Origin of the sequence: Flavobacterium sp. GT3P67 (genome assembly GCF_004349155.1) — a bacterium.
Lineage (GTDB): Bacteria > Bacteroidota > Bacteroidia > Flavobacteriales > Flavobacteriaceae > Flavobacterium > Flavobacterium ranwuense.
On record NZ_SMLF01000010.1, the window covers coordinates 1 to 57,671 of the forward strand.

Annotated in this window: 49 protein-coding genes (1 of these 49 running past the window's edge); 33 read left to right on the plus strand and 16 right to left on the minus strand. The window is 34.2% G+C overall.

The genetic code is table 11. The features are described from left to right. A partial coding sequence (locus tag E0H99_RS14665; RefSeq protein ID WP_131997172.1) for a T9SS type A sorting domain-containing protein occupies positions 1-1,549 on the plus strand: 1,549 nt, incomplete at its 5' end. A gap of 950 nt (positions 1,550-2,499) precedes the next feature. Beyond that, positions 2,500-3,963 carry a glycoside hydrolase family 130 protein gene (locus E0H99_RS14670; protein ID WP_131997175.1) on the plus strand — a complete coding sequence of 488 codons (1,464 nt, stop codon included), beginning with the start codon at positions 2,500-2,502 and terminating at the stop codon, positions 3,961-3,963. A gap of 227 nt (positions 3,964-4,190) precedes the next feature. Here E0H99_RS14670 and E0H99_RS14675 read toward each other — a convergent pair whose 3' ends face one another. From E0H99_RS14675 to E0H99_RS14685, 3 genes are all read right to left on the minus strand, one after another. Then, positions 4,191-6,389 (minus strand): TonB-dependent receptor plug domain-containing protein, encoded by a 2,199-nt coding sequence (locus tag E0H99_RS14675; protein ID WP_131997178.1) that lies wholly within the window; start codon positions 6,387-6,389, stop codon positions 4,191-4,193. Positions 6,390-6,572: 183 nt separating this feature from the next. Continuing rightward, on the minus strand, positions 6,573-7,895 hold the full coding sequence (locus tag E0H99_RS14680; RefSeq protein ID WP_131997181.1) for a hypothetical protein: 1,323 nt from the start codon (positions 7,893-7,895) through the stop codon (positions 6,573-6,575). 93 nt (positions 7,896-7,988) lie between these two features. Further along, positions 7,989-12,056 carry a LamG-like jellyroll fold domain-containing protein gene (locus E0H99_RS14685; protein ID WP_131997184.1) on the minus strand — a complete coding sequence of 1,356 codons (4,068 nt, stop codon included), beginning with the start codon at positions 12,054-12,056 and terminating at the stop codon, positions 7,989-7,991. Between the two features lie 897 nt (positions 12,057-12,953). Between E0H99_RS14685 and E0H99_RS14690 the strand changes: the two genes are divergently transcribed. After that, on the plus strand, positions 12,954-13,523 hold the full coding sequence (locus E0H99_RS14690; RefSeq protein ID WP_131997187.1) for a pentapeptide repeat-containing protein: 570 nt from the start codon (positions 12,954-12,956) through the stop codon (positions 13,521-13,523). Between the two features lie 131 nt (positions 13,524-13,654). After that, on the plus strand, positions 13,655-14,176 hold the full coding sequence (locus tag E0H99_RS14695) for a GNAT family N-acetyltransferase (protein ID WP_240723497.1): 522 nt from the start codon (positions 13,655-13,657) through the stop codon (positions 14,174-14,176). 9 nt (positions 14,177-14,185) lie between these two features. Here the strand turns inward: E0H99_RS14695 and E0H99_RS14700 are convergent, their stop codons facing one another. The 6 genes from E0H99_RS14700 to glyA form a co-directional block, all read right to left on the minus strand. Beyond that, complete coding sequence (locus E0H99_RS14700; protein ID WP_131997193.1) at positions 14,186-14,683, minus strand: GNAT family N-acetyltransferase; 498 nt, start codon at positions 14,681-14,683, stop codon at positions 14,186-14,188. A 27-nt stretch (positions 14,684-14,710) separates the two neighbouring features. Then, positions 14,711-16,507: a sensor histidine kinase gene (locus E0H99_RS14705; protein ID WP_131997196.1), complete on the minus strand. Its 1,797-nt coding sequence runs from the start codon at positions 16,505-16,507 to the stop codon at positions 14,711-14,713. An 11-nt stretch (positions 16,508-16,518) separates the two neighbouring features. Beyond that, positions 16,519-16,971, minus strand: coding sequence for a response regulator (locus E0H99_RS14710; protein ID WP_235832138.1), 453 nt, complete (start codon positions 16,969-16,971; stop codon positions 16,519-16,521). Positions 16,972-17,000: 29 nt separating this feature from the next. Beyond that, positions 17,001-17,561 carry a helix-turn-helix domain-containing protein gene (locus E0H99_RS14715; protein WP_131997199.1) on the minus strand — a complete coding sequence of 187 codons (561 nt, stop codon included), beginning with the start codon at positions 17,559-17,561 and terminating at the stop codon, positions 17,001-17,003. 196 nt (positions 17,562-17,757) lie between these two features. Continuing rightward, entirely contained in the window at positions 17,758-18,351 is a 594-nt protein-coding gene (locus E0H99_RS14720) for a tRNA-(ms[2]io[6]A)-hydroxylase (protein ID WP_131997202.1), read from the minus strand. Positions 18,352-18,487: 136 nt separating this feature from the next. Further along, the gene (glyA, locus tag E0H99_RS14725) at positions 18,488-19,762 is read right to left on the minus strand and encodes a serine hydroxymethyltransferase (RefSeq protein WP_131997205.1); all 1,275 of its coding nucleotides are present in this window, start codon (positions 19,760-19,762) and stop codon (positions 18,488-18,490) included. A 107-nt stretch (positions 19,763-19,869) separates the two neighbouring features. Here glyA and fahA point away from each other — a divergent pair, with 107 nt between their 5' ends. The 12 genes from fahA (at position 19,870) to argH (ending at position 33,313) form a co-directional block, all read left to right on the plus strand. Continuing rightward, positions 19,870-21,153, plus strand: a complete 1,284-nt coding sequence (gene fahA / locus E0H99_RS14730; protein ID WP_131997208.1) for a fumarylacetoacetase — start codon at positions 19,870-19,872, stop codon at positions 21,151-21,153. Positions 21,154-21,309: 156 nt separating this feature from the next. Next, positions 21,310-22,494, plus strand: a complete 1,185-nt coding sequence (locus E0H99_RS14735; protein WP_131997211.1) for a hypothetical protein — start codon at positions 21,310-21,312, stop codon at positions 22,492-22,494. Positions 22,495-22,968: 474 nt separating this feature from the next. After that, entirely contained in the window at positions 22,969-23,586 is a 618-nt protein-coding gene (locus E0H99_RS14740) for a GNAT family N-acetyltransferase (RefSeq protein ID WP_039110646.1), read from the plus strand. A 4-nt stretch (positions 23,587-23,590) separates the two neighbouring features. Next, positions 23,591-24,784 carry an argininosuccinate synthase gene (locus E0H99_RS14745; RefSeq protein ID WP_131997214.1) on the plus strand — a complete coding sequence of 398 codons (1,194 nt, stop codon included), beginning with the start codon at positions 23,591-23,593 and terminating at the stop codon, positions 24,782-24,784. After that, the gene (argC, locus tag E0H99_RS14750) at positions 24,777-25,754 is read left to right on the plus strand and encodes an N-acetyl-gamma-glutamyl-phosphate reductase (RefSeq protein WP_131997217.1); all 978 of its coding nucleotides are present in this window, start codon (positions 24,777-24,779) and stop codon (positions 25,752-25,754) included. The genes E0H99_RS14745 and argC overlap by 8 nt, the downstream gene beginning before the upstream one ends. 124 nt (positions 25,755-25,878) lie before the next feature. After that, positions 25,879-27,015 carry an aspartate aminotransferase family protein gene (locus E0H99_RS14755; RefSeq protein WP_131997220.1) on the plus strand — a complete coding sequence of 379 codons (1,137 nt, stop codon included), beginning with the start codon at positions 25,879-25,881 and terminating at the stop codon, positions 27,013-27,015. Between the two features lie 85 nt (positions 27,016-27,100). Next, on the plus strand, positions 27,101-28,297 hold the full coding sequence (locus E0H99_RS14760; RefSeq protein WP_131997223.1) for a glutamate-5-semialdehyde dehydrogenase: 1,197 nt from the start codon (positions 27,101-27,103) through the stop codon (positions 28,295-28,297). Next, positions 28,281-29,051 (plus strand): glutamate 5-kinase, encoded by a 771-nt coding sequence (gene proB, locus E0H99_RS14765; protein ID WP_131997226.1) that lies wholly within the window; start codon positions 28,281-28,283, stop codon positions 29,049-29,051. Before E0H99_RS14760 ends, proB begins: the two co-directional genes overlap by 17 nt. Before the next feature lie 71 nt (positions 29,052-29,122). After that, positions 29,123-30,070, plus strand: a complete 948-nt coding sequence (locus E0H99_RS14770) for an N-acetylornithine carbamoyltransferase (protein ID WP_131997229.1) — start codon at positions 29,123-29,125, stop codon at positions 30,068-30,070. Continuing rightward, positions 30,060-30,845 carry an acetylglutamate kinase gene (gene argB / locus E0H99_RS14775; protein ID WP_131997232.1) on the plus strand — a complete coding sequence of 262 codons (786 nt, stop codon included), beginning with the start codon at positions 30,060-30,062 and terminating at the stop codon, positions 30,843-30,845. Before E0H99_RS14770 ends, argB begins: the two co-directional genes overlap by 11 nt. Beyond that, positions 30,842-31,912: a M20 family metallo-hydrolase gene (locus tag E0H99_RS14780; protein ID WP_131997235.1), complete on the plus strand. Its 1,071-nt coding sequence runs from the start codon at positions 30,842-30,844 to the stop codon at positions 31,910-31,912. Before argB ends, E0H99_RS14780 begins: the two co-directional genes overlap by 4 nt. A 120-nt stretch (positions 31,913-32,032) precedes the next feature. Beyond that, positions 32,033-33,313: an argininosuccinate lyase gene (gene argH / locus E0H99_RS14785; protein WP_131997238.1), complete on the plus strand. Its 1,281-nt coding sequence runs from the start codon at positions 32,033-32,035 to the stop codon at positions 33,311-33,313. A gap of 86 nt (positions 33,314-33,399) precedes the next feature. Here argH and ytxJ read toward each other — a convergent pair whose 3' ends face one another. Continuing rightward, entirely contained in the window at positions 33,400-33,789 is a 390-nt protein-coding gene (gene ytxJ, locus E0H99_RS14790; protein WP_131997241.1) for a bacillithiol system redox-active protein YtxJ, read from the minus strand. 143 nt (positions 33,790-33,932) lie between these two features. On the opposite strand from ytxJ, the gene clpB reads away from it, so the two are divergent. Next, positions 33,933-36,536 (plus strand): ATP-dependent chaperone ClpB, encoded by a 2,604-nt coding sequence (gene clpB, locus E0H99_RS14795; RefSeq protein WP_131997244.1) that lies wholly within the window; start codon positions 33,933-33,935, stop codon positions 36,534-36,536. A 402-nt stretch (positions 36,537-36,938) separates the two neighbouring features. Further along, a complete protein-coding gene (locus E0H99_RS14800) occupies positions 36,939-37,352 on the plus strand; it encodes a hypothetical protein (protein ID WP_131997247.1) in 414 nt (137 codons plus the stop codon). 147 nt (positions 37,353-37,499) lie between these two features. On the opposite strand, the gene E0H99_RS14805 is transcribed toward E0H99_RS14800, so the two are convergent. After that, positions 37,500-37,967 (minus strand): OsmC family protein, encoded by a 468-nt coding sequence (locus E0H99_RS14805; RefSeq protein ID WP_131997250.1) that lies wholly within the window; start codon positions 37,965-37,967, stop codon positions 37,500-37,502. A gap of 203 nt (positions 37,968-38,170) precedes the next feature. Here E0H99_RS14805 and E0H99_RS14810 point away from each other — a divergent pair, with 203 nt between their 5' ends. The 3 genes from E0H99_RS14810 to E0H99_RS14820 all read left to right on the plus strand — a co-directional run bounded on the left by E0H99_RS14810 (position 38,171) and on the right by E0H99_RS14820 (position 41,236). Next, on the plus strand, positions 38,171-39,040 hold the full coding sequence (locus tag E0H99_RS14810) for a DUF808 domain-containing protein (RefSeq protein WP_131997253.1): 870 nt from the start codon (positions 38,171-38,173) through the stop codon (positions 39,038-39,040). A gap of 460 nt (positions 39,041-39,500) precedes the next feature. Next, positions 39,501-40,694: a hypothetical protein gene (locus E0H99_RS14815; protein WP_131997256.1), complete on the plus strand. Its 1,194-nt coding sequence runs from the start codon at positions 39,501-39,503 to the stop codon at positions 40,692-40,694. 137 nt (positions 40,695-40,831) lie between these two features. Then, positions 40,832-41,236, plus strand: a complete 405-nt coding sequence (locus E0H99_RS14820) for a putative quinol monooxygenase (RefSeq protein WP_205728698.1) — start codon at positions 40,832-40,834, stop codon at positions 41,234-41,236. A 74-nt stretch (positions 41,237-41,310) separates the two neighbouring features. Here the strand turns inward: E0H99_RS14820 and E0H99_RS14825 are convergent, their stop codons facing one another. Then, complete coding sequence (locus E0H99_RS14825) at positions 41,311-41,592, minus strand: hypothetical protein (RefSeq protein ID WP_131997259.1); 282 nt, start codon at positions 41,590-41,592, stop codon at positions 41,311-41,313. 323 nt (positions 41,593-41,915) lie between these two features. On the opposite strand from E0H99_RS14825, the gene E0H99_RS14830 reads away from it, so the two are divergent. Continuing rightward, positions 41,916-42,803, plus strand: coding sequence for a carbon-nitrogen hydrolase (locus E0H99_RS14830; RefSeq protein WP_131997262.1), 888 nt, complete (start codon positions 41,916-41,918; stop codon positions 42,801-42,803). Between the two features lie 80 nt (positions 42,804-42,883). On the opposite strand, the gene E0H99_RS14835 is transcribed toward E0H99_RS14830, so the two are convergent. Continuing rightward, positions 42,884-44,410 (minus strand): choice-of-anchor I family protein, encoded by a 1,527-nt coding sequence (locus E0H99_RS14835; protein ID WP_131997265.1) that lies wholly within the window; start codon positions 44,408-44,410, stop codon positions 42,884-42,886. 185 nt (positions 44,411-44,595) lie between these two features. Between E0H99_RS14835 and E0H99_RS14840 the strand changes: the two genes are divergently transcribed. Beyond that, positions 44,596-45,636 (plus strand): agmatine/peptidylarginine deiminase, encoded by a 1,041-nt coding sequence (locus E0H99_RS14840; protein ID WP_131997268.1) that lies wholly within the window; start codon positions 44,596-44,598, stop codon positions 45,634-45,636. Between the two features lie 84 nt (positions 45,637-45,720). Here E0H99_RS14840 and E0H99_RS14845 read toward each other — a convergent pair whose 3' ends face one another. After that, positions 45,721-47,988, minus strand: a complete 2,268-nt coding sequence (locus E0H99_RS14845; RefSeq protein ID WP_131997271.1) for a M1 family metallopeptidase — start codon at positions 47,986-47,988, stop codon at positions 45,721-45,723. Between the two features lie 172 nt (positions 47,989-48,160). On the opposite strand from E0H99_RS14845, the gene E0H99_RS14850 reads away from it, so the two are divergent. The 4 genes from E0H99_RS14850 (at position 48,161) to E0H99_RS14865 (ending at position 51,261) form a co-directional block, all read left to right on the plus strand. Continuing rightward, positions 48,161-49,018 carry an aldose 1-epimerase family protein gene (locus E0H99_RS14850; RefSeq protein ID WP_131997274.1) on the plus strand — a complete coding sequence of 286 codons (858 nt, stop codon included), beginning with the start codon at positions 48,161-48,163 and terminating at the stop codon, positions 49,016-49,018. 55 nt (positions 49,019-49,073) lie between these two features. Continuing rightward, complete coding sequence (locus E0H99_RS14855) at positions 49,074-50,012, plus strand: alpha/beta fold hydrolase (RefSeq protein WP_131997277.1); 939 nt, start codon at positions 49,074-49,076, stop codon at positions 50,010-50,012. A 2-nt stretch (positions 50,013-50,014) separates the two neighbouring features. Further along, positions 50,015-50,563 carry a GNAT family N-acetyltransferase gene (locus E0H99_RS14860; protein WP_131997280.1) on the plus strand — a complete coding sequence of 183 codons (549 nt, stop codon included), beginning with the start codon at positions 50,015-50,017 and terminating at the stop codon, positions 50,561-50,563. A 146-nt stretch (positions 50,564-50,709) separates the two neighbouring features. Next, positions 50,710-51,261, plus strand: a complete 552-nt coding sequence (locus tag E0H99_RS14865) for a DUF3575 domain-containing protein (RefSeq protein ID WP_131997283.1) — start codon at positions 50,710-50,712, stop codon at positions 51,259-51,261. A 3-nt stretch (positions 51,262-51,264) separates the two neighbouring features. Here E0H99_RS14865 and E0H99_RS14870 read toward each other — a convergent pair whose 3' ends face one another. Next, positions 51,265-51,495 carry a VF530 family DNA-binding protein gene (locus tag E0H99_RS14870; RefSeq protein ID WP_131997286.1) on the minus strand — a complete coding sequence of 77 codons (231 nt, stop codon included), beginning with the start codon at positions 51,493-51,495 and terminating at the stop codon, positions 51,265-51,267. A 49-nt stretch (positions 51,496-51,544) separates the two neighbouring features. Here E0H99_RS14870 and E0H99_RS14875 point away from each other — a divergent pair, with 49 nt between their 5' ends. The 3 genes from E0H99_RS14875 (at position 51,545) to E0H99_RS14885 (ending at position 53,654) form a co-directional block, all read left to right on the plus strand. Then, complete coding sequence (locus E0H99_RS14875; protein WP_131997289.1) at positions 51,545-52,030, plus strand: phosphoglycerate mutase family protein; 486 nt, start codon at positions 51,545-51,547, stop codon at positions 52,028-52,030. Positions 52,031-52,070: 40 nt separating this feature from the next. Further along, entirely contained in the window at positions 52,071-52,523 is a 453-nt protein-coding gene (gene smpB / locus E0H99_RS14880) for an SsrA-binding protein SmpB (protein WP_131997292.1), read from the plus strand. Positions 52,524-52,604: 81 nt separating this feature from the next. Next, positions 52,605-53,654 carry a Fic family protein gene (locus tag E0H99_RS14885; protein ID WP_131997295.1) on the plus strand — a complete coding sequence of 350 codons (1,050 nt, stop codon included), beginning with the start codon at positions 52,605-52,607 and terminating at the stop codon, positions 53,652-53,654. A gap of 28 nt (positions 53,655-53,682) precedes the next feature. Here E0H99_RS14885 and E0H99_RS14890 read toward each other — a convergent pair whose 3' ends face one another. After that, a complete protein-coding gene (locus E0H99_RS14890) occupies positions 53,683-54,324 on the minus strand; it encodes a protein-L-isoaspartate(D-aspartate) O-methyltransferase (protein WP_131997298.1) in 642 nt (213 codons plus the stop codon). 144 nt (positions 54,325-54,468) lie between these two features. Between E0H99_RS14890 and E0H99_RS14895 the strand changes: the two genes are divergently transcribed. The 3 genes from E0H99_RS14895 to E0H99_RS14905 all read left to right on the plus strand — a co-directional run. Further along, positions 54,469-55,434, plus strand: coding sequence for a Gfo/Idh/MocA family protein (locus E0H99_RS14895; RefSeq protein ID WP_131997301.1), 966 nt, complete (start codon positions 54,469-54,471; stop codon positions 55,432-55,434). Between the two features lie 82 nt (positions 55,435-55,516). Continuing rightward, entirely contained in the window at positions 55,517-56,404 is an 888-nt protein-coding gene (locus E0H99_RS14900) for a 3-hydroxyacyl-CoA dehydrogenase family protein (RefSeq protein WP_131997304.1), read from the plus strand. Positions 56,405-56,491: 87 nt separating this feature from the next. Continuing rightward, positions 56,492-57,671, plus strand: the 5' portion of a protein-coding gene (locus E0H99_RS14905) for a DUF1015 domain-containing protein (protein WP_131997307.1). Its footprint extends 41 nt past the window's final position; only the first 1,180 of its 1,221 coding nucleotides appear in the window; the start codon lies at positions 56,492-56,494; its stop codon lies beyond the right edge, outside the window.

The following is a 57,671-nucleotide window of genomic DNA, read 5'->3' on the forward strand; positions in this document are numbered from 1 at the left end:
AGGTACCTATACTTGGAGAGTGAAAGATGCCAACAATTGTATCAAAACTGGAACAGTGACCATCACTATCCCTACAGCGATTGTAGCTTCAGCAACACCAGCAAATCCTAGATGTTGTAATGAACCAGATGGTTCAATTACGCTAACATTTAGCGGTGGAACAAGCCCATATATGGTGAATTTCAATGGCGGCGGCTTTGTAGCACAAACCTCTCCAAAAGTGTATACAGGTCTCATAGCCGGTACGTACACTTGGGTGGTAAAAGATGCGAATGGTTGTATCTTTACAGGCGGCACGGTTACTTTAACCAATCCACCATTGTTAGTGGCATCAGCAGTCCTAGTAAATCCTATATGTAATGGTGGAACCGATGGTTCAATCACCATTAATGCTTCAGGAGGAACTGGTACACTAATGTACTCTATCAATCAAGGAGTGACTTACCAAGCATCCAATGTATTTACAGGGCTTGCTGCAGGAGAATACAAATGGAGAGTGAAAGATGCCAATGATTGTTTATTGAAAGGCACATTTATCTTAACCACTCCGCCAGCTGTAATCGTATCAGCAACTCTTGTGAACCCTAAATGTAACGGTGGGGCCGATGGTTCAATCACGGTGAACGCTACAGGAGGCACAGCTCCATTGATGTACTCTATAAATGATGGAGTTTCTTACCAAACATCTAATGTATTTAATGCACTGGCTGCGGGACAATACAAATGGGCGGTAAAAGAGGCCAATGGCTGTATTTCGAAAGGAATGGTTAATTTAATCAATCCACCAATGATAGTTGCATCAGCAACACCAGTAAATCCTAAATGTAATGGAGGAACCGATGGATCTTTCAGTATCACAGCATCTGGAGGAACAGGTATACTGATGTACTCTAAAGATGACGGATTGACTTACCAAACATCTAATTTATTTAGCGGTCTAGCCGCTGGAGATTACAAATGGGCGGTAAAAGATGCCAATAACTGTATCTTGAAAGGAACTGTTACTTTAGTAAGTCCGACATTAATAGCGGTATCTATAGCAGCAGTAAATCCTTCCTGTTGTGATGCTAATGGTTCAATCACGGTGAACGCCACGGGAGGAACCGGTACCTTGATGTACTCTAAAGATGACGGATTGACTTACCAAACATCCAATTTCTTTGGCGGACTAGCTATAGGAGAATACAAATGGGCGGTAAAAGATGCCAATAATTGTATCTTGAAAGGAACTGTTACTTTACGTGACAAAAATGATCCAAATGCAAGATCAATAGTTACGAAAACTCCGACAGCTGATTTTACAGCTTATCCTGTTCCTTTCAAAGATGTTCTTACAATCAGATACGACTTTGATTATGAATCAGATGTGAAAATTGAAGTATTTACTGTACAAGGAATTTTGGTGCTTTCAAAAACTGAGACAAATAGTTATTTGAACAAAGAAATCATGCTACATCTTCATACATACAAAGGACAAGAGCAGGTTTACATTGTGAAACTGACTACTGATAGAGGAAGTAGTATGAAAAAAGTAATGTCTTCTAAATAACTTTTAATAATTAAATAGTCCTATAAAATATTGAGAAGGATTATAGTATACATTAAACCTCGAGAGTTTTACTTTCGAGGTTTTTTTTTGTTTAAATTGTCCCGCACTGAAATAGTGATACACAAAAAAAATGTTATGGAATAAGCCATTAATCATATATTCATAGTAATAGATTACATTATTATTTTTCCTAAATAAATTAAACTAAGAATAAAATCGTGACCCTATTTTAAAAATAGTTTACAGAACACTGCAAAAACTGACATATTGTAAGAGAAACAAATCTCTCTTTCTCTGCAAAAGAAAACCCAGAACTTATGTTTTGGGTTTTCTATTTTCAAATACGTTCCTATTTTATACTTTTTTACAACTTATACTATTGATTCTAAATGCTGGGTAATCTTTATAAGAGAAATTAAAAGCCTTCACCTTACTTGTGAGACGACTTTATTCTTTTAAAGTTTGAAGGATAGAGCTAATCGAAATCAATATTTAAAATTCGATTCCCATCAATCATCAGGTCTTAAAAAAAGCATTCACATTGTAAACCAAATATTAACACTTATTTTATTATTATTTTTTGTAATTTTGAATTAATCACTTAATTGAAGTTTGAGCTTCCAAAATCCCCAACTTCTTAAAGTGATTCATCCTGAAATAGGTTGAGACTTAAAAACGTCAACAAATAACTTCAGAAAAAAAAATAATTTTTTTTGCGTTAGCATTTCAATAATTTGATCTTCTTCATCAACCACTTGACTTGTGTATCAACATTCTTTGAACAAGTTTAGAAATAGAAGTAATTCGGGGCGAGAATGGATACGTTTCAAACAAATACCCTTGTAGGTTCATATAAAACATGAACGAGTTGCGAGGTAACATACTTAAACGACTTTTTATCACTACATAAAAAAGCGCACTTAATTTTATTATAATTTAAAAATAAAGCTATGCGAGTTCCAGTAATCCGAAAAAATATAATATTCACTCCTGATTCCAAGAGGGTTGTTGCCCGGTATTTTATGAATGGTGATCAACGGACTCAACAGATGGTGAGCCGCATAATGATATTGGATGAAAAACAAGTCATAGAAACACTAGAACATACACTTCGTGAATTTGCCAGACGCCATCGAAATATTTCAAGTATATTTTTTAAGCATTGCGAAAAAATTAGGGGAATAATTGAAGGGATGCAAATCGATTATGACGGTCTGTCCCAGGAACGAAAAATGCTCATCGGTTCCTACTGTACAATGGAGTATGCTATAGAATCTGCCGCCATTTTCAACCCTTCCATTGTGGAAGATTTCGATCAGTCGGATCTAGAAGAAGGAGAGAAACGTGTCATCATTTCTTTCCGTGCTACCGGGGAAGGTCATATCTCATCCATTGTCTTTAGAAGGGGAATCTTGGATAAAAATAACAATCTCCGAGTGATGAAAATTGGTAATAACATTGATAAAGCAGAGATTGTACACAAAACCTTATACAACAAAGAACGATTTCTGATGAAATTGGTAGAAATGCATACTTCGGACAAATACTCAACCCGTATCATGCAGGACCTGCCGGGCGAATTTGAGTATGCCGTATTAAAAAGTGTGGTAAATAAAGCATTAAGCGACCCAATGATCCGCCAAGAGAGGAGAACGGCACTCGAAGAAGTAATGTGGTTGGCGGATTCATTTTATGATTTGCAATTCAAACACGATTCTGATATCACCGAGCGTGTTATATTTCCGATATCTGATTCTGAAAGCCGTGGTATTGAAGATGCTCGTTTTGTGCGCTTTGTGGATGATGATAAATCAGATAAAGTAATGGCAACTTATACGGCTTATAATGGTCATGTTATCCTACCAAAACTTATTTCTACTGAAGATTTTTATACATTCCGTGTAATGCCCTTATATGGAATCGGTGCTCAAAATAAAAACCTAGCATTATTCCCTAGAAAAATCAAGGGTAAGTATGCTATGCTGTCCAGAATTGATGGTGTTAACAATTACCTTATGTATTCCGAAAGACCTACGCAATGGAATGATCCAGTTATCCTCCAAGAGCCACGTTATACATGGGAGTTTACACAAATTGGAAATTGTGGATCGCCACTTTGGACCGAAGAAGGCTGGTTGGTTATTACTCATGGCGTAGGTGCCATGAGACGATATTGCATAGGTGCTTCGCTGTTTGATCTTGATGATCCTTCGAAGGAAATTGGAAGACTTAAAGAGCCCTTGCTTTCACCTCAGGAAGATGAACGGGAAGGTTATGTACCTAATGTAGTGTATTCTTGCGGTTCGATTATTCACAACAACAGCCTTATACTCCCTTATGCTGTATCAGACTATTCATCTACTTATGGTGTAGTCGATTTAGTAGAATTAATCGAGGCTTTGAAGAAAAGTTAATGATGACTTAAGGCATTAATGTCTTTACTGATTTCATTGACGAAATCAAATGCTTTGTAGAAAGTGATGTTAAAAAAAGAAGCTTCGAATCCTTATTTTACAATTAACAAAAAAGGAGAATGTAAAAATAGAATCGAAAATAGAAGTTTGTAAATCAGGCTTATAAGTATATCCATATATAGCATATTGTAAAAATCGGTCAAATTGACCGATTTTTACAATATGCTCTAAAAATTGTATTTCCCGCCAAGATAAATATTTCTTCCACCAGCATTAATTCCAGAGGCAAAAGTTCTGTATTGTGTGTCTAAAATATTCTCAATACCCGAGTAAAGAGTGAACTGTTCCAATAATGACAATGATCCTTTCAAATTATAGGTTTCCCAAGACGGCATTCCATTTTTTGGAGCATATTGCAAATTGTCTTCTCCACTAGGCGAGTAATTGCTCAACTCTTTTTTTCCATTATACAACATATATAAATCCAGATTTACTCGTTTACTTTCATATTTAAAACCTGTTTTCCCATAGAATGGTGCAATATGATCTAAAGGAAACTCACCTTTCGAATTTTGGGCTCTGCCGTTAGTAAAGTTGAAAGTTCCATAAAACAAGAACGATTTTGTGATATAACTTCTTAAGGTCGAGGAAATTCCGACAATACTTCCTTTTCCTTGATTTTGATTGGCATATATCGGACTGTTTGCGCCTGCATAACTAATAGAAGATTGACCGTTAAGCATAAAAGGAGCTGTAACAATTGCATCATAAAGTCTCGTGTAATAAAAAACATTTTCAAACTGAAAACGCTTTCCTTCCCAAAAAGTAATGCTTAAATCTGCTGTTACCGACTTCTCAGGCTTCAGATCTTTGTTAGGCACAATCAAAGTTCCTGCTGCCGATTCGAATATTTTTGCTAAATCATCAATGTTTGGAACTCTAAATGCAGAAGCTAAATTAAAAGCAATTTTTGTATTCTCGCTGGCATTATTTACAATTCCAACGGCACCACTATAGGTGAAGTTTTTTTGCGATACGTTAGTATAAGGTAAATTCAAAAAATTGGTAGAAATTTCGCTGTTTAAAGCGGTGTAACCCGCTCTGACACTAGCATTGTACGAGGCCGTTTTATTAATATCATTACTGTAAGACGCAAAGCCTTCGGCCCTAAAAGTATTGTTTTTTCCATCCGGATAACGCGAATCGGCGATGCCTTCAGCATTAGTTAAAATATTTTTTTTAATTCCCGAAGAATTCAAATCATCATAATATACATCGGCCCCATAAATAAAATCACCGTTTCCTATTTTTGTTTTAAAATCAGAATTGATGGCAAATATCGAAACTTTTTCAATCCTGGAACTTTGTGTTGGATTACCAAAATTACGGGTAATTCTACTTTCTTCGATGTTTTGATAACTGGCAACTAAATTCATATCACTGTTCAAGAACACCTTCTTTTTGTCTAATTTATAAGCCGAAAGCAATCTTTTTTGTGGGCCATAATTCCAAACTGCAGATTTAAATTTTCCATTTGAACCCAAATCAGTTAACCTGTCATATCTCGGAATGTCGGATGTGGTAGAATATTGTAAATTTAAACTATGTCGCGTCCTGTTATTTTGCTGAAAAATAATTTTCTGCATAAAATCATATTGTTTGTATCCAGAAAATTTTTGCACATATTTGTCGTCATTGGCTACTTTAGTGTCAACACCATCATTGGTTACCACATAAAAGGGTCTTTCTCCGAAAAAGTCATTGGAACCATTTTTATGTTTTCCCATTTTTAAATCCCCATAATCATTATAAGAGAATGAAGTTAAGGAACCCCATTTCTGACCCGCGAAGTTAAAATCTAAATGACCTGATTTTCCTTGGTTTACTGAATTATAACTTGTTAATACCGTTCCGCTAAATTTTTTGTTATCAGTATCAGAAAGCAATTTTGCGTTTTTAGTTTGTAAATAAATGGCTCCGCCAAGCGCATCACTTCCGTGAATAGTAGACGATGGTCCAAAAAGCACATCTACATTCTCGATCATATTTTTATCAACAGTAACTATGTTTTGCAAATGTCCAGCTCTGTAAATTAAGTTATTCATTCGGATTCCATCAACGAGTAATAAAATTCTACTGGACTCAAAGCCTCTAATAATGGGACTTCCGCCGCCTTGTTGTGATTTTTGAACTGCTAAAGTCCCCGAATTTCCTAACACATCGGCACTGGACTGGAAGTTATTAAAGTCGATTTCTTTTTTAGAAATACTTTCAATTTGTTGTGTGATTTTTCTTTTTGGTTTTGCAAATCGTTGCGTACTTACAACCACCTCATCTAATCCTATTGAGTTTATGGTGTCTTTTTTTGTCTGGGAAAATCCCGCCAAAGAACAAATACAAACCATAAGAATTATAGTTTTTTTCATGCTTATATAATCAATTAGTTTAAAAATTTAAAATCCTTACGCACAACCTCTTTTAAGGGCACACGAATATACCGTTTAGAATTAAAAATAGTTCATTTTTTTTTGGTTTTGGTTGAAAAAAATGTGGCACATTCAAATTACTTTCTTAGCGAGAAGCACCTGTTAGCTAAATAGCCTCTCACTTTATTTCCCTTTGAAAGGAACTTTTACAATAACAGTTTCCCCTTTTCCTTTTATATTGGCCATACTTTGTATGGTCCATAAATCAAGGAGGTTGTCGCCATCAATAATACTACCGCTATAATCTCCCCACGCCACTCCATCAGTAGCTCCTTTGCCTTCTCCTGCACTCACGATTTCCCTTATTGTCCCTAAAGTATCTTTCCCCTTTCTATAAGCAAATCGCGGACTGATAAATGAATTTTCATTTACTTCCTGAAAACCAATCAACACATCATTTTTTTTATTTACGGCAATCGTTGTCTGTATGTAATTAGTGGTGTCACTTTTAATCAATCCTGTTTGTATTATTTTCCCTGTAACAGCATTTATCTGATGCCACTGTACGGCTGAACGTCCTTCACAATTAACAGCTTGCGAAAACCAAATACTTCCATTTTGATACACCACGTTTTTGGGATTTCGATCACCGCTGGAGACTTTTTGTTCCGTACCCTTTTGTGGAGATTGGGGAGGATAATCGATGTATTTTAAACCGTGTGGTTTTTGGGATACAACCAGACAATATGGGTGCCCATTTGCATCTTCTGATACTTTTCGGATTACAAACTGATCGTCTTCAATAGCAAAAAAATACAAATCATCAATCGCATCCTGCACAAAAACGGGATGTCCTAAACTTCCTTTAAAATGATAAATGGTAGCTGGTTTTCCTGCTTTGGCATCAGCCATGCGTAAAACAAAAGTATTTTCTTCTCCTCCGGGATAAGAATAACCGATCCATTTTTTACTGTAGCCAATGCCACCGCCATCGACTTCCTCAGTTCTTGAAACGGGATAAATATTCCATGCACCAGTTGGATTGCTCGTTTCCGAAACGGAAATATTTACCGGTTTTGTCTTGGCTGCATCGTAATACCACCACAAATCAAAAACAAATACCTTGTTGTGGATATCAAAAAACATTTTGGGATCTATCCCATTGTTAAAACATTTTTGGGAAACACCTTGAACAAATTCCCCTTTTTTATTATAAATCATCAGTCCGCTGTTAGTTCCTTCCAACACATAGCCACCGCCCACAGCCACTTGCGGATCTACCTGCCGGTTGCCATCCATGGAGCCATTAAAAACCTGATACCCGTTTACCATTTGTGGGTTCCCTCCTTGTTTGCGTTCAGGACATTGATTCCCGTTGTTGAAATCTACTTTGTGTATTGGGTTCACCACTTCGGTTTTTGAAGGGCGTATTGTATCGATACTAGTTTGGGCATTAACCTGCACAAATAGCATTAATGATAAATAAGTTAAGCATGAATTTTTCATTATATAATTATATTTTTTAATTATTAGAGTTTTATAAAAAACCCTCAATCCCAAAAAATCAAGATTGAGGAAATTTTAAACTAACAGACTGTATTATTTCACAAGGAGTTTTGCACTAAAATTATCATTTTGGTTGACAATTTTTAAACAGTAAACGCCAGTAGGCACATTAAGTAACATCTCGTTTACACCTTCTTTTAATGTAGCATTTACCATTAACCTTCCTAGACTATCAAATACAAACACTGTCGAATTTTTCCATTCTGCGGGTACCGATATCTTTAGGGGAGTATTACTTTTTAAAGGATTTGGATATACGATCGGCATTTCGTTAGCTTTAATTTGATTTTGTTTTACCGAAAGTGTAGCATCTTGTCTTAAAGCTGAAGCATTTTGACTCAATGTCATCTGTCCCAGAGAAGTCAAAGTAAGTCCTGTTGAAAATGTTATTGCGGCACTCGTTCCGGTTCCGGTTCTGGAATCGCCAGTATCCAAAGCCGTTCCCCAAGTTGCACCGAAATCATTGATACTTCTTTTATATAATTTATACGTACTTGCTACTGATGACGAAGTATTCAACGCATTATCAGTAAATTTCAATGCTGATAATTTGGTAAATAATTGGTTGACACCGTAATTATCTACGGCCCAATAGGTATTGAAATTTAATAACGCATCTGGTAATGCATCTGGGTTGACAGTCGATTTAGAAACCCAAACATCCCCATTGGGCACTTTGGGATTTGCGAACGTCATGGACAATCCTGTCGTAGAGAAATTTTTCACTCCGCTAGACGTAACGCTTATTTTCTCACTCACTCCTCCAAATACTGGAGCGGTAGAAATATCATGGCTAAAGGTAGACCCCCTATATGATAAATAACCACTTCCTGCCTTGTTCATCGATATTGAGCCTAACTCTTCATTAAGCTGATAATACGCAACTAATCCTGTTAGGATTGGATCTCCGGCATTGCTTTTTGTTAAGTGCCTCCATTTTCTTATCTCATCTGTTGATAAAGCCCTGTTCCAAAAGCAAACCTCGTCTATTTGAAAATTAGCAACGCGGTTATTGTACCCTTTACCATAAGTTCCCAAGAATAGGTTTGTTATAGTTTCTGTTGGAATCGTTCCAGCTACACTGCTCGCGACACCATTGACGTAAATCGTTACATTTGTCCCGTTGCTTACCAATGCAACATGGGACCACTGGTTTGCAGGAGCAATTAACCCCGAACTCCAACTCCAATTGGGATGAAACCCAACCGTATTATTTCCGCCCAAAAAATTCATACCGAAGGCATTTGGAGAATCTTGAGCCATAAAAACAGCGCTATAATCGGTTTGAATTCCGTTTGGTTTTATCCAACAAGAAAAAGTCAAAGCATTATTACTAAGGCTTAGATTTGAAACGTCCAGATAATCCTGCCCTGCTGCCCCTTTTAGATTTGCAGCCTTTCCGGGAACGGTTTCTACTGCCGAGGTTCCGCATTGATTCAACACCTCAACAATTTCATTTATGGTTTGGGTATCCGTTCCATAAGCATCTGTTACCGTAAGTGTGGCATTATATTTACCATTAGGTGCATTGGCATAGGAAACTTCAGGGTTTTCAAGCGTTGATGTTGCCGGTGTTCCGCCAGGGAAACTCCATGACCAAGTGGCACTTGCATTACGAACGGTTGAATAATCTTTGAACTGCACTTTCTCAACCTGAGAACAGGTTACTTTACTTTTACTTGCAGAAATTTGAGCTTTAGGCGGAGAAATTTCATATAAATTATTCTCAAAAGCACCTCTTGATGTCCCAATTTTTAGCTTGTTTTCATTATAATTGATAAACATAAATCGAACATCTGTTTGTGGCAATCCGTTCCCCAGCATAACCCAATTAGGCATGGTATTATTTCTGTAATAAATACCGCTTTTATTCCCTACATATACCCCGCCACTTGAGCCTCTTTGAAAAACAATTTTCGTATTTGGATTCGTTGTCAAAACAGACTGGGTAAGATTAGTCCAGGAAGGAGTCCCTGCCAAAGCATTACTAGTTTTTAACACCTTGCATACCGATTGTACACCACTGTAAGTAATCCAGACTTGGTTCGGGTCAACATCGCTAACAGCGATATCAGACATATTGGTCATATTACTACTAGCCGCAAGAGATGGTGTTATGTTTGTCCAAGTTGCACCTCCATCTGAAGTTCTCCAAAGCTTGTTGTTACTCAATCCTTCGATAACATACATATATTTCGGGTCGGTCATGCATATTTTTTCCCTAAAAACCTGACTGGCAAATGTTTTAACTATGGCAATGCTATTCCCGTTGTCCTCGGTTTTTATAAGCGAATTTTTCCAAGTGGCAAGATTTGCATTTCCTGTTGGATACTGCCCCGCATGGTGCGTAATCATGGAGTAATAATAATTCGGATGGAATTCAATTGAATTAAAATAAGAATAAATACCTCCTAAATCCAGAAAATTAGACTCGTTTATCAAAGTATGGACTCCTGTTCTAAAATATCTGTAATTGCTATATCCTTGACTGTAAACATATCTGTCGTCCAGCGGATTTACATCAGTATTGCCTTGATCGGCTCCAGTTCCATTATACCATTCAAATCCATTGCCCGCTTCTTTAATCATTACCGGTCCATGATTGGCTCCTCCAGCTACAAGATTGGTTTTAAAAGCCGAACCGAAACCCCATAATTCATGATTACTGATACTATTTGTTATCGTTGTATTCGTATTTCCCCCGTCTAAAGACAGGACTGACTCTCCGTCTGTTCCTATCATCACTCTGTTATTGACCATATCCATGGATCGAAGGTCTGAATGTATTGGGGTGGTGGCTTCTGTAAATGAAGCTCCATTATTTATCGAAAACCAATTTTTCTGGTGGCTGTATGACCCAAATACTAACTTATTTTCATTGGTTCTGTCCATTGAAACATCACCATGATGCACCTCGTTTGGAAAAGTTCCTGAAATCATATTAACCCGTTTCAGTTCTTGTACACCCGTAGTAGCGTTTAATTTATACAATTGTACCGCGTGGTGACCATAGGAATCTGACCCAGTACCAATTGCAACGTAAATGGAAGTTGCATTATTTGAAGGAAGTAATAATTTGGCCCAGCCTATTACCTGACCATTTGCGGTAGGATCTAAAGTTATGGTTGACAAAATATTAAAAGTTAGTCCTGAATCAGTGGAACGGTAAATAGTCGATACATTATTGTTTGTAGTACTGATAAAATAAACAGTAGTCGCATTTGTTGTGCTCCAATCTAACATTTCGCTATTTGCAGAACAATCTCCAACAACATAATAATTAGGCAAACCAGTAACTATACTAGTCCAAATTGTTCCTCCATCAATAGTTCTGTATATTTTATCACCCCATCTTGCAACAACCGTATTTGGGTCTGTTGGAGATACCGCAATATCATAGGCTGTACCTGTATAGGTTGTGCTCGTTAATGTTGTAGAAGTCCAGTTCAATCCTCCGTCTGTAGATTTTAGGAGTTGTTTACTACTCAAAGCATATACCGTATTTGGGCTGCCTGTACAAACATCAATATCCCTATATGCTTCATCAGGAAAATTAGAATCCGTTATTGTCCAACTCGTACCCCCATCTGCTGTCATCCATAATCCTCCAGTCACAAATGAAGCAAACATTTTTTGGGGATTGGTAGGATCTATCCTGTTGAGATATACATAGCCTCCATGATTTCCTCTTCCGGAGTAGGTTGTAGTGGCACTATTCACAGGTCCAATCAAACTCCAACTACCAATAGCGTTAGTTGTTGTTCCGGAAAACACGTTATTGGTTCCAATATTCGATCTCGACGCATCAAATGGCGGTCGCGATTGCACCAAGCCCTCTTTATCCAAATAGAAAATATTTTCTTTTATCCAAGATTCCCCTATCTCCCGTGATTTACTCTCCTCCCATCTGTGATTTCCAAAATAGGCATCAAATTTTTCCTTGATTTTAAAATAATTAGCTCCTGGTTTCATTCCTGTAAACCAAGCTTGGCTTTTGTGCTTTAATTCGTATTTTATATCCTCCTCTTTTTCTTCTTCTCCTTTTTGAGAATAGGACAAATTCATTACTAAAAGTAAAGAAATCAGTAGTGTTTTTTTCATAATTTAAAATTTTAAGGTTAAGTAATGCTGAGATTCAAAGTCAATTATTGAGGGATTGTTTTAATGGCTGGATTCCATTTTTAAAGAAATAAATTACTATTTAAACTCTTTTTCAACCCAGTAAACAGGACAAAACAAACACTAAATGACCTAACAAATTGTTTAACAATTTTTTAACAGAAATCAAAACTATAAATAAAAATTTAATCAAACAAGAAAAAGTGTAAAAAATGTGCTCGAACACACAGTAATTCTATTTAGAAGTGCTTTAAAAAAATATTAAATGCTATTTTATTGTTAAAACATTACGTTTTAAAAAAAATCTAATGATGCAAATACTGATTGCTTCGCTAAATCTTCAAAAATTGAAAATGAAACAGGAAAGTTCTTAAGAAATTTACTGCGTTCTTAATGAGATCGATAGAGCAAATAAGGAGATAAACTAGTTAGTTCCTATTGTTTCGCTTCTTTAACAAATGAATCAGGTAGATTACGCAACTTATATTATTCCACTTCACATGTCTACTTCGTCTCCGGCTATTTTCAGAACAAAAAAAACTCTATCATAAGTAAATACGATGGAGTTTTCAACTCACAAATCTATATTATTTCATAAGAAATTATGTCATAAACACCTTATATTGTTTATCTTACCAAAAAAAGACACCTACAAATTAAATAATTTCTCAACTTATTTTCTATTGAAAGAAACTTTACAATAACGGTTTCGTTTTTTTCTTTTATATAAACATCAATACTATTTTTTACCAACTATTACAATTTCGGATACGAACATCTGTCCTCTGTACAATAATTATTCTCTTTTCTGAATTTTATAGATTTAGAATTTTGTTTCTTTGTTGGGTAGAATCGTTTTCTGAAATTTAAAAACCATAAATGCCTGAATATTTCCTTGATATTGAATACGAAAATAGCATCTATGATGAAGAAGAGGTCAATTTTAAAGAATTTGAATGCTGTACCTTTACTAATTGCAATTTTTCGCAGTGTGTATTTGTAGCTGTTACTTTTATAGACTGTATCTTTAATGATTGTATTTTTAACAACGCCAAAATAAATTATGTAGCTTTTAGAACCGTAGTATTTAATCGGTGTGAAATTAAAGGAGTTAATTTTGCCATGTGTGACAAATTAATTTTCGAGATTGCTTTTAACAATTGCATTTTGGATTTCTCTAAATTTTATACTTTAAAGATAAAAGGAACTTCATTCACTAATTGTAGCATCATTGCAGTTGATTTTATGAGTACTGATTTGACCGAAGTCATTTTTGATAATTGCGATTTATACCGTTCTGAATTTGCTAAAGCAATTGCTAATAAATCAAATTTCAAAACAAGCTACAACTATACAATTGATCCGAAAATAACAAAATTAAAAAAAGCAGTCTTTGCTTTAGAAGGATTAAAGGGTTTGCTTTATAAACATGAAATTCTAGTGCAATAATAGTACTTTATACCGCTGAGAATAACTATTTTTAACTGTCAAATTAAGTTCAACTGTTAAATAGTTGGTTTTAATTGTAAAAATAGTAAAGATAAATAGTCAGACATATTACTAATTTCACCAATAAAATTATGACCAAGGAATACACGATACGAAATGCAAAACTAAGTGAATTCAAGGAAATTGGAAAATTAATGGTTGCCGTTTATTCCCAATTGGAGGGATTCCCAACAGCATCAGAACAACCAAATTATTATAAAATGCTTGCCAACATTGGAGAGCTTACCCAAAAACCTGATACCGAACTTTTAATAGCGGTTTCTGCTGATGATCACATAATGGGAGGTATTGTTTATTTTAGTGATATGCAATATTATGGCTCAGAAGGAATAGCTACTCAAGAAAAAAACACTTCCGGATTTAGACTACTGGCAGTCAACCCTTCGACCAGAGGAAAAGGAATCGGCAAACTTTTGATACAGGAATGCATCGCAAAAGCTAAAGCTAAAAAACATTGCCAAATAGTTATACATACTACAATGGCTATGCAGATTGCTTGGAAAATGTATGAGAATTTGGGCTTTAAAAGATCCGAAGATTTAGATTTTATGCAAGGAAGTCTTTCTGTTTTTGGATTTAGATTATTGCTTTAACCAAAGTAATTATAGCTTCTTTTCCATTTTGTAATCTTCCATTTTGTAGCCGTGATCCAATAGAATCTCTTCTTCAGAAATGACTTCAAATCCTATTTTTTTATAAAAAGAAATGGCTTTATTGAATTTATTTACATTTAATGAAATTACAACTGATTGGTTTTCCTTTGCTATGTTTTCAATGGCTTCAATCAATAATTTACCCGCTCCTTTTCCTTGTGCTTCAGGTAGTAAATAGATTTTGTGCAGGCGAGTACAATTTTCGTTTAAATAATTATGTTCATATGAAGCAAAACCAAGACAAAGTTCACCCTCATTTACCAATAAAAAACGATGTCCTTCTTCGTTTAATTTTTGAAGTAAGGTTTTCTCAGAATAAAACAAATCGAGCATATAATCAATTTGCTCTTTCGACAAAATAGAACCATAAGTACTTGGCCAGGATTTATAGGCAATTTCTCGAATTATTTTAAAGTCCTCTATTGCAGCTTCAGTTAGTAGTAACATTGTAATTTATTGGTCAAATTATTAAAATTAAAGCAAATCTCCTTTTGGAATAAAAACATAGAATTTGGCTCCAAAATTTGGTTTACTTTTTACTTTTATGAATCCTTTGTGATTCTCTACAATTCTACTACAAATAGCCAAACCAAGTCCAGTTCCTGAATATTTAGGATCCGTTTCTAAACGCTTGAATAATAGAAATATTTTATCCGAATATTCTTGTTTGAAACCAATTCCGTTATCTGCAATGACAATTTTATGATAATCCTTTTTATTGGCTATTTTATAATCGTGCATTTCTTTTTCTGTAATTTTTTTAGACGTAATACTGATTTCTGGAGTACTATTTTCTTTACTGTATTTAAGAGAATTTGAAATTAAATTTATAAAAAGCTGTTTAACCTGAAAAGGTATCGCCTTTATTGTAGGTAAATTTCCAATTGTAATAATGGCTTTTTTATCTTCAATATTAGTGGCTAAATCTTGAAGTATTTCTTCAATAATTTTATTAAAATTCGTTTCAACAAAAACTTTATCGCCTTTTATTGTTCTGGAATAGTTCACTAAATCAATTAATAGTGTCTGCATCCTATTAGCCGTTACACGAATTTTTGAAAAATATTCTTTTCCTTGAGATGAAAGCAAATCTGATTCTTTTCCTTCTAATCTGGAGATAAACATTTGAATCTTACGAAGCGGTTCCTGCAAATCGTGACTTACAATATTATTAAAAGCCTCGAGTTCCGTATTAATATATTTAAGTTCTTTATTGTTTCCTTCTAATTCAAGGTTTTTTTTGTATTGACTTGTAATGTCATAGTTCACCCCTATTTTTATCAAATCACCACTTCCATTCTTAGTAAAACTACCAACGCCCATAATGTATTTAACATCCCCATTTGGAGTCAAAAATCGAAATATCATAGAAGTAGACTGATGACTTACTAACGAATCCGTATGTACTTTAGCCACATATTCTAAATCATCCGGATGAATATATGGAATTACATTCTCTATATTTGGTTCAAATGCATTGGGTTCAACTCCCATTAACCGAAAAAGATTGTCCGAAAAAGTGTATTTATTAGTCCCTACATTGACCATCCAATGTCCAAAACCTGCTGTCATTTCAGCAGTATTATAGGACTCATTTACTAATTTTAATTGGTCATTTGCCTTTTTGAGTTCATCAATGTCAACATTCATTTTTTGGAACGAAAGCAATAATATTAGAAGAGAAAGAATCACTAATAAAAAAGCTGTAATGATTGAATCTTGTAATTCAAATTGATGATTATTATTTTCAAACTCCGTTTTTGTACTTTCAGAAAATATTATTTTAGTGACAAAGGATTTCATCATTTCGGTAACATGGCTGCTCTCCAGTAACATCTCATTTAATGCTAAAGGGCCAGAATTTTTACTTTTAGCCAGAAGTAATGTTTTCCTGAATAGTTTGAATCTAAGATCAATAAGTTTTTTTAATCGGCCTATATCGTTATTTCTTGCGGTGTCATTTACAGTTAACAGCTTTAGCTTTGTTATGCTTTCTTCAATTTTGCCTCTGCTCAAAAACCGGTCTTCAATATAGGTTTCATCTTTTGTGATGATATAACTTCGTAAGCTGGTTTCGTAATTACTGATTACGGATAAAAGTTTTTCTAATTCAAGTTGTGTATCATTTGACTTTGCAATTAATTCAACCGTTGAATCAAGCTTTTTCATTTGGGAATAAAACATCGAGGCTATATAACAAACAACTACAATTGCAATAGCTAAAGCTATTTTAAACACTTGAGAGTTTTTATATAGTCCTAAAATTTTCATTTATTCCTATGTTATATACTAAAGAAAAAAGTTTCAATATTTAAACCTGAGGTATGAAATTGCCAGTTCATATTTACAACCTCTTTGATTACTTCTTTTAATTTAGAAAAATCATTGGGTTTTTTGATGTAAATATTTGCACCTTCTACAAAAGTATCTTCAATATCTTTTTCTGATGAAGAAGTAGAATATATGGCAATCGAAACATCTTTAAAACGAGTGTTCGATCTAATTTCTTTCAGACAATCTATCCCTGTTTTTCCGGGCATATTCAAATCTAGAAATAAAACATGAGGCAACTTAATTTCGGGATGCACTAAATAATCCATTAGATCATTACCATCTTTAAATAGAGTCAACTTATTATTCATCCTAAGCTCTTGTATAGCTTCACTAAAAAAATTGCGATCATCTTCGTCATCGTCAGCTAAAAGAATATGCATTGAATCTTGGTGTGTAATCATAAAATATTGGGGTGTTTTTATAATTTTATTTAATCGTTATTAGATAACTCTCTCTTTTTACCTACAATTCTTTTAAACATTGAGGGTGTTAATCCTGTTACTTTTTTAAATTGAGTTGATAAGTAAGCAACACTACTATAGTTTAATTCATGAGAAATTTCGGTTAAGGTAAGTTTCTCTTCAATTATTAGTTTTTTGGCTCTTTCAATCTTTTGAATAATAATAAAATTCTCAATAGATGTAAATGTATATTCCGAAAAAACATTAGTAATATAACCGTATCTAAAGTTCAGTTTATCTGACAAATATTGAGATATCGTTATGTTTGGAAATTTATCTTTTTCGTAGACAATTTCAATTATTGCATCTTTAATTTTTTGAATTAATTGCCCTTTTGGATTATCGATAATCTGAATCCCATACTTCGATAAACTGACCTGAAGTTCTTTCAAAACATCTTCAGAAACATCATCGCCGATTTCAATTTGTCCTAAATCCAATAGTTGATATTTAATATCGAATTTTTCTAATTGCTCTTGCAATATTGCCTTACAAGCAATATTTCCATCATAATTAAAATTGAGCTTCATATCAATACACCAGTGTTAAAGTTAAAATTTAGTCATAAAAGTAAATCAAAAAATATTAATCTGTAACAAATAATTTATTTAAAATATAAAACATTGTTCTCTTTAGAACGCAATAAATATAAATAACTGATTATTAACACTCTTAAATAATCCGTTATTTACTTATAATCACAAGCAAACTTGTTAATATAAAAAATTACCCGTGAATTGTTTCGTTTTTACCGTAATTTGTTATAATATTTTCTTCAAATTCAAGCCATTCTCTCCAACGCTTTTCAACGTCTATTCCTATACCATATTTTCTCGCATAGGTAATAAAAGTGGTATAATGTCCCGCTTCGCTCTCCATCAAATCCCTATAAAAAACAGATAATTCTTCATCCTTTATATTTTCCGAAAGCACTTTGAAACGTTCACAACTTCTGGCTTCAATCATTGCTGAAAACAATAATCGTTCCACTAAACTGGAAACTCTGCTTCCATCACTGCTTTTTTTCATGTACAAATACAATTCGTTCACATAATCATCTTTGCGTTCCCGACCCAACTTCAAGCCACGCTTAATAATGATATTGTGAACTTGCTCAAAATGATCGATTTCTTCTTTGGCCAAAGCCAATAAATCTTTCACTAAATCTTGATGTTCTGAATTATTGGTAATAATTGTAATGGCATTTGTGGCTGCTTTTTGTTCACACCAAGCGTGATCAGTCAAGATTTCCTCAATGTTCTTTTCTACAATATTGACCCATCTGGGATCGGTTGGTAATTTTAATCTTAGTACAGACATTTTTTAGTCTTAAAGTTAGAAAGTAGAAAGTCATAAAGCTAAAAGAAAAGTCATAAAATCAATAATCAAAAAAGATAGAATTTATAATTCCACTTCAAGACATTCGACTTTATGACTTTAAAACTTTAAAACTTATTTAATATACGAAAATAGCTCTTTCGCTCATCATTTCGTTTACTTCATTTGCTACAGCTTCGATAACATCTTCGTTAGTGTGGTCTACTAATACTCTGTCAATTAAAGCAACAATAGTTTCCATATCTTCTTCAACCAGGCCACGAGTGGTAATAGCTGCAGTTCCTACACGAATTCCTGAAGTTACAAATGGTGATTTATCATCAAATGGAACCATGTTTTTATTTACGGTAATTTCTGCTTTTACTAATGCATTTTCAGCCTCTTTTCCAGAAATCCCTTTGTTTCTAAGGTCAATCAACATCATATGATTGTCTGTTCCTCCAGAAATAATGTGGTATCCTCTTTTTACAAAAGCATCAGCCATTGCGTTTGCATTTTTTTGCAATTGTAAAGCGTACGTAAAAAATTCATCTTTCAATGCTTCACCAAATGCTACTGCTTTTGCAGCAATAATGTGCATTAATGGACCACCTTGATTCCCAGGAAAAACAGCAAGATCTAATAATGTAGACATCATTCTGATTTCTCCTTTTGGAGTGGTTAATCCCCAAGGATTTTCGAAATCTTTACCCATCATGATCAAGCCTCCACGAGGTCCACGTAATGTTTTGTGTGTTGTAGTAGTTACAATATGACAATGAGGAATTGGATCATTCATCAAACCTTTGGCGATAAGCCCAGCAGGATGAGAAATATCGGCCATTAAAATAGCTCCTACGCTATCAGCAATTACTCTGAAACGTTCAAAATCCATATCACGAGAATAAGCCGAAGCTCCTGCGATAATTAATTTTGGTTGCTCTTTAGTCGCAATTTCCTGAATTTTATCATAGTTCAAACGTCCAGTTTCTTGATCTACACCATAAAAAACAGGGCTGTACAAACGGCCAGAAAAGTTTACTGGTGAACCGTGAGTCAAGTGCCCACCGTGTGACAAATCGAATCCCAAAATTTTATCACCTGGTTTCAAACAAGCAAAAAACACAGCTGTATTGGCTTGTGAACCTGAGTGAGGCTGTACGTTTGCATACGCAGCACCAAATAATTCTTTGGCTCTGTCAATAGCAATTTGTTCCACAACATCAACTACTTCACAACCGCCGTAGTATCTTTTGCCAGGATATCCCTCAGCATATTTGTTAGTTAAAACAGAACCGGCTGCTTCCATTACTTCGTCACTTACGAAGTTTTCAGAAGCAATAAGTTCTAATCCGTGAATTTGTCTTTCTTGTTCTTCTAGAATAAGGTCAAAAATTTGTTCGTCGCGTTGCATTTCTTTGATTTTCGTTAATATGATGCAAAAATACAAAAAAACGTTTGGTTAATAGTTAGATTATAATATATTTGATGAGTAATTTTCAACAAAACAATTAACATATCATGCCTATAACAGCCAACATTACAAACAGAAAATCATGGCTGGAAGTCCCAGAAAACAGTGACTTTCCCATACAAAATATTCCTTTCGGGGTTTTCCTCACCAAGGAAAATGTGGTGACGGTAGGAACTCGAATTGGTGATTTTGCAATCGACTTGGGTGCTTTACAGCAATTAAACTACTTTGAAGGTATTGAATTAACTGATGATATGTTCATGCAGGATACTTTGAATGATTTTATTTCGGATGGAAAAAAAACATGGCGATTGGTTCGAAATCGTATTGCCGACATATTTGATGAAGAAAATCCAAAATTGCGAGATTCAGTAAAAGACCGTGATATTGTAATTTTCAAAATGGACGATGTAGAAATGCAATTACCAGTCCTTATTGGTGATTACACTGACTTTTATTCCAGTAAAGAACACGCGACCAATGTAGGAAAAATGTTCCGTGATCCAGAAAATGCATTATTGCCCAACTGGCTTCACATTCCTGTAGGCTATCATGGTAGAAGCTCCACAATAGTTCCTTCTGGAATTCCGGTACACAGACCGATGGGACAAACATTGCCAAATGGCGAAACCACACCCGTTTTTGGACCTTCTCGATTAGTAGATTTTGAACTGGAAACGGCTTTCATCACTACAGATGCCAATATTATGGGAGAAAATATCCCTGTAACTGAAGCCGAAGATTATATTTTCGGAATGGTTTTATTGAATGACTGGAGTGCACGCGATATTCAAAAATGGGAATACGTGCCGCTAGGGCCATTTTTGTCAAAAAACTTTGCTTCTTCAATCTCGCCTTGGATTGTGACAATGGATGCTTTAGAACCTTTTAGAACTAAAGGGCCAAAACAAGAACCAACTCCATTGCCTTATCTGCAACAAAAAGGAAAGCATTCTTTTGATATTAATTTAGAAGTGGCGATTCAACCTGAAAATACAGAACCAACTGTAGTTTCTCATTCAAATTTTAAACACATGTATTGGACTATGAGCCAGCAATTGACACATCACACTTCTAATGGTTGTAGAGTAAATTCTGGTGACATGATGGGTTCCGGTACAATTTCAGGAACTACACAAGATAGTTTCGGTTCAATGTTAGAATTGACTTGGGGTGGAAAAAATCCAATAAAAATGAACGACGGAACAGAACGTAAATTCATCAATGATAATGACACTGTAATCATGAAAGGATTTTGTCAAAATGGTCAGGTTCGAATTGGTTTTGGTGAAGTTTCCAGTAAATTACTTCCTCCTTTTGTGAGAAAATAAAAATTAAAAATACACTTTTTAAAGCCTAACATTTATTCTATTTTTGTTAGGTTTTTTTATGGCATTATTTTTGGATTTTAAAAAATAAAACCCAATTAATCTGCTTAAAAATAGCAGAAATAGCTTCAAAAAATCATTTACTTAATAGTAACGCTTATGAAAAAAATTACTCTTCTATTATCCATGTTTGTACTGATTTCCTCCTGTGGCTTGAAACAAACCCAAAATTTATTAAGCTCTGGAAATTACGATCAAGCAATTGACAATGCCGTTTCAAATTTGCGAACCAATAAAGATAAAAAAGGCAAACAAGAGTATGTTTACTTGCTGGAAGAGGCTTTCGCCAAAGCAAAAGAACGTGATTTGAATGCCATAAATTTGTTAGCAAAAGATGCTAATCCTGCACAATTGGAAAAAATGTACAACATGTATTTACAATTGAATTCCCGTCAGGAAAAAATCAAACCGTTACTTCCTTTGAAACTAATTAAAGAAGGAAGAAATGCAATTTTCCCATTTGACAATTATATCGATCAAATTATCGATAGTAAAAATGCTTTATCAGCTTATTTGTATGCCAATGCAAAAAAATTAATGGGAACTTCCGATAAAATGAATTACCGGAAAGCGTATGATGATATGGAATATTTAAACCAAATAACTCCAAATTATAAAAACGTTTTACAACTCATGGATGAAGCAAAATTCAAAGGTTCTGATTATGTTTCGGTTTACACCAAAAACGAAACCAACATGATTATCCCGGTTCGTCTGCAAAATGATTTATTGGATTTTAGCACTTACGGACTGAACGACAAATGGACTGTTTACCACAGCAACAAACAAAAAGGGATTGATTATGATTATGGAATGGCAATCTATTTTAGACATATTTATATTTCGCCTGAGCAAATAAAAGAAAGAGAGTTTGTAAAAGAACGCATCATAAAAGATGGTATCAAAAAACTAATTGATGCTAACGGAAAAGAAGTTCTGGATGAAAAAGGAAAAGTGGTAATGGTGGATAATATGAGAAATGCAACAGTACGTATTTATGAATTCAGACAGTTTAAATCCTGTCAAATTACAGCTAAAGTAGATTATATCAATTTTAAAAATAATCAATTATTACAATCCTTTCCAATAGCAAGTGAGTATATTTTCGAAAATATTTATGCCACTCATAAAGGTGATCGACGCGCTTCTGATGATAATTATTACTCTTATTTTGACAAAAGAGCAGTAGCTTTTCCTAGCAATGAACAAATGGTTTATGATACCGGAGAAGATTTAAAAACCAAAATAAAAGATATTATTAGCAGAAACAGGTTTAGAAACTAATACTATAAAAATCAATCCTAATTTCATAAAACTCCTTGATACTTAAACCTATCAAGGAGTTTTTTTAATTTAAAAAAATCAACAATACATTAAAATTTTGTTACAAAACACAAAATTAGTGTTGTGTTATAAAAATATGTGTACTTTTGCACCAATGAATAAAACAAGTTTACATATAACTTCTTTGTCACGGACAAACAGACCCACTACTTCTCCCGAAGTACGGATGCTATCACTATAGTACCCAAAAGCTGTTTCGTATCTTTATTCATTTTTCATTTTTTCCGTTTTGAAATTACCACTATTTTCCATTGGAATACTATATTCCAAAATTATCATACCTTTATTACTAATATATTGTTATTCAATTTATTGGATTATAAATTCGTATTTTAGTTTTTTAATTCAAGGGAACGGAGAATGTATTTTAAAACAAACTTACAACTCATTTTTTAACTCAAATAATCTCTTGAAATGAACATTTCTATCATTGTAACTCAGGAAGAACACTATAAGTATTCGCAGGAAATATGCGATACTATTGAATCGTCTGCCTTATTGAGAGGTACTGGGATTGCTAAAAGAACTCCTGAATACATCCAAAAAAAGATGGAAAGCAAAGATGCCGTCATTGCATTAGACAATGGAAAATTTGCCGGTTTTTGCTATATCGAAAGTTGGCAACACGGGAAGTTTGTAGCACATTCCGGGTTGATTGTACATCCTGATTACAGAAATTTAGGTTTAGCAAAAAAAATCAAATCATTTGTTTTTGATTATTCATTAGAAAAATATCCAGAAGCTAAAGTATTTGGAATCACAACTGGTTTAGCAGTGATGAAAATAAATTCCGATTTGGGATACAAACCAGTTCCTTTTTCAGAATTGACCAGCGATCCCAGTTTTTGGAAAGGATGTCAAACCTGTACCAATTACGAAATCCTAAAAAGTAAAGACAACAAAATGTGCTTGTGTACCGGGATGCTTTATGATCCAAAAGAAAAACCTAAAGACCCGCCTAAACACCCATTTAACGTCAGAGTATTAAACCGATTAAAATCAATTAAAGAAGCCTTGTTCTTAAAAAAATAATATCATGAAAAAAGTTGTATTAGCTTATAGTGGAGGATTAGATACCTCATATTGCCTAAAATATTTAAAAAACGAAAAAGGATATGAAGTTCACACCGTTCTTATAAATACAGGCGGATTTGATGAAGAGGAACTAGCCGCTATTGAAGAAAGAGCCTACGAATTAGGAAGTGCACAACATGCAAATCTTACCATTGTAGATAAATATTATGACAAAGCCATTAAATATTTGATTTATGGAAATGTATTAAAAAACAATACCTATCCATTATCTGTAAGTGCAGAACGTGTTTTTCAAGCTATCGAAGCAATTAAATATGCAAAATCTGTAGGTGCAGAAGCAATCGCCCACGGAAGTACCGGTGCAGGAAATGACCAAATTCGTTTTGATTTAATTTTCCAAACCATTGCACCCGAAATTGAAATCATTACTCCAATCAGAGATTTAAAATTATCCAGACAGGAAGAAGTGGATTATTTATCTAAAAATGGAGTCCATTATTCTTGGGAAAAAGCACAATATTCCATTAATAAAGGATTGTGGGGAACAAGCGTAGGTGGTAAAGAAACATTGACATCAAATCAATCTTTACCAAGTGAAGCATACCCTTCTCAATTGCAAAAAACGGGTGAAGAGAAAGTGACACTACAATTTGAAAAAGGACAATTAGTCGGCATCAACGGGACATTGGACACCCCAACAAAAAATATCGTTGCATTAGAAAAACTGGCAAACGCTTACGCTATAGGTAGAGACACGCATGTGGGCGATACCATTATCGGAATTAAAGGAAGAGTTGGCTTTGAAGCCGCTGCACCTTTAATCATCATCAAAGCACACCATTTATTAGAGAAACATACACTGGGTAAATGGCAGCAATACTGGAAAGAACAACTGGGGAACTGGTACGGAATGTTGTTTCATGAAGGACAATTTCTAGACCCTGTAATGAGAAACATTGAGGCTTTCCTAGAAGACACTCAAACGACTGTAAACGGTACCGTTATCGTTTCGCTAAAACCATATCACTTTACATTGGACGGAATTGAATCTGAAAATGATTTAATGAATACCGGTTTTGGACAATATGGAGAAATGAACAACGCTTGGACATCAGATGATGCTAAAGGATTTATCAAAATTCTTGGAAATGCGCAAAACATATTTTCATCTGTAAATAAACTGACACATGATTAATATTGGAATAATTGGTGGTTCGGGTTACACTGCGGGGGAACTTATCAGAATATTGATGTTTCATCCCAATGCAACGATTGATTTTGTTTACAGCACGACAAACGCTGGAAAACAACTTTCGGTTGCGCATCATGATTTGATGGGCGATATCGAAATGAATTTTACCGATACTGTAAATCCAAATGTGAATGTTGTTTTCTTGTGCTTAGGACATGGTAAATCAAAATCATTTTTAGAGCAAAATCAATTTGCAAACCATACCAAAATTATCGATTTAGGAAATGATTTCAGATTGCACAAAGACAAAATTTTTGATGGAAAAAAATTCGTTTACGGACTACCCGAATTGAACAAAGCGGTTATCAAAAACGCTCAGTTTATAGCAAACCCAGGTTGTTTTGCAACTGCAATTCAATTGGCATTATTGCCATTGGCAAAAAACGAAATGCTTACGACTGACGTTCATATCAATGCCACAACCGGAAGCACGGGAGCTGGAGTTACGCCTTCGGAAACGACGCATTTTAGTTGGAGATCCAATAATATGTCGCATTATAAAGCTTTTGAACACCAACATTTGGGTGAAATAAACCAAAGTGTCAATCAATTGCAAGCAGGTTATAAAGATGAATTGATTTTTGTACCAAACAGAGGTGATTTTGCCAGAGGGATTTTTGCAACATTATACACAACAATCGAAGAAAGTTTGGAAGATATAGTGGCTAAATACGAGGATTTTTATAAAGACCAACCATTTGTAACTGTTACCACCACTGGAATCAACATGAAACAAGTGGTTCAAACGAATAAATGCATTATTAGTTTAATGAAAAAAGGAAACCGGTTATTGATTACTTCAGTAATTGATAATTTGACAAAAGGAGCCTCAGGACAAGCCATTCAAAACATGAATTTGATGTTTGGATTAGATGAAACCACAGGATTACATTTGAAACCAAGCGGATTTTAAAAATAATTAAAAGATTGAAGAATTTAATGATTGAAAAATTATTAGGATTCTAAAAACAGAAAAAGATTTATAAACGACATGAATCTTTAAATTTTTCAATTTTTAAATCTTTAAATAATTAAAAATGAACTTATTTGACGTTTACCCATTATACAACATCACTCCTGTAAAAGCACTAGATTGCACTATTACGGATGAAAAAGGAGTGGAATATTTAGATTTATATGGTGGTCATGGAGTAATTTCCATTGGACACACACATCCGAATTATGTTACCAAATTAAAAAATCAATTGGATAATATTGGTTTTTATTCGAATGCGATTCAGAATCCACTACAAGTAGAATTAGCAGCCAAATTAGGGAAACTTTCAGGATTGGAAGACTATACTTTATTCTTGTGCAGTTCTGGAGCTGAAGCCAATGAAAACGCCTTGAAATTAGCCTCTTTTCACAACAATAAAACAAGAGTAATTGCTTTTGATAATTCCTTTCACGGAAGAACTTCGGCGGCAGTTGCGGTTACAGATAACAAAAAAATTGTTGCGCCAATCAATGCTCAACAAATCGTTACTTTTTTGCCCTTGAATAACATCGAGTTGGTAGAAAATGAACTAAAAAAAGGAGATGTTTCTTCTGTTATAATTGAAGGAATTCAAGGAGTTGGCGGTTTAGACCAAGGAACAACTGAATTTTTCCAGGCATTAGAAAAAATATGTACAGCATATGATGCCGTTTTGATTTTGGACGAAGTGCAATCCGGATACGGAAGAAGCGGAAAGTTTTTCGCCCACCAACATCATAACATTAAAGCAGATATTATTTGTCTGGCGAAAGGAATGGGTAACGGATTTCCTATTGGCGGAATCTTGATTTCTCCAAAATTCACAGCGAGTTATGGATTATTGGGAACTACTTTTGGTGGAAACCATTTGGCTTGTGCAGCTGGAATAGCAGTTTTGGATGTGATCGAAAGCCAAAAATTAATGGACAACGTAAACGACGTTTACGCCTATTTTTTAGAAGCAATCAAACAAGTTCCTGAAGTGATCCAAGTAAAAGGAAGAGGATTAATGTTAGGTGCAGAATTTGATTTTGACGTAAGTACGCTACGTAAAAAATTGATTATGGACAAGCATATTTTCACAGGAAATGCAAATAATAAAAACTTACTAAGAATCCTTCCACCATTGACAATCAAGAAAGAAGCGATCGATACCTTTATTGTAGCTTTAAAAGAAGCATTGACAGAATTGAAATGATTTTTTAAACATATAAGTCATATAAGCACTTAAACTTGTGATTTATATGTTTAGCTTTTTTTCTAAAATAGTAAACCAAAAACTAATGAACACTTTATTACCAATAGAAAAGCGAAATTCAGTTTTAAGTCGCATGGCCGAACTTCTTGAACAAGAAAGAGCCAACCTTAAAATTGTAAATCAACAGGATTTGCACCATTATTCTGGGAATGATTTAGCTATGGAAAAACGTTTACTGGTTGATGATGCCAAAATTGATGGTATGATTCTATCCCTGCAACAATTAACAAGTCAAGAAGATCCTATTGGCGTAGAGCGTTTTAATTTCGACCATGAAAATGGAATGAAAATCATCAATAAAACAGCGGCTTTTGGAACCATAATGATTATTTATGAATCCAGACCCGATGTTACTGTTGAAGCAGGTGGAATCGCTTTTAAATCCGGAAATAAAATCCTATTGAAAGGCGGAAAAGAATCGGTACAGTCCAACTTGAAAATTGTGGAATTGTGGCATCAAGCTTTGAAAGAAAGTAATGTTTCAACAGAATGGGTAGAATATTTGAACTATAATCGGGAAGAAACGCAGGCTTTTTTAGAAAAACCAACACAAAAAGTGGACTTAATCGTTCCTCGTGGTGGTGAGAAATTGATTGCTTTTGTAAAAAAACATGCCACTTGCCCAGTTATTATAAGTGGCCGAGGAAATAATTTTGTGTATGTAAATAAAGAGGCCGATTTGAAAAAGGCTCTCGATATTATCATCAACGGAAAAACCTCAAACATATCAGTTTGTAATGCTTTAGATAAAGTTTTAATTGATACAAATCTTGAAAATTGGGAAGCTTTTGCTATCAATATAGTTCAGGAATTACAACAAAGAAACGTAACTGTTTTAGGAGATGAAAGTATTTCCAGAGCAACAGATGTTCCTCAGATCGAATCGGATTTAATTTGGTACGAAGAGTTTTTAGATTATAAAATTGTTATTGGAACAACCAATTCGGATCAAGAAGCGATTGACAAAATAAACAAATATTGTGGAGGACATTCGGCTTCCATAATCACAAAAAATGATGCAATTGCCCAGGAATTCATGGAAAACGTGGATACGGCAGCCGTTTATCAAAATGCTTCTACTCGATTCACTGATGGAGGACAATTTGGTTTAGGAGGTGAATTAGCAATAAGCACTGACAAATTGCATCAACGTGGACCAATTGGCTTGCAACATTTAGTTACTAATAAGTGGTATATTTACGGAAATGGACAAATCAGGTAAAAAAAGAATTTTATTAAAGTTAGGGAGCAATACGTTAACCAAAGAAACCAATCATATTTCGAGAGGAAAGATTGAAGATATTGGGATACAAATAGCTGCTTTACAGGACGATTACGAGTTTATCATTGTGAGTTCCGGTGCGATTGTTGCAGCCAAACAATTTGTAAAACTGGAAAATCAAGACAAAGATGTTTTTGTAAAACAAGCATTGGCTTCAATTGGTCAACCTCATTTGATGCGGATTTATCATGAAAACTTCAGTGATTTAGGATTACTGATTTCGCAATGTTTGCTTTCGTATTCTGATTTCGAAAAAGAGCAAGCCAAAGTAAATATTGTGAACACCATCAATGTGTTGGTCAAAAATAATTACATTCCGATTATCAATGAAAATGATACCGTGGCTACGGATGAGATTCAGTTTGGGGACAATGATAAATTAGCCGCTTTAACCTCCGTTTTATTAAATGTTGATATACTGATTATTGCTACCAATACAAACGGGATTTACACTAAAGCATCCATCCTTGATGCAGTTCCTGAAACTATTTCTTTGGTAACCGATTTGCAACTATTGGAAAAAGAGATTGGCGATTCTAAATCTTCACACGGAACTGGCGGAATGCAATCTAAAATAGAAGCTTCGGCAATCGCCAAAGCAGCCAATATCGAAACTTGGATTGTCAATGGCTTGGAAGACAATTTTATTTTGAAAGCTTTAAAAAACGAAATACCTTTTACTAAAATTCTATAAAATATGTTGATTCGGTTAATCGTCAATTCGGTTAATCAAATAAACAAATAACCGATTAAACACATAAGACGATGAACTACATTTCCATACAAAACATAGATTCGCTCGACAAATGGGTGAAACAAGCATTAAAAATCAAGAAAAAACCACTTAAAAACAAAAAACTGGGTAAAAACAAAACCTTGGGAATGTTGTTTTTTAATTCCAGTTTGAGAACGCGTTTGAGTACGCAAAAAGCAGCTTTGAATTTAGGAATGAACGTTATTGTGATGAATTTTAATAGCGAAGGTTGGACATTGGAGTTTGAAGACGGAGCCATCATGAACTCTGGTGCTTCGGAACATATTAAAGAAGCGGCAGCAGTAGTTTCTCAATATTGTGACATCATTGCTATTAGGGCTTTTGCCGGATTGGTAGACAAAGAAAAAGACAATGCGGAAACCGTTCTTATGGGTTTCTTAAAATATGCCACTGTGCCTGTTGTCAATATGGAAAGTGCTACAGGACATCCTTTACAATCGCTAGCTGATGCCATAACCATGGCTGAACATAAAACGGAACACAGACCAAAAGTAGTCTTGACTTGGGCTCCACATCCTAAAGCTTTACCTCAAGCAGTCCCTAATTCGTTTGTGGAAATGATGCAGTTACAAGATGCTGATTTTGTCATTACGCATCCCGAAGGCTACGAATTGAATCCTGAAATCACAAAAGATTCCAAGATTGAGTACGATCAAGACAAAGCATTTGAAAACGCTGATTTTATCTATGCCAAAAACTGGAGCAATTACACCGATTATGGTCAGATTACTAATTCCGACCCAAACTGGACCGTAACTGCCGATAAAATGAAACTGACTAACAACGCTAAATTTATGCATTGTTTGCCGGTAAGACGTAATGTAATTGTTACCGACGAAGTGATTGACAGCGAAAACTCCATTGTTATCGAACAAGCCAATAATAGAACCTATGCCGCACAATTAGTGTTGCAAAAAATATTGGAAAATGGAAAATAAAAAACCGGTAACGCTAATAAAAATTGGAGGAAACATTATTGATAATCCAACGGAATTAGCACAATTTTTAGCTGACTTTTCTAAGATCGAAGGATTTAAAGTACTGGTTCATGGCGGTGGAAAATCAGCTACCAAAATGGCGGAAAGCATTGGTTTAGTTCCTCAAATGATTGACGGACGACGCATTACCGATGCCGCTATGCTTGATGTGGTTGTGATGATTTATGCAGGTCAAATTAACAAAAATATCGTTGCCCAATTACAAGCAAATTCCACCAATGCGATGGGATTTTCCGGTGCCGATGGAAATTTAATTCAATCGGATAAAAGAAACCACCCAACCATCAATTACGGCTTTGTGGGCGATGTAAAAAAAGTAAACACACAATTATTGGAAACGTTACTTTCAAATGGGATAGTTCCGGTGTTTTGCGCGATTACGCATGATGGAAAAGGGCAATTATTAAACACAAATGCGGATACCATTGCCAGTGAATTGGCAATTGCTCTATCGGAAGTTTTCGATGTTACTTTGAATTATTGCTTCGAAAAACCGGGCGTTTTATATAATGCCGAAGATGATGCATCCGTAATTGAGAACATAAATCAAGAATTATATTCCAAATTAAAAGCCGAAAAAGCGATACATTCCGGTATGATTCCTAAATTAGACAATTGTTTCAACAGTTTGTCCAAAGGAGTTCAAAAAATAAAAATTGGCCATCACAGGATGTTACAAGATAAAACGGCATTGTACACTACAATTACACTATGAAGAGTATAGAAATCCTTACACAAGAAGCGATTACGCTATTAAAAGCACTGATTGAAACACCTTCCTTTTCAAGTGAAGAAGACCAAACAGCACTTTTAATCGAAAATTGGTTTACACAAAATAATATCCCTTTCGAAAGAGAAAATAATAACATTTGGGCTTTCAATAAACATTTTAATAAAACCAAACCAACACTATTACTGAATTCACACCACGATACCGTAAAACCAAACCAAGGCTACACCAACGATCCTTTTGAAGCGATCGTGAAAGAGGGAAAATTATTTGGATTGGGAAGTAATGATGCGGGTGGTTGTTTGGTTTCGCTTTTAGCCACTTTTGTTCATTTTTATTCGAATGAAACGCTGCCTTATAATATTGTAATGGTCGCTTCAGCCGAGGAAGAAAGCAGCGGTAAAAATGGATTAAACAGCGTTTTAAAACATTTACCGGAACTGGAATGTGCCATTGTGGGAGAACCTACTTTGATGCAATTGGCCGTAGCCGAAAAAGGGTTATTGGTACTCGATGTCATCGTAAAAGGCACCGCCAGCCATGCCGCACACAACAATCCTGACAATCCCATTTATAATGCGATACCTGTTATAGAATGGTTTAACAGCTATCAATTCGAAAAAATATCGGCCGTTTTAGGTCCTGTAAAAATGACGGTAACCCAAATCAACGCTGGAAAACAACACAATGTAGTTCCTGCGGAATGTCATTTGGTTGTCGATATTCGCGTGAATGATTGTTACAGCAATCCCGAAATTTTAGAAACCGTAAAAAGACATTTGACCGCCGAAGTCAATCCGCGTTCCATGCATTTGAATGCGTCATCGATTCCCGTTGCACACGGATTAGTAAAAGCAGGAATCGCACTGGGAAGAACAACGTACGGCTCGCCTACCCTTTCGGATCAATCCGTTTTGAGTTGTAAATCCTTAAAATTAGGACCTGGAGAAACCCTGCGGTCTCATTCAGCAGACGAATTTATATTTATAAACGAAATAGAAGAAGGAATTCAATTGTATATCAAAATACTAACTGATTTTTTCAAACAATAAAATAATTTGGAGCTAATCCCGCTATTCGCTTTATCTTTTCCTGGCTAAAGAAGCCAGAAAAAGGATATCGCTGCTATCGGGGCTAAAAATCTAACAGTCTAAAAATCTAATTATCCATATATGAAACTTTGGGAAAAAGGAATACCAACAGATAAACAAATCGAACATTTCACCGTTGGTAACGACAGAGAACTGGATTTAGTGCTGGCCAAATACGATGCTTTAGGCTCTATTGCTCACGCCAAAATGTTGCAACAAATCGGACTTTTGACAACTTCCGAAACGGATTCTTTAGTGCTGGCTTTAGAAGATATTATTATTGATGCCGAAAAAGGGCATTTCGAAATCGAAGATAGTTTTGAAGACGTACATTCAAAAATCGAGTATCTTTTAACGGTAAAATTAGGCGATGCCGGGAAAAAAATCCATACTGCCCGTTCCCGTAACGACCAAGTTTTAGTAGACGTTAATTTGTATCTAAAAGACGTGGTTAAAGAACTAAAGGAACAAGTAAAAACATTGTTCGATCTACTTATGGAATCAGCAGAAAAACATCAAAATGTTTTGTTGCCTGGGTACACACACCTTCAAATTGCAATGCCATCTTCTTTTGGAATGTGGTTTTCCGCTTACGCCGAAACTTTGATTGATGATATAACGATGTTGAATGCGGCTTTGAAAATAGTAGACCAAAACCCTTTGGGTTCAGCTGCAGGTTATGGAAGTTCCTTCCCTATCAACAGAACATTCACCACAGCCGAATTGGGTTTTGAAACCTTAAAATTCAATTCGGTTGCCGCTCAAATGAGCCGTGGAAAATCAGAAAAAACGGTTGCTTATGCTATGAGTAGCGTGGCTTCTACCCTATCTAAATTCTCGATGGATGTTTGCTTGTATATGAGTCAGAATTTTGATTTTATCACTTTACCTTCACATCTTACAACAGGTTCGAGCATTATGCCGCACAAGAAAAACCCGGATGTTTTTGAATTAATTCGCGGAAAATGCAATAAAATTCAAGCATTGCCATACGAAATCACTTTGATTACCAATAATCTTCCAAGTGGCTATCACAGGGATTTACAATTGTTGAAAGAAGGATTATTTCCTGCTATTCAAAACCTGAAAGCGTGTTTGGATATCGCCATTTTTGCTATCAAAGACATCAAAGTAAAAGACAATATTCTTGCGGATCCAAAATACAATTATTTGTTTACCGTTGATACTCTAAATGAAATGGTGGTTGCCGGAATGCCTTTTAGAGATGCGTATAAAGCGGTGGCAGAACAACTGGAAAATGGTACTTTTAAATCGCCAAAAGAAACCAAACACACGCACGAAGGAAGTATTAACAATCTGTGTTTAAAGGAAATAAAAAGGAAGATGAGGGATTCTTATTAATTCAAAAACCAAAATAGTTGTTGCAAAAAAATCCATTCGTTGAAGCGAATGGGTTTTTTTATATTTTAAATTTAAACTATTGACTATTAAACCTTTTTTCCTAACTCTTCCGCATCAATATCACTATGCGAAACATTGTAAATGGCTTTTCCGTCTTTAATTACTATCAATTGTGGGGATTGATGCGTCACACCAAATTGATCTGCAATAGCATTAGAAATTGCTCTATATTCTATTAAATCTAAAAAATAAGGCGTAACTTTATCTGAGCTATTAAACTCATTTTCAAACTGTTTCAATGCCATCCTACTTACGCTACATCGAGTACTGTGTTTAAAAATTACTACTGGTTTTTCATTCGAAATAGTAATAATTTCATTCAGTTGCCCTATATCGGTTAGTTCATTCCACTTGATTTTATTTTCATTTAAATTCTTGTCATCTGAACTATTAAACATATTTTTTAAAAAACTCATAATTGTCTTATTTTAAGACATTTTGACTTTGGCATATGATAAAAATCATGAAATTTCTGTCAATTTGTCTGTATTATTGTAATGGAATATATATTGAATATTGATTCGCAAAGTTAGCTAAATAACATAAACAATATAAAATCATGAACATAAATAAATTTACGATTAAATCTCAAGAAGCCATTCAGCTTTCCCAACAATTGGCGCAAAGCCATGGGCAACAACAAATAGAAAATGAACATATTTTCAAGGCTATTTTTGAAGTCGATGAAAATGTGGCTCCATTTATTCTGAAAAAACTGAACGTAAATGTGCCTTTATTTCTTCAAATATTAGACAGTACAATTCAGAGTTTTCCAAAAGTTTCCGGTGGCGAAATTATGCTTTCCAGAACCGCAAACACAACCCTTAACGAAGCGGAAATTATTGCCAAAAAAATGAATGATGAATTCGTTTCTATAGAGCATTTAATTTTAGCAATTTTTGATTCTAAAACAAAGACTGCCCAAATATTAAAAGATCAAGGCGTAACCGGAAAAGGATTGAAAGCCGCCATAGAAGAATTGCGAAAAGGAGAACGAGTAACCTCTGCCTCTGCCGAAGAAACCTATAATTCATTAAATAAATACGCCAAAAACCTGAACGAATTGGCCCGCGCTGGTAAACTCGATCCAGTCATTGGTCGTGACGAAGAAATTCGCAGAGTCTTGCAAATTCTTACCCGTAGAACTAAAAATAATCCGATGTTGGTGGGAGAACCCGGAGTGGGGAAAACCGCCATCGCCGAAGGATTAGCACATAGAATTGTCGATGGAGACGTTCCTGATAATTTGAAAGATAAAATCGTGTATTCCCTTGATATGGGAGCCTTGATTGCCGGTGCCAAATACAAAGGGGAATTTGAAGAACGATTAAAATCAGTAGTAAAAGAGGTCACTTCTGCCGAAGGCGATATTGTTTTATTCATTGACGAAATCCATACACTGGTGGGAGCTGGCGGTGGCGAAGGCGCTATGGATGCGGCCAATATTCTGAAACCGGCGTTGGCTCGTGGAGAGTTGCGCGCCATTGGAGCAACCACATTGGACGAATATCAAAAATATTTTGAAAAAGACAAAGCACTCGAAAGACGTTTCCAAAAAATAATGGTCGAAGAACCGGATACCGAAAGTGCCATTTCGATTTTACGTGGAATCAAGGAGAAATACGAAACGCACCATAAAGTTCAAATCAAAGACGACGCTATTATTGCTGCTGTCGAATTATCGCAACGCTATATCACGAACCGCTTTCTTCCGGACAAAGCGATTGATTTAATGGATGAAGCCGCTTCCAAACTGCGTATGGAAATCAATTCAAAACCCGAAGAACTGGATGTTTTGGATCGAAAAATTATGCAGTTGGAAATTGAAATTGAAGCCATCAAAAGAGAAAAAGACGAAAGTAAGCTGAAAATTCTAGGAATGGATTTGGCGAACCTAAAAGAAGATCGCAACGAAATCTACGCCAAATGGAAATCAGAGAAAGATGTAGTCGATAATATTCAAGCCGTAAAAACGGAAATTGAAGACTTTAAATACGAAGCCGAACGTGCCGAACGGGACGGTGATTATGGAAAAGTAGCCGAAATTCGGTATGGTAAAATCAAGGAAGCCCAAGAACGTTTAGACATTTTACTCAAGGAATTACAAGAAAACCAATCCGGAACTTCGTTGATAAAAGAAGAAGTTACCCGCGAAGACATTGCCGAAGTGGTTGCCAAATGGACTGGAATTCCGGTGATGAAAATGCTTCAGGGTGAACGAGAAAAACTACTGAAACTGGAAGATGAATTGCATCACAGAGTTGTAGGACAGGAAGAAGCCATTCAGGCCGTGAGTGATGCCGTGCGCCGAAGCCGTGCCGGATTGCAGGATATGAAAAAACCGGTGGGAACCTTTCTTTTCCTCGGCACAACGGGAGTTGGTAAAACAGAATTGGCGAAAGCCTTAGCCGAATACCTCTTCGACGATGAAAATGCGATGACCCGTATCGACATGAGCGAGTACCAAGAACGCCACAGCGTAAGCCGTTTGGTGGGTGCGCCTCCGGGATACGTGGGCTATGATGAAGGCGGACAATTGACCGAAGCCGTGCGTAGAAAGCCGTATTCCGTAATCTTGCTGGATGAGATTGAAAAAGCGCATCCGGACACATTCAACATCTTACTACAAGTATTAGATGAAGGACGTTTGACAGATAACAAAGGACGTTTGGCCGACTTTAAAAACACCATTATAATTATGACTTCTAATATGGGAAGCCAGATTATTCAGGAGAAATTCGAGAATTTAAAAGGAAGTGTAGAAGCCGCCACCGAACTCGCCAAAGTAGAAGTTCTTGGGTTGCTAAAACAAACGGTGCGTCCGGAATTCATCAATCGTATTGACGAAATAGTAATGTTCACGCCGCTTACCAGTGAAAATATTGCACAAATTGTAGGGTTGCAACTGAAAAATGTTACCAAAATGCTAGCGCAACAAGGCATTACGATGGACGCCACTCCAGAAGCCATTGCCTATTTATCTGAGAAAGGATACGATCCGCAATTTGGTGCGAGACCCGTGAAAAGAGTGATTCAAAGAGATGTGCTCAATGAATTATCCAAAGAAATTCTATCCGGAAAAATAACGACAGACAGCATCGTTTTGATCGATGCGTTTGATGGAAAATTGGTTTTTAGAAATCAGACGGAAATGGTCTCTTAATCCAAATACTTTAAATTTATGAAAACATCAGTTGCAAGACTGGTGTTTTTTTATGCTCATTTTTTTTAGGAGCAAAACGTTTATATATTTTCATCACGAGTTGTCCCGCTGTCCGCTGTATCTTTTTTAAACGCAACCTTTTCAGTATTAAAAACTTTGACAGGGTTAAAAGCGTTTATAAAAAGGATACTTACTACCATCGGGGCTATAGACAACTATCATTTTCATAATTATTTGTAGAATTTTTTTCTAGTTTGCCATTCCGATAAAGCCATAACATTAAAAACATAAATTATTGATTTATAAACAATTAAAAACTAATAAAAATTATTTAACGTTTAGATAAGCAACCATGCCTGTTTAAAAACATCTATAGTATAATTATAAACAAATAATTTTATTATGAAAAAATTCAAATTACAATCGATTCTATTCGTATTATTCGCAGCAACAGCATTAACTTCTTGTAGTAATGATGATGATGCACAAAGCGTTCCACAACTGATTACAAAAAATGCTTTTGTAACAGAGGTAAAAGGTCCAACAACAGGAAAAATAGATGAAATCATCACTTTGGACGTTGTCTTTAAAGTGGACAATAGCTGTGGAGACTTCAATAAATTTATTGATGCGACAATAGGAACCGAAAAAGGGTTACAAGTAGAAGCTAAATATTTATCTGATATTTGCGATAAAATGGTACCGGAACCAAAAACAACAACCTATAAATTCAAATCGACGGTTAAAGGAAGTTATGATCTAAAATTCAGAAAATCTGAAACGGAGTTTATCACTCATACTATTGTTATTAACTAGTTTGCTTTAATAATTAAATTTTATAGAAACATCAGTCGAATGGCTGGTGTTTTTTTTTATACCATACTGTTTTTTAGGAGTAAACCGGCTGATTTAATTGCTATTTTTATAATCCGTATCCAAAAAAAGTAAAAATGCGTAACCACTTTAATCTATAGTTTCAATTTCACAAATTGGAAAGTGTACAATTGGAAAATTACACGAATTGGCTATAAAACAGAGTTGGTTTGCTTTTTTATGTAAGCTAAGCGCCTCCTCTATTTTTTCTTTGTTAGTAATACGAACTTTCGGATTCAGTTTAATCGCAATAAAACGACCGCTACCGTCAGCCAAAACCTCTAGAGTTGCCTCTGCTTCGTCTGTATAAGAGACCACGTCGATATCATTTTGTTTACAAACATACAAGTAAGACATCATGTGACAGGAAACCACACTACTCAATAACAGGTCTTCAGGATTGTACAAAGCTGGATCTCCTTTGAAAGCTTTAGCAGCCGAAATATGTAGAACAGCCTTACCGTCAATAGTTATGGTATGACTTTTAGTATACGTCGCCGCTTCCTTTTTGGAAAAAAACCAATCTAATTTAGCTTTAAATACATGTTTGAATCCCATAATTATTTTTATTTCAAAAGTAATTAAAAACAGTATCGCTTATACAGAAAGGTTTTTAGGTGAATATTAACTAAAAATTCACTCGTTTTATAAATAGAGTAAATAAAAAAAGTTTTAGCTTCGCACCAATAAACAAACAAAACGCATTAATCAAATTTTGGCAAAGCAATTCCAAAATCAACACAGTTTCTAAAACAATCAAAATGGCATCAGGTTTTTTCGCACTATTAGATGATATCGCAGCAATTATGGATGATGTTGCAGTAATGAGTAAATTTGCAGCAAAAAAAACGGCGGGTATTTTAGGCGATGATTTAGCCGTAAATGCCGAAAAAGCTTCCGGATTTATCTCCTCAAGAGAACTACCCGTATTATGGGCAATTGCAAAAGGTTCTTTCATAAACAAGCTAATCATTTTACCCATAGCCTTTCTGCTTAGTGCTTTTTCCCCTTTGGCGGTTATCATAATCTTAGTACTTGGCGGACTTTATTTAGCTTACGAAGGTGCCGAAAAAATATACGAATACTTCTTTCCACACGAACATGCAAAACACGAAATTTTGTTGGAACCGATGACCGAAGAACAAATTTTAGCCTTTGAAAAAGGAAAAATAAAATCAGCCATCGTAACCGATTTTATTTTATCCGTAGAAATCGTGATTATTGCGCTGGGTACCGTTATTGGAAAACCCATTTTATCTCAGATTATGGTTGTTTCCATCATTGCAATAATAGCAACCGTAGGTGTTTACGGCATTGTAGCCCTAATTGTAAGAATGGATGAAGCAGGTTTAAAACTGATTCAACTGAGTACCAAAGAACGCAGTTTCACAAAAACTTTAGGAAATATACTGGTACAAGCACTGCCAAAGGTCATCAAAAGTTTATCTGTCATAGGTACTATCGCCTTGATATTAGTGGCAGGCGGCATATTTGTACATAATATCGATTTCTTACATCATGTATTACCACAATTACCGGCCATCGTAACCGAATTTATAATCGGACTTCTAATCGGGGGAATTGTTTTGGGAATGGTAACCCTGTTCAAAAAGATAATTGGCAAAAAGTAAGCAACAATTGAATACACTTTATTTGTATACATAATTAAAAAACAAGGAGAACATCAGTCGAAAGGCTGGTGTTTTTTTATGCCTTTTTAGCAGCAGAACTATTCTAATTTTTCATCACGAGTTGTCCCGCTGTCCGCAGTATCTTTTTATAAACGCAACCCTCTCGGGTTACATTTATAAAAAAGGATACTTGCTCCCATCGGGGCTATTATACAACGAGTTTTTTCAAGAATAAAGTTTTCGAAAAAAGTGCTTTATTAAAGTTATATCCTGTTATAAATCATATTGGAATAAAAAAGTTGATAAATAATTTGTAAGAAAATTTTATATATTTGCTTACTGTATCGTAATAAAGTAGCGAAAATCTACCCAATTACGATTGTATAGTCGCTACTTTACAGCGAGTATATGTAAGTTGTGCGACATAAACTCGAACAGGCAGAAACAACCGAAAAAAAATATGAAAAGGGAATTCAATACAAATACTTTTAATTTTAATTTTACTCCAGAAAGTAGTTTAGAATTGGCTAGAAAAGAATATAATAAAAGATATCCAAATGAAATTGAACCCTTTAATTTTTGCATAATTTATTTAGTAAAAGAAAAAGATAACAGCCTTCGATTAGATTTTTCATTTAATCAAAGTATCGTATTTGATATAATTCACAAAAGACCAAAAGGTGCAGTGATTGGTGAGAAAATTACAAATATTGATATTAGAGAAATTTGTAATATAAATATTCCAAAATATCAAGACAAATATTACTTTGATTTTATATTTTTTATTTATGATTTTACAACTAAAAATTATTGGTCAACAAATTTATGGACAAAAAAAATATGTTCAGATATCCGATTTTATAAAACAATTGAAAGAAAAAATAAATATAAAGTTATTGGGAAAAAATTAGCAGAAAATTACAATAAAACAACATTTTTAGGTCACGTAAACATAAAAGATTTAAAATTAAAAAAATCGATTGGTATTTCAAGACTTATAAATAATGGTTGGATACCGACAATTTCTCTTTTCCCGCAACCTTATTCAGAAATGATTAGGCAGACAGAAGTTTTAAATAATATGGATAATGTAAATGAATTCATATGCGAAATGTTTAAAAACAATAAACTTTTAGAAAAGATGATGGAAAGATGGAAATGTGCTTCTCTATCTAGTAAAATATATAATATTTTAGAAATTTGCGTGAAAAATTTTCAAAATAATGACTACATTTCTACTATTTACGTTTTACTTCCTCAAATTGAAGGATTAATAACTGAACATATAAAAAGGAAAAAAATCGTACCTAAATCATATTTAAAAGATAGATTTATTCAATTTGGAGAAATAATAGTTAATGAAAGCTTCAATACCGAAATGACAAAATATTTAACCAATATTTTTATTAAAAACATACATAAAACATATTTCAAAACTTGGTTTCCATATATTAACAAAGGGAAAAAATACACAGGTAGCTCAATTACTCCACAAAGAAATATAATAGTTCACGGAAAAGTAAAAGAGATTTATTTTACAGAGGAAAATTGTTTGAAATTATTTTGCATTATTGACAATATAATTTTACTATCACTTTTAAAAACTGAATTAAAAAGACCTCTCCGAAGTCTCCCGACTTCGGGGTTGTCATGAGAAAATCAAAATAAGAAATATCCGCAAACTATTTAAAACCTAAAAACCGCTCGTGAACACGAACATAAGCATCAGCTTATTGACAAATATCAAAAAGGAATCTTGACTATTATAATTTAAACTTCAACACAATAAATATGAAAACATTTAAACCAACCCATAAATTGCTAACTGCAATAGTCACCTTATTTATACTTTCCTTTAGTACAAATACTGTGGCTCAGGAAAAAATTCAAATGGTAAGATTGGCAAAAATTAAAGTTGATCCATTGCAATTGGACAAGTATACTATTGCGTTAAAAGAACAAATGACTACTGCAGTTCGTCTTGAGCCAGGAGTGTTAACTTATTACGCCGTTGCGGACAAAACCGAACCATCACACATCACAATACTTGAAATATATGCTGATACAACGGCATACAAATTACACATAGAAACAACTCATTTTAAAAAATACAAGGAGACTGTTAAAGATATGGTTAAATCTCTGGAACTTGTAGATGTTACCCTAATTGGCTCGGCAAATAAAATGGATAAATAATCCGTAAAAAAACAACTCTTAGCGATACCGCTAATTGTGAAAAGAAGCATTCCAAATAATTAAAGAATACTACACTAGAACAACTTATAAATCCTGTGAATTGGAATCATCACACCTTGCTTTAGCATAACATTTTTGTCTGTAACTCCCCAAACCGTAGTATCTACTATTTTTTTGGATTCGTCATCTTCAAAGAAAATTTTAATTTTTGAATGCTCTAAATTACCCAATGATAAAGCCCTATTGATATCGCTTATTCTCTTTTTTATTTCGTCCACATCGTCAAGAACATCTGTTGTCGGAAATTTAAGAAGAGCTATGTCTTCTTTATCGATGATTTTGAATTCTTCTGTCATAATTGTAAAATTTAATGAATTATAAATTACACTATTGTAGCAGAGCAAAAACTTAACCCGTTTTGTTAACTATAATACAATATACAAAAATAAAACCTCCTGATTTTGTTAATGCCAATTTTATATTAATTTTTTCTTTGCTCAAAGTCTTGATACAATTGGTAAATATTATTTATATCTATTTTGACAAATGCTCACAGCTTCAGAATAGTTCTTAAAAATCCTATTCAATATACACAGACTATTTAAAACCTAAAAAACACATTACCCCTATTTTCTACTCTTTATAAAATTCACTATTTTTGCAGTCTAAAATTTTAGTCATGCCAAACAAGAAATACAAAATAGCGGTCATTCAATTGAATCTTAATGATATTGCCGAAAACAACTTAAAAAAATGTTTAAGTTGGGTTCGTGATGCCGCCAACCTTGGTGCCGAAGTTATTTCGTTACCGGAATTATACAACAGTCATTATTTTTGTCAAAGTGAAGATGTAGATAATTTTGCTTTGGCAGAACCATTGTACAGTACTTCGTTTATTGCTTTTAGCGCTTTGGCAAAAGAATTAGGTGTGGTAATTATTGTTCCTTTTTTCGAAAAAAGAATGGCAGGAATTTATCATAATAGTGCGTACATCATTGATACGGATGGTTCGGAAGCAGGATTGTACCGTAAAATGCACATTCCTGATGATCCTCATTTTTATGAAAAATTCTATTTCACGCCTGGTGATTTAGGTTTCAAAACGATTCCAACTCAAAAAGGAAAAATTGGAACATTAATTTGTTGGGATCAATGGTATCCCGAAGCGGCTCGTTTGACTGCTTTACAAGGAGCCGAAGTGTTATTTTACCCAACAGCAATTGGTTGGCATCCAGCAGAAAAAGATGAATATGGTACAAACCAACATGGCGCTTGGATGAGTGTAATGAAAGGCCACGCAGTTGCCAATGGTGTTTATGTTGCAGCAGCAAACCGAATCGGTTTAGAGCAATACTTACCTGATACGGCTGGAATCCAGTTTTGGGGATCTTCGTTTATTGCGGGTCCGCAAGGCGAAATTTTGGCGCAAGCCTCACACGACAAAGAAGAAATTCTGATTGCCGAAGTGGATTTAGATTTACAAGAAAATGTACGTCAGAATTGGCCTTTCTTTAGAGACAGAAGAATAGACGCTTTTGGTGATATTACAAAGAGAGCAATCGACTAAATCGTCTTTATATGATTAAAAAAATCCCTGCTGAGAAATAATTCTTAGCAGGGATTTTTATTTAAAATAAACTTCTAAATCTAATTCAAATCTGGTTGGAATATTTTAACAACACCATCCCCTTCACTGCTGACCACCACTAAACTTCTTTTGTTAGGGCTTTTCGAAGCTGGAATAAAAAGCAATCCTTCTGGAGCATCTCCTGTTTTGAAAGCCTGCAAAAATTTTGGGGCCGCAGGATTGGTAACATCATATACCATAACCGCATCTACTCGCTCTAATCCAACAAAAAGAATCGTTTTATCGCCCATTTTAGTAACCACAACTGATTCTGGTTCAACAGATTTATCATCACTTCTGGTATCATCATACACACCAAATTCTTGCGCTTTCTTGTCTAATTCATTTTTACTGTCAAATACCATTTCTCCTGTATTTCCATTCCAAATTGAAAAAGAACGGGCTCCAAAAGAAACTAATTCGTCAAAATCACCATCACCGTCCGTGTCACCCATTTTGGTATTGATATTCAATCTTCCCATGCTAGCCTCGGCCTTTAAAGCTACGGCATTTGGAAATGCTATTGGATCCAGAAGAACAGAGGAACTGCTGATTCTTTTTACATCAACAAAAGCACTGTATTCTCTAGCATCTCCTTCATTTGCAGTAACAAAATAAGGGATTTTATTGATTTCGAAATTAGTGATCGCATCCGGTTGAAACATTCCTTTCAATTTCCAGATACCAGCTAAAACACTACCATCTTTATCGCTGATATCTATAGCATTTTCGGCAAGATTGTAATCTTTGTAACCTAACGGAAAAATATTTGTAATCGTTTTAGTTGCCAAATCAATTTTAGCCACCCCGTTGTTTTCCTGTAAAGTCACCCAAGCCGTTTTTGAATCAGCAGAAATCGTGATGTATTCCGGTTCAATATCAGAGGCAAAATTATTTGTTGGACTTGCAATTCTGAATCCTTTTGTTTTCAGTGTACTCAATTGACTGCTAAAACTTCCGAAATTTAAAGTCGTCACCGCATAATTACTGTTTACCGCAATAATAGAAACAGAACCGTCTGGGTCAATCGAATACGTATCATTTGGCTCTCCTTCATTAGCAGTCATGATATAATTTCCGTCAGGTGAGAAAGTAATCATATCCGGTAAAGCGCCAACCATAATTTCTTTAATGACACTGTAATTAGCGGTGTCAAAAACAACAACTTTCCCTGCATCTTGTCTATTTGGTTTTGCTTCTAATGCAACTGCCAATTTACCATTATATGTTGCAACACTGTTTGAAGCACCATTAAATGGTGTCAAATCGATACTTGTTACAAAAACTGGACTTGACGGATTAGATAAATCAATAACATCAATTCTATTTGTATTACTGTTGTTTACGGTAAATAACTTTTTAGAAACTTCATCATACGCACTTATTTCTGCTGCTCCTGCACCACCAATAGTAATGGAACCAATTTCTTTGAAAGTTGCAGCATTTTCATTTACAACCAATTCAGGTGTATCCTCTTTATTAGAGTCATTTTCGCAACTTGACAATACCATAATTGCCGCTAGTATTGTAATACCATACTTTTTCATAACTGTATTTTTAATTTTTTTCAAAAATAACTAGCTGAAACCCGACAAGAATTAACTCAATATTATATAATCATTACCAAAACTATTCTTATAAATTTATGAGTTACCCAAAATGAATGGTTGCTAACTATTTTAAAATCCTACTGAATGTTTATATTTGCAGTCTTTATAATTAGAAACGCTTTATGACTACAAATAATAGAAGATTTCCTGCTGAATGGGAAAAGCAACAAGGAATTTTACTGTGTTTTCCTCACAATGGGAAAGACTGGCCGGGGAAATATGAAGCGATTCAATGGGCTTTTGTAGAATTTATTAAAAAAGTGGCTACTTTCGAACAAGTCTTTTTAGTCGTTGCAGATGAAAACCAAAAAGAAAAAGTCAATGTCATGCTGGAAACAGCTCATGTTGCGCTAACAAATGTTTTGTACATCATTCATAAAACCAATAGAAGCTGGATGCGTGATTCGGGTCCAATAATCGTTAAAAACGGAACCAAAAGGGAAGCCTTAAACTTTAATTTTAATGGCTGGGCCAAATATAAAAACATTCAGCTTGACAAGTTTGTTCCTGCAAAAGTGGGCGAATTTCTAAATATTCCTGTTACTCAAGTACTATACAAAGGAAAACCGGTAATTGTTGAAGGCGGTGCGATTGACACTAATGGACGCGGTACTTTACTAACTTCTGAAGAATGCTTGATGCATCCTGATATTCAGGTTCGGAATCAAAATTTCACCAAAGCCGATTACGAAGCGGTTTTCAAGGAATATCTTGGGATTACGAATGTGATTTGGTTAGGTAACGGAATTGAAGGCGATGACACACACGGTCATATTGATGATTTATGCCGATTTGTAAACGAAGACACCATTGTGACTATTGTAGAAACAGATCCAAAAGATAATAACTATAAACCATTACAAGACAATTTAAAACGTTTGCAAAACGCCAAACTGGAAAATGGTAAATCACCAATAATTGTGGTCTTACCAATGCCAAAACGTTTGGAATTTGATGGCTTGCGATTGCCGGCGAGTTATGCAAATTTCCTGATTTTGAACAATTGTGTTTTGGTTCCTACTTTTAACGACAGTAATGATAGAAAAGCGTTAAACATCCTTTCGGAGTGTTTTCCGGATAGAGAAATCATCGGAATCAGCGCTACTGATTTCATTTGGGGTTTTGGAACATTGCATTGCCTAAGTCAGCAAATTCCAGCATAAATTTAGAACAGAAAAATAAAAAAAATAAAAAAGACTTGTAGATTTAATTACTACAAGTCTTTTCTTTTTTAGTATGTCAAAATACTATTTGTCTTTTGTAAACGGTATTTTCTGCCCGTCACTCAAAATCATGTCTAATCCAGTTTTACTTTCATTAAATTGAAATGTAATTCCTGCTTGTTTAGACTTAAAAGTATCTTTCTCAATACGTTCAACAGTAAATGATGGATAATTTGTTATGGCAACATTTAAAGCATTATTCTTTTCTGAAAACACAATTTTTATTGGAGCATTTTTATTAGAATAAGTTCCTAAATATTCATCTAAGATAATGTCAACATCAATCATTCCATTGGCAGATGTCCAAGTATTATTTTCTTTATTACTATCTGGCAAAGCATGATCCGGGTCAAGAGTAATACTTTCGATTTCTTCAGTAGAATTATGTTTGAATGACCAGTCAACATTTCTTTGCCAAACTTCAACCGGCAATTTAACACGACTTACTTTTCCGCTTTTGGTTTTTATATCTAACATTACAGGCATTGCCATTTTTTCGAAGTTTTCAATCGAAATTACAACTCCTTGTTTTGGATCGTTTTTCACGTACTTTATCGAATTAATTCCTTGATCTAAACGCCAGTTGTATTGGAACCAACCTCTCCAAAACCAACTCAGATCTTCTCCTGCAACATTTTCAATCGTTCTGAAAAAGTCATCCGGTTGTGGATGTTTGTAAGCCCAACGTTCTACATACGTTCGCAAAGCTAAATCAAAACGCTCTGGTCCAAGAACTTGTTCACGCAAAATCACTAATCCTGAACTTGGTTTTGAATACGCTAAAAGACCAATATTAGCTTCCTTCATATTATCAGGCGAACTCATTATAGTTTCAAGATTTGGACTCGTATACACTTCAGCTCTTTGGTGCATATCAGCTGGTTTATCTTTGTATTCGCCATTATTAAAATCAACAGAACTCAATGAATTAATAAAAGTATTAAAACCTTCATCCATCCAAGCAAACATTCTTTCGTTTGAACCCACAATCATTGGAAACCAAATGTGTCCAAATTCGTGATCTGTAACTCCCCATAAATCTTCCCCTTTTGATTCCCAACTACAAAAAACAATCCCTGGATATTCCATTCCACCTTCGTTTCCGGCAACATTTGTAGCCGCTGGATAAGGATATTCTAACCATCTTTTAGAATAATTTTCAATTGACGCTTTCGTATATTCTGTCGAACGTCCCCAAGCTGCTTCACCGGCACTTTCCACAGGATAAACAGAAATAGCCAATGATTTTTTTCCGCTAGGCAAATTTATTTTTGCAGCGTCTAAAATAAATGCTGCTGAAGATGACCAAGAAAAATCACGGGCATTTTTAATTTTATAATTCCACGTTTTAGTAGTTGCAGTAAGTGTTTTTGATGCATTTGCAACTTCGGCAGCAGTACGGATAAAAACTGTTTTATCACTTTGTTTTGCCTGAGCCAATCTATTTTGCTCCACAGAAGAATAAACCACTGTAGGATTTAGTAATTCTCCTGAACCTACTACAATATGATTGGATGGCGCTGTAATGCTCACATCAAAATCACCGTATTCCAAGTAAAATTCCGAAGCTCCTAAATACGGATTAGTATTCCAGCCTCTTACATCATCATACACACACATACGTGGATACCACTGCGCTATGGTGAAAATTTTTCCGTTTTTAGTTTCTAAAACTCCCATTCTATCAGAACCTTCAAAAGGAGCTATAAAAGAAAAGTCAATTTTGATTTTAACAGAACCACCTTTCGGTCTCAATCCATCAGGAATAAAAACCTGCATTCTGGTATCCGTAATTACATACTTAGCTTCAGCCTCAGTAGATTTTCCTTTAACGGTAGTAATTACTTTAACTGATTTTATTTTATGTCCACCGTCAAAAATTTGGCCTTGAGCCCCATTTCGGCTTCCTGTCAAAGGAACAACCGCATTTCCACGGGAATCCGCTTTAAATAAATTTTGGTCTAAATTCATCCAAACAAAAGCCAATTTATCTGGGCTGTTGTTCGTATAGGTGATGATTCCTGTTCCGGAAATTTCGTTCTTTTTTTCATCCAATTTTGCCGTCAATTGATAATCGGCTCTGTTTTGCCAATATTCAGCCCCTGGTTGCCCACTTGCTGAACGAGTACTTGTTCCATTTTTTGAATAAAAAAATGGGGCAAAAGCATCATGATAATCATAATTTGAGATTGGGTTACTTGATACATTTGCAGGGGTTTGTTGCGCCCAAATAGACGTAAACCCTAATAATAAAGCCAAATATAGCATGACTCTGAAGCGACTGTTTTTCATTTTCTTAAAATTTATATCACAAATTAATGAAAAAAAAGAATATTTTAAACTATTCAGAAAGAATAGATTCCATTTTAAATAAATAAAATCAAGCTTAAACCTAATTAGAATTAAAAATTATAAAATATATTTACCATACAAAAATCAATTTTAAAATTAACGAAGAACAATTTTGACAACTATAATAAGTAACTCGAATCTTTCTGCTGAAATTAAGCACTTTGGAGCTGAATTAATTTCCTTAAAAACGAATCGGAATAGAGAATACATTTGGGAAGGGAATCCTGATTTTTGGGGCAAGCACTCTCCTATTTTGTTTCCAATTGTTGGTACATTAAAAAATAATTCCTTTCATCATAATGGAATTGAATATCATTTATCGAGACATGGGTTTGCCAGAGACATGGAATTTGAATTAATCAATGCAACGGAAAATAGTGCTACTTTCTCCATACAATCTTCTGACGAGACCTTAAAAGTATATCCTTTTGAATTTGAATTGCAAATCATTTACACATTAGACGGAAATAATTTATCTATTGAATATAAAGTTATTAATAACGGAAAAACGGAAATGCCATTTTCAATTGGAGCGCATCCCGCTTTTGCTTTACTAAATCAATTCGAAAATTATTCTATTGCTTTCGAAAAAGAAGAACTTTTAGAATATTATCTTTTGGAGGATGATTTAATTTCGAATAAAACTAAAAAATTAGAAGTTCATAATAAACAGATTCCGCTAACGTATGATTTGTTCGAAAACGACGCTTTGATTTTCAAAACATTACAATCGAATTCGTTGACGATTTTAGAAAACGAAAATCCAATTTTAAAAGTGAATTTTGAAAATTTTCCTAGTTTAGGAATTTGGACAAAAATGAATGCACCATTTCTTTGTATTGAACCTTGGTTTGGCTATTCGGATACCAATGAGAATTCTGGAAATCTATTGGAGAAAGAAGGCATTCAGATCCTCAATTCCAGAGAAAACTTTGAAGCAAAATTCAGCATTGAAATTTATAACCTATGAAAACTATTTTCTATATTTGGATAAATATAACCGAAGTTCGTAACTAAATAAAACTATGCGTAATTTACCACTTCTGTTAATCTTTATACTTTTATCATCCGGTTGTTCCAGTTATAAAGTATCTGAAGATTATGTCTTTCCTTCCAAAAAAGATAAAGCTCTGTATATTAAATCTTATAATCAAACATTGAAATTATGGGACATTCCGTTTGAAGAAACAGATGTGATGACAAGTTACGGTATGGCACATATCATCATCAGCGGACCAAAAACTGGCGAGCCTGTAATTTTATTCCATGGTACGGATGCAAGTTCCTCCATGTGGTTTCCTAACATCAAAGAATTCAGCAAAAGATACAGGGTTTACGGGATTGACTTTCCTTTAGAAGCTGGAAAGTCGGTAACAAACTGTATTAAATTGAGCAATAAAGAAACTGCTGATTTCTATAATGAGATTTTTGAGCATTTTCAGATGAAAAACATTAATTTGGTGGGGGTGTCGAGAGGCGGCTGGATGGCCACCTATTTAGCCGTACAACCTGATAATAAAATTAAGAAAATAGTTTTACTGAGTCCTGCACAAACCTTTGGAGGCATCGAAAACATATGGAAAGTCCTCACTGCACTAAATCTTAAATTATTTCCAAGCCCAAAAAGTTTAATAAAATTTTTTAATGCATTTTCATACTATCCAGATAAAATTGACAGTATCTTTAAAGAACAACTTTATCTGGCTTATAAATATGGAAATAGTAAACCCAGGTTATTAAATATGGTACGGTTTTCAGACAAGGATTTAAGATCTTTGAAAATTCCTGTTCTGGTTTTGGTTGGTGATCATGATATCGTGAATAGCAAAAAAATATTCGTGAAAGCACACAAATTAATTCCAAATGTAGAAACAGCAGTTATCAGGGACGCAGGGCATTTCTTATCTATTGATCAATCCGAAATTATAAATAAAAAAGTTGTCGAATTTTTAAATAAAAACTAATAATGTTAACTATAAATTTCAGTCCATTCCCAAATTTAGAAACTGAACGCTTGCTTTTAAGAAGAGTGGATACTAATGATATAAAAGAGATTTTAGCTTTGCGATCTAATCCGGAAACGATGAAATACATTCCAAGACCTTTAGTCAAAACGGATGAAGATGCCTTGGAACATATTGCAATGATAGATACCAAAATAGAAACTAATGAAGGTATAAATTGGGCAATTACATTGAAAAATGATCCAAAACTAATTGGAGTAATTGGTCATTACAGAATAAAACCAGAACATTATCGAGCTGAGATTGGGTATATGTTACTTCCTGAATTTCACGGAAAAGGAATTATTTCTGAAGCGGTAAAAGAAGCAGTCAAGTATGGTTTTAAAATAATGAAACTACATTCCATTGAAGCATTCATAGATCCTGAGAATCATGGATCTGCAAAAGTTTTAGAAAATAATGGTTTTGTTAAAGAAGCGCATTTAAAAGAAAATGAATTTTTTGAAGGGCGATTTTTGGATACGGTAATTTATTCCATTTTGAACAAATAGTCTTTGTTCTTGTCTCCTTTTATAATGTTAAATGCGTTTAAACTGACAATATTAACTTTAAACATAAAAAGCAATCAAACATTAATCTCTATATTTGCGCCTGTTTGTGGTCAATATTGACTGGAAAACAACAGAAAATATACTTTATGAAAAAATTATTTATTGCCTCTTTTCTTTTCTTCTCTTTTTTATTACAAGCACAAACGTATATAAAAGCAAATGCTTTGACTACTTTATTGACAGTTCCAAATGTTGGTATTGAAACCAGTATTGGAGAAAAATCAACTTTACAATTTGATGTTTTGGCTTCTTTTTGGGAATCAGTAAATGGTAAACCTAGAGAATTTTATACTTTCACACCTGAATATAGGTATCATTTTAAAGAGAAATACAATGGTTTTTATGCAGGTGCTCATATTGGTGCGAGCATATTTAATTTCCAGAAATGGAATTATTTGAATACTACTTTATATGAAAAAGGGTTTGGGTATTTCATTGGTTCAACTATTGGATATCAAGTGAAAATCAATGACAAATTTATGTTGGATTGTTTCTTAGGCGGCGGTTGGCATCAAGGTTTTTATAAAGGATATGACTTAACTACTGGCGAACGTTACGAGAAAGCTCAAAAATATAACAAAAGCGGCGAATGGCTGCCTTACAGAGGTGGCGTTATGGTTTCTTATAAGTTAAACTAAAACCTATTTGGGTAATTTAGCTACTGATTTTATATACAAATCTTCCACTTGTTTTCTTGCCCAATCCGTTTTTCGTAAAAAAGTTAAACTGGATTTTATACTTGGATTATCTGTAAAACATTTAATTTTTACTAATTCTCCAAGAGTATCGAACCCATAATAATCAACTAATTGTTCAACGATTCTTTGAAGTGTAATTCCGTGAAGCGGGTCTTTTGATTTTGAGTTTTCCATTTTGCAAATATATAAAATCAGTAAATAATAATTTTTTAAATTTATTCAAATGAAAAAATTCATACTTATAATCGCTTTTTTTGCTTTGCAAGTTAGTTTTGGACAACAAAATACAACAACTTATTATTTTATACGTCACGCTGAAAAAACAGATAATTCTCAAAATCCTGATTTATCGGAAAGCGGTTTGGAAAGAGCTAATCTTTGGAACAAAATATTCTCAGAAGTTAGTTTTGATGAAATCTACTCAACGGATTATAAAAGAACAATACAAACTGCAAGTCCTACAGCTACAGCCAAGAAGATTCAAATTAAACTGTATAACCCTAAAAATATAGCTATTGAATCTTTCAAAAAAGAAACTTTAAAAAAAAAGGTTTTGATTGTTGGACATAGCAATACCACACCGATTTTTGTAAATCAAATTATTAATCAAAAGATTTATGCAGATATTGAAGATACTATTTTTGGTAATCTTTATATTGTAACTATAAATGGAGACTCGATTACACACCAATTGCTGAAATTGCCATAAGTTATTGCTAAACCTTTAATTTTTGCTACATTTGCAAACTATGCTAAAAACAATAAATATATTAAACAAAAGAGCTCGATTTGACTATGAAATAATCGAGACCTTCACTGCTGGAATTGTTTTAGCCGGAACCGAAATCAAATCTATCCGATTAGGAAAAGCAAATATTACAGAGAGTTTTTGTGAATTTAGTAATAACGAACTTTTTGCAATAAATACCTATATTGAAGAATATACTTTTGGCAATCAATTCAATCATAAAGCCAGAAGCGAACGTAAATTACTTTTGAATAAAAGAGAATTAAAAGGTTTGCTAAAAAGTGTTCAAGCCAAAGGATTAACCATAGTTCCCTTGAAATTGTTTACCAATGAAAAAGGAATGGCTAAACTACAGATTGGTCTTTGTAAAGGTAAAAAAACCTACGACAAGCGTGAATCTCTTAAAGAACAAGACACTAAACGTGACTTAGACAGAATCAAAAAATCATTTTAAATTAAAAAAGTATTGAATAAATTATTTTTTACTTAAAAAAAATGACTAAATTTGTCAAGACAATTTAAAACATTTTTAAAAATGAAAACACTACTCAAAAACGCAAGAGAACAAAAAGGACTCAAAACTAGAGAAGTGGCTCAGCTTTTAGGAATTGATCAAGCTTTAATAAGTAAATTTGAAAGTGGAGGCAGAAAACCCACCAGAGAACAAGTTATAAAGTTAGCTTCTTTACTGGAAATAGATTTAGAAACAATAATGGTAATTTGGCTTAAAGAGAAAATTCTTTATGAAATTGGCGAAGATGAATTTGCGCTAAAAGCATTACTGGTTGCAGAAGAAGAAATTAGATACCAAAGCAAACCTTCAAAGAAAAAATTATCTACTACACTTCAGAAAATTTTAGATGAAATAGATACATTAAAAACAAAACTGGATAGTTTTCGTCAGTTTGACAGTTATCGTATTGCTCAGGCACTCGAATTAGAATATACTTTTGAAAGTAACCGAATTGAAGGAAATACCATGACGTTACGCGAAACTGATTTAGTTATCAATGAAGGTTTAACTATTTCTGGAAAAAGTATGCGAGAACATCTTGAGGTGATTAATCATCAAGAAGCGATTGCATACATAAAAGATTTAATGCAAAGAAATACTTCTATAAATGAACGCGAAGTACTGTCTATCCATAATCTTATTTTGAGAGGGATTCATCCTGAAGATGCGGGTCGCTACAGGAAAGTGCAGGTGATGATTCAAGGGAGCAGCCATATGCCACCACAACCGTTTCTGGTTGCCAAAGAAATGGAAGCTTTTTTTATTTGGTATGAAACCAATAAATCAAGTCTTCATCCTATAGTTTTGGCGGGTGAAATACACGAGCGTTTAGTCACCATCCATCCATTTATTGATGGGAATGGTAGAACGTCGCGTTTAGTTATGAACTTAATTTTATTACAACATGGTTATATTATCGCCAATATAAAAGGCGATTATAACAGTCGAATGCAATATTACCAAGCACTGGAAACGGCTCAAACAAAAAACAATAAAGAAGATTTTTTATTGTTTATTGCTCAAATAGAAAAAGAAAGTTTAGAACGGTATTTAAATATTATTGGTCAATAAGAAACCCCCTGATTAGCGGGTTTCTTATTTAATTTTTATCTTCTAATAAAGGAACGAATCTAAATTCACCAAACTCATGTTTCTCGAATTGCGTTTCATTTTTTCGAATTAACAAAGTCATAATTTGTACCTCTTCCCCTAACGGAATAACTAGCCTTCCTCCTATTTTTAGCTGTGCCATCAAAGGCTGAGGTATAAATGGAGCACCTGCAGTTACGATAATACTATCAAAAGGGGCATAACTTGGCAACCCTTTATAACCATCTCCAAAAGAAAGATGTTTGGGGCGAATATTCAATTTTGGAAATAAAACAGAAGTTTGCTTAAACAATTCTTTTTGCCTTTCAACGCTAAATACTTTGGCTCCTAACAAACATAAAACAGCTGTTTGATATCCAGAACCTGTTCCTATTTCTAAAATTTTATGCTCTTTTTTTACTTCTAATAATTGAGATTGAAAAGCGACTGTATATGGTTGCGATATCGTTTGACCAGCACCAATAGGAAATGCTTTATCTTGATAAGCATAATCTTCAAAACTGGAATTTAAAAATAAATGTCTTGGAATCTTTTTTATCGCATCCAAAACACTTTTATCAGTAATCCCTTTTTGCTCTAAAACGCTTATTAATTGATTCCGAAGTCCTTGATGCTTGGCTGTGTCTTTCAAAATTTAATATTTTATTTTGGTAAAAATAGCAAAGAATTTCTGAATTCAAATGTTGGATTTTAAATTTTAAATTAACTAAATAATTGTCCCATATCAATAATAGATTAATCATTTTATTGCTATTTTTGTAAAAATTACATCGTTATGCTGAAAATTGGAGTATTAGGTGCTGGTCATCTGGGAAAAATACATTTGCGTTTATTACAACAATCTGATAAATATGAATTAGTCGGTTTTTATGACCCAAATCAAGAGAATGCCGAAAAGGTTTCTAAAGAATTCGGCTATAAACATTTTAGCACAATTGCCACTCTTATTCATGCAGTTGATGTAATTGACATTGTAACACCAACTCTTTCTCACTACAAATGTGCCAAAGTAGCCATTAAATCCGGCAAGCACGTTTTTATTGAAAAACCAATTTCAAATACGGTGGAAGAAGCCGAAGAAATTATCGCTTTGGCGGCAGCATATAATGTCAAAGGTCAAGTAGGTCATGTGGAGCGTTTCAATCCAGCATTTATCGCTACCAAGAATATGATTGAAAATCCTATGTTTATTGAAACCCATCGTCTTGCTGAATTCAATCCTCGTGGAACCGATGTTCCCGTAGTTTTAGATTTGATGATCCATGATATTGATGCTATTTTGAGCGTTGTAAAATCAAAAGTGAAAAATATAAATGCCAGTGGTGTTTCGGTTATCAGTGATACGCCGGATATTGCCAATGCCAGGATAGAATTCGAAAATGGTTGTGTTGCCAATTTAACTGCGAGCAGAATTTCGATGAAAAACATGCGTAAATCTCGTTTTTTCCAAAAAGATGCTTATATCTCAGTTGATTTCTTAGAAAAGAAATGTGAAGTGGTAAAAATGAAAGATGCTCCGGAAGTTCCCGGTGATTTTGATATGATTTTACAAAATGCTGAAGGCGTAAAAAAACAAATCTACTTCTCCAATCCAGATGTAGAACAAAACAACGCAATTCTTGATGAACTGGAATCATTTGCAGATGCTATAATCAATGATACAGAACCTGTTGTAACATTGGAACAAGCAACTGAAGCGTTAAGAGTGGCGTATCAAATTATTGATTGTTTTAAAAAGTAAATAAAATTTGTTTAAAGTTTAAGGTTTAAAGTTGCTCAAGAGAACTTTAAACTTTAAACTTTTAAACTTTAAACTAAAAAATATGAAAGCAATAGCCGTAATCGGAGCAGGAACAATGGGGAATGGAATCGCCCACACCTTTGCACAAAGTGGTTTTACCGTAAAATTAATAGATGTTTCAGAGAAATCTTTGGATAAAGGAATGGCAACTATCGCCGCAAATTTAGACCGAATGATTGCAAAAGGGAGTATCACCCAAGAAGACAAAGCTAAAACGATCACCAATATTATCACTTATACAGATATTAAAGATGGTGTTGTAGGTGTAGATTTAGTGGTTGAAGCTGCGACAGAAAATGTTGAATTGAAATTAAATATTTTCAAACAATTAAACGAAGCTTGTTCTCACAATACGATTTTGGCAACCAATACTTCTTCCATTTCGATTACTCAAATTGGAGCAGTTGTGGCTCATCCGGAACGTGTTATCGGAATGCACTTTATGAATCCGGTGCCTATCATGAAACTGGTAGAAATTATTCGTGGTTATAATACTTCTGACGAAGTGACAAAAATCATCATGAATCTTTCTGAGAAATTAGGAAAAACACCTGTTGAAGTAAACGATTATCCTGGTTTTGTTGCCAATAGAATTTTGATGCCAATGATTAACGAAGCTATCGAAACATTATACAATAAAGTGGCTGGTGTTTATGAAATTGACACTGTTATGAAACTTGGAATGGGTCACCCAATGGGACCTTTACAATTAGCCGATTTTATTGGTCTTGATGTATGCTTGGCCATTTTAAATGTAATGTACGACGGTTTCAAAAATCCAAAATATGCCCCTTGTCCATTACTGGTAAATATGGTTCGTGCAGGAAAAATGGGTGTGAAATCTGGCGAAGGTTTCTACGATTATTCTGAAAGCAAAAAAGCAGATAAAATTTCTAAACAATTTATATAGTCTCTATGTTTAAAAGTTGAGAGTCTGAAGTTAATTACTTTAAACTCTCGACTTTTGACTTTATGACTTTCGACTTTTAACATAATTATGGCCAAAATAGTTCCTTTCAAAGCAGTTCGTCCTACTCGTGATAAGGTTTGTCTTGTCACTTGTCGTTCTTATGAAGAATATGTAAATGCTGAATTAGCAGCGCAATTGGATTTCAATCCGTTGTCTTTTTTGCATATACTAAAACCTGCTTATACCAATCAGGAAAGCGTTTCTTTTGAAAAAAGATACCGACAAGTACATCAAAAATACGAGGATTTCAAAAATGAAATCATTTTAGTAAAAGACAAAAAACCTGCCATTTATATTCATAAAATTGTTACCAAAACACAATCATTCACAGGGATTATTGCAGGGACAAGCGTAGAAGATTATCGCAATGATATCATCAAAAAACACGAAGACATTATTGCTTTCAGAGTCCGATTACTAAAAGAATACATGAAATATTCAGAGTTCAATACAGAACCTGTTTTAATGACGTATCCTGATAATAAAACGATTGAAAACTGGATTTTTAATTGTACCCAAAAATTAGCCGATTTTGAATTTTCAACCACAAAAAAAGAGATTCATTATCTGTGGAAAATTGAAGATGCATTAGAAATCAATTGGCTACAAAACATATTTGAAAAAACAAATAATCTTTACATAGCTGACGGTCATCATCGTACCGAAGCACTGAAATTACTATCCGAAGAAAATGATGATTCAGAAAATACAGCAAAAAATCATATTCTGAGCTATTTAATTTCCGAAAACAATGTCAAAATATATGAATTCAATCGTTTAGTAAAAGATTTAAACGGTTTCTCAAAAGAAGATTTCATAAAAGAATTAGAAAAAGATTTTATTCTTGAAAACAAATTCCAACAACCTTTTCAGCCTTCTCAAAAGCATCAGTTCGGAATGTATCTTGACAATGCCTTTTATAGCTTAATTTTACGGAAAGAAAATGAAGTTTTCAAAACAGCTTTGGATAGTCTAGACACACAAATTTTATACAAAAAAGTGTTGTTGCCTATTCTAGCCATTGAGGATTTACGCAATGACGAACGAATAGAATACCTTTCAGGAAAACAATCTGTATTGGAAGTAAAAAATAAAATTGACCAAGGAGAATTTGAAATCGGTTTTATATTATTCCCCTCAAATATTGGAGAAATAAAAGCTTTGGCTGATGCCAATCAAATTATGCCTCCAAAAAGCACGTATATTG

Excerpts from the sequence above, each read along its gene's own strand:
- E0H99_RS14700 (WP_131997193.1), bottom strand. The coding sequence starts at position 14,683 with ATGTTACTACTAACTGAAGCTGCAATAGAGGACTTTAAAATAATTCGA.
- E0H99_RS14865 (WP_131997283.1), top strand. The coding sequence starts at position 50,710 with ATGAAAAAATTATTTATTGCCTCTTTTCTTTTCTTCTCTTTTTTATTA.
- argH (WP_131997238.1), top strand. The coding sequence starts at position 32,033 with ATGAAACTTTGGGAAAAAGGAATACCAACAGATAAACAAATCGAACAT.
- E0H99_RS14815 (WP_131997256.1), top strand. The coding sequence starts at position 39,501 with ATGAAAAGGGAATTCAATACAAATACTTTTAATTTTAATTTTACTCCA.
- E0H99_RS14715 (WP_131997199.1), bottom strand. The coding sequence starts at position 17,561 with ATGAAGCTCAATTTTAATTATGATGGAAATATTGCTTGTAAGGCAATA.
- E0H99_RS14875 (WP_131997289.1), top strand. The coding sequence starts at position 51,545 with ATGAAAAAATTCATACTTATAATCGCTTTTTTTGCTTTGCAAGTTAGT.
- clpB (WP_131997244.1), top strand. The coding sequence starts at position 33,933 with ATGAACATAAATAAATTTACGATTAAATCTCAAGAAGCCATTCAGCTT.
- glyA (WP_131997205.1), bottom strand. The coding sequence starts at position 19,762 with ATGCAACGCGACGAACAAATTTTTGACCTTATTCTAGAAGAACAAGAA.
- E0H99_RS14820 (WP_205728698.1), top strand. The coding sequence starts at position 40,832 with ATGAAAACATTTAAACCAACCCATAAATTGCTAACTGCAATAGTCACC.
- E0H99_RS14830 (WP_131997262.1), top strand. The coding sequence starts at position 41,916 with ATGCCAAACAAGAAATACAAAATAGCGGTCATTCAATTGAATCTTAAT.
- E0H99_RS14805 (WP_131997250.1), bottom strand. The coding sequence starts at position 37,967 with ATGGGATTCAAACATGTATTTAAAGCTAAATTAGATTGGTTTTTTTCC.
- argC (WP_131997217.1), top strand. The coding sequence starts at position 24,777 with ATGATTAATATTGGAATAATTGGTGGTTCGGGTTACACTGCGGGGGAA.
- E0H99_RS14675 (WP_131997178.1), bottom strand. The coding sequence starts at position 6,389 with ATGAAAAAAACTATAATTCTTATGGTTTGTATTTGTTCTTTGGCGGGA.
- E0H99_RS14885 (WP_131997295.1), top strand. The coding sequence starts at position 52,605 with ATGAAAACACTACTCAAAAACGCAAGAGAACAAAAAGGACTCAAAACT.
- E0H99_RS14735 (WP_131997211.1), top strand. The coding sequence starts at position 21,310 with ATGAAAAAAATTACTCTTCTATTATCCATGTTTGTACTGATTTCCTCC.
- E0H99_RS14780 (WP_131997235.1), top strand. The coding sequence starts at position 30,842 with ATGAAGAGTATAGAAATCCTTACACAAGAAGCGATTACGCTATTAAAA.
- E0H99_RS14870 (WP_131997286.1), bottom strand. The coding sequence starts at position 51,495 with ATGGAAAACTCAAAATCAAAAGACCCGCTTCACGGAATTACACTTCAA.
- E0H99_RS14680 (WP_131997181.1), bottom strand. The coding sequence starts at position 7,895 with ATGAAAAATTCATGCTTAACTTATTTATCATTAATGCTATTTGTGCAG.
- E0H99_RS14690 (WP_131997187.1), top strand. The coding sequence starts at position 12,954 with ATGCCTGAATATTTCCTTGATATTGAATACGAAAATAGCATCTATGAT.
- E0H99_RS14745 (WP_131997214.1), top strand. The coding sequence starts at position 23,591 with ATGAAAAAAGTTGTATTAGCTTATAGTGGAGGATTAGATACCTCATAT.
- E0H99_RS14685 (WP_131997184.1), bottom strand. The coding sequence starts at position 12,056 with ATGAAAAAAACACTACTGATTTCTTTACTTTTAGTAATGAATTTGTCC.
- E0H99_RS14670 (WP_131997175.1), top strand. The coding sequence starts at position 2,500 with ATGCGAGTTCCAGTAATCCGAAAAAATATAATATTCACTCCTGATTCC.
- E0H99_RS14845 (WP_131997271.1), bottom strand. The coding sequence starts at position 47,988 with ATGAAAAACAGTCGCTTCAGAGTCATGCTATATTTGGCTTTATTATTA.
- argB (WP_131997232.1), top strand. The coding sequence starts at position 30,060 with ATGGAAAATAAAAAACCGGTAACGCTAATAAAAATTGGAGGAAACATT.
- E0H99_RS14900 (WP_131997304.1), top strand. The coding sequence starts at position 55,517 with ATGAAAGCAATAGCCGTAATCGGAGCAGGAACAATGGGGAATGGAATC.
- E0H99_RS14740 (WP_039110646.1), top strand. The coding sequence starts at position 22,969 with ATGAACATTTCTATCATTGTAACTCAGGAAGAACACTATAAGTATTCG.
- E0H99_RS14895 (WP_131997301.1), top strand. The coding sequence starts at position 54,469 with ATGCTGAAAATTGGAGTATTAGGTGCTGGTCATCTGGGAAAAATACAT.
- E0H99_RS14760 (WP_131997223.1), top strand. The coding sequence starts at position 27,101 with ATGAACACTTTATTACCAATAGAAAAGCGAAATTCAGTTTTAAGTCGC.
- E0H99_RS14770 (WP_131997229.1), top strand. The coding sequence starts at position 29,123 with ATGAACTACATTTCCATACAAAACATAGATTCGCTCGACAAATGGGTG.
- fahA (WP_131997208.1), top strand. The coding sequence starts at position 19,870 with ATGCCTATAACAGCCAACATTACAAACAGAAAATCATGGCTGGAAGTC.
- E0H99_RS14855 (WP_131997277.1), top strand. The coding sequence starts at position 49,074 with ATGCGTAATTTACCACTTCTGTTAATCTTTATACTTTTATCATCCGGT.
- E0H99_RS14755 (WP_131997220.1), top strand. The coding sequence starts at position 25,879 with ATGAACTTATTTGACGTTTACCCATTATACAACATCACTCCTGTAAAA.
- proB (WP_131997226.1), top strand. The coding sequence starts at position 28,281 with ATGGACAAATCAGGTAAAAAAAGAATTTTATTAAAGTTAGGGAGCAAT.
- E0H99_RS14860 (WP_131997280.1), top strand. The coding sequence starts at position 50,015 with ATGTTAACTATAAATTTCAGTCCATTCCCAAATTTAGAAACTGAACGC.
- E0H99_RS14710 (WP_235832138.1), bottom strand. The coding sequence starts at position 16,971 with ATGATTACACACCAAGATTCAATGCATATTCTTTTAGCTGACGATGAC.
- E0H99_RS14720 (WP_131997202.1), bottom strand. The coding sequence starts at position 18,351 with ATGTCTGTACTAAGATTAAAATTACCAACCGATCCCAGATGGGTCAAT.
- E0H99_RS14840 (WP_131997268.1), top strand. The coding sequence starts at position 44,596 with ATGACTACAAATAATAGAAGATTTCCTGCTGAATGGGAAAAGCAACAA.
- E0H99_RS14825 (WP_131997259.1), bottom strand. The coding sequence starts at position 41,592 with ATGACAGAAGAATTCAAAATCATCGATAAAGAAGACATAGCTCTTCTT.
- E0H99_RS14835 (WP_131997265.1), bottom strand. The coding sequence starts at position 44,410 with ATGAAAAAGTATGGTATTACAATACTAGCGGCAATTATGGTATTGTCA.
- smpB (WP_131997292.1), top strand. The coding sequence starts at position 52,071 with ATGCTAAAAACAATAAATATATTAAACAAAAGAGCTCGATTTGACTAT.
- E0H99_RS14695 (WP_240723497.1), top strand. The coding sequence starts at position 13,655 with ATGACCAAGGAATACACGATACGAAATGCAAAACTAAGTGAATTCAAG.
- ytxJ (WP_131997241.1), bottom strand. The coding sequence starts at position 33,789 with ATGAGTTTTTTAAAAAATATGTTTAATAGTTCAGATGACAAGAATTTA.
- E0H99_RS14810 (WP_131997253.1), top strand. The coding sequence starts at position 38,171 with ATGGCATCAGGTTTTTTCGCACTATTAGATGATATCGCAGCAATTATG.
- E0H99_RS14705 (WP_131997196.1), bottom strand. The coding sequence starts at position 16,507 with ATGAAAATTTTAGGACTATATAAAAACTCTCAAGTGTTTAAAATAGCT.
- E0H99_RS14800 (WP_131997247.1), top strand. The coding sequence starts at position 36,939 with ATGAAAAAATTCAAATTACAATCGATTCTATTCGTATTATTCGCAGCA.